The 57671-nt window shown below is 73.4% G+C and carries 44 protein-coding genes and 4 pseudogenes (1 of these 48 only partly in view); 32 read left to right on the top strand and 16 right to left on the bottom strand.

Translation table 11 applies throughout. The annotated features are described in order from the left end of the window. The 4 genes from ACFQ6N_RS04270 to ACFQ6N_RS04255 form a co-directional block, all read right to left on the bottom strand. Nucleotides 1-721: the 5' portion of an FAD-dependent monooxygenase gene (locus ACFQ6N_RS04270; protein WP_380646749.1), read on the bottom strand. Its footprint begins 503 nt before the window's first position; 721 of the gene's 1224 nt are visible here — the first part of the coding sequence; the start codon lies at nt 719-721; its stop codon lies off the left edge, out of view. 85 nt (nt 722-806) lie between these two features. Further along, entirely contained in the window at nt 807-4673 is a 3867-nt protein-coding gene (locus ACFQ6N_RS04265; RefSeq protein ID WP_380646748.1) for an NACHT and WD repeat domain-containing protein, read from the bottom strand. Nucleotides 4674-4733: 60 nt separating this feature from the next. Further along, nucleotides 4734-6950, bottom strand: a complete 2217-nt coding sequence (locus ACFQ6N_RS04260; RefSeq protein WP_380646747.1) for a PQQ-binding-like beta-propeller repeat protein — start codon at nt 6948-6950, stop codon at nt 4734-4736. A 10-nt stretch (nt 6951-6960) separates the two neighbouring features. After that, nucleotides 6961-7554: a toll/interleukin-1 receptor domain-containing protein gene (locus tag ACFQ6N_RS04255; RefSeq protein WP_380646746.1), complete on the bottom strand. Its 594-nt coding sequence runs from the start codon at nt 7552-7554 to the stop codon at nt 6961-6963. A gap of 157 nt (nt 7555-7711) precedes the next feature. Here ACFQ6N_RS04255 and ACFQ6N_RS04250 point away from each other — a divergent pair. From ACFQ6N_RS04250 to ACFQ6N_RS04190, 13 genes and pseudogenes are all read left to right on the top strand, one after another. After that, nucleotides 7712-7891: pseudogene (locus ACFQ6N_RS04250) on the top strand (helix-turn-helix domain-containing protein); the annotation flags it as partial. 791 nt (nt 7892-8682) lie between these two features. Continuing rightward, nucleotides 8683-9141 carry a GNAT family N-acetyltransferase gene (locus tag ACFQ6N_RS04245; protein ID WP_380646745.1) on the top strand — a complete coding sequence of 153 codons (459 nt, stop codon included), beginning with the start codon at nt 8683-8685 and terminating at the stop codon, nt 9139-9141. 113 nt (nt 9142-9254) lie between these two features. After that, on the top strand, nt 9255-10277 hold the full coding sequence (locus ACFQ6N_RS04240; RefSeq protein WP_380646744.1) for a DUF4129 domain-containing protein: 1023 nt from the start codon (nt 9255-9257) through the stop codon (nt 10275-10277). Continuing rightward, the gene (locus ACFQ6N_RS04235) at nt 10274-10843 is read left to right on the top strand and encodes a hypothetical protein (protein WP_380646743.1); all 570 of its coding nucleotides are present in this window, start codon (nt 10274-10276) and stop codon (nt 10841-10843) included. Before ACFQ6N_RS04240 ends, ACFQ6N_RS04235 begins: the two co-directional genes overlap by 4 nt. Nucleotides 10844-10982: 139 nt before the next feature. Further along, entirely contained in the window at nt 10983-12083 is a 1101-nt protein-coding gene (locus ACFQ6N_RS04230; RefSeq protein WP_380646742.1) for an AAA family ATPase, read from the top strand. Then, complete coding sequence (locus ACFQ6N_RS04225; RefSeq protein WP_380646741.1) at nt 12080-13543, top strand: DUF58 domain-containing protein; 1464 nt, start codon at nt 12080-12082, stop codon at nt 13541-13543. Before ACFQ6N_RS04230 ends, ACFQ6N_RS04225 begins: the two co-directional genes overlap by 4 nt. Further along, nucleotides 13540-14280 (top strand): hypothetical protein, encoded by a 741-nt coding sequence (locus tag ACFQ6N_RS04220; RefSeq protein WP_380646740.1) that lies wholly within the window; start codon nt 13540-13542, stop codon nt 14278-14280. The genes ACFQ6N_RS04225 and ACFQ6N_RS04220 overlap by 4 nt, the downstream gene beginning before the upstream one ends. 169 nt (nt 14281-14449) lie before the next feature. After that, entirely contained in the window at nt 14450-15958 is a 1509-nt protein-coding gene (locus ACFQ6N_RS04215; RefSeq protein WP_380646738.1) for a carboxylesterase/lipase family protein, read from the top strand. A gap of 252 nt (nt 15959-16210) precedes the next feature. Continuing rightward, nucleotides 16211-16864 carry an NADPH-dependent F420 reductase gene (locus ACFQ6N_RS04210; protein WP_380646737.1) on the top strand — a complete coding sequence of 218 codons (654 nt, stop codon included), beginning with the start codon at nt 16211-16213 and terminating at the stop codon, nt 16862-16864. Nucleotides 16865-17145: 281 nt separating this feature from the next. Continuing rightward, nucleotides 17146-17565, top strand: a complete 420-nt coding sequence (locus ACFQ6N_RS04205; RefSeq protein ID WP_380646736.1) for a YciI family protein — start codon at nt 17146-17148, stop codon at nt 17563-17565. After that, complete coding sequence (locus ACFQ6N_RS04200) at nt 17565-18869, top strand: RNA polymerase sigma factor (RefSeq protein ID WP_380646734.1); 1305 nt, start codon at nt 17565-17567, stop codon at nt 18867-18869. Before ACFQ6N_RS04205 ends, ACFQ6N_RS04200 begins: the two co-directional genes overlap by 1 nt. Before the next feature lie 841 nt (nt 18870-19710). Then, on the top strand, nt 19711-20211 hold the full coding sequence (locus ACFQ6N_RS04195) for a hypothetical protein (RefSeq protein ID WP_380646733.1): 501 nt from the start codon (nt 19711-19713) through the stop codon (nt 20209-20211). Nucleotides 20212-20423: 212 nt separating this feature from the next. Further along, nucleotides 20424-21248 carry an SAM-dependent methyltransferase gene (locus ACFQ6N_RS04190; RefSeq protein WP_380646732.1) on the top strand — a complete coding sequence of 275 codons (825 nt, stop codon included), beginning with the start codon at nt 20424-20426 and terminating at the stop codon, nt 21246-21248. A 110-nt stretch (nt 21249-21358) separates the two neighbouring features. Here the strand turns inward: ACFQ6N_RS04190 and ACFQ6N_RS04185 are convergent, their stop codons facing one another. The 4 genes from ACFQ6N_RS04185 to ACFQ6N_RS04170 form a co-directional block, all read right to left on the bottom strand. Next, nucleotides 21359-22324, bottom strand: coding sequence for a Scr1 family TA system antitoxin-like transcriptional regulator (locus tag ACFQ6N_RS04185; RefSeq protein WP_380646731.1), 966 nt, complete (start codon nt 22322-22324; stop codon nt 21359-21361). A 115-nt stretch (nt 22325-22439) separates the two neighbouring features. Continuing rightward, nucleotides 22440-22682 (bottom strand): DUF397 domain-containing protein, encoded by a 243-nt coding sequence (locus tag ACFQ6N_RS04180; RefSeq protein WP_380646730.1) that lies wholly within the window; start codon nt 22680-22682, stop codon nt 22440-22442. Between the two features lie 309 nt (nt 22683-22991). Beyond that, complete coding sequence (locus ACFQ6N_RS04175) at nt 22992-23375, bottom strand: VOC family protein (protein ID WP_380646728.1); 384 nt, start codon at nt 23373-23375, stop codon at nt 22992-22994. Nucleotides 23376-23454: 79 nt separating this feature from the next. After that, nucleotides 23455-24714 (bottom strand): MFS transporter, encoded by a 1260-nt coding sequence (locus ACFQ6N_RS04170; protein WP_380646727.1) that lies wholly within the window; start codon nt 24712-24714, stop codon nt 23455-23457. 73 nt (nt 24715-24787) lie between these two features. On the opposite strand from ACFQ6N_RS04170, the gene ACFQ6N_RS04165 reads away from it, so the two are divergent. Together ACFQ6N_RS04165 and dpgD are read left to right on the top strand one after the other, a co-directional pair. Further along, on the top strand, nt 24788-25342 hold the full coding sequence (locus ACFQ6N_RS04165) for a MarR family winged helix-turn-helix transcriptional regulator (RefSeq protein WP_380646726.1): 555 nt from the start codon (nt 24788-24790) through the stop codon (nt 25340-25342). A 93-nt stretch (nt 25343-25435) separates the two neighbouring features. Continuing rightward, nucleotides 25436-26257, top strand: coding sequence for an enoyl-CoA-hydratase DpgD (gene dpgD / locus ACFQ6N_RS04160; protein ID WP_380646724.1), 822 nt, complete (start codon nt 25436-25438; stop codon nt 26255-26257). A gap of 43 nt (nt 26258-26300) precedes the next feature. Here the strand turns inward: dpgD and ACFQ6N_RS04155 are convergent, their stop codons facing one another. From ACFQ6N_RS04155 to ACFQ6N_RS04125, 7 genes are all read right to left on the bottom strand, one after another. Next, nucleotides 26301-31385, bottom strand: coding sequence for an amino acid adenylation domain-containing protein (locus ACFQ6N_RS04155; protein WP_380646723.1), 5085 nt, complete (start codon nt 31383-31385; stop codon nt 26301-26303). Next, nucleotides 31385-33532, bottom strand: coding sequence for an ABC transporter transmembrane domain-containing protein (locus ACFQ6N_RS04150; protein WP_380646722.1), 2148 nt, complete (start codon nt 33530-33532; stop codon nt 31385-31387). Before ACFQ6N_RS04150 ends, ACFQ6N_RS04155 begins: the two co-directional genes overlap by 1 nt. Beyond that, complete coding sequence (locus tag ACFQ6N_RS04145) at nt 33529-33789, bottom strand: MbtH family protein (RefSeq protein ID WP_380646721.1); 261 nt, start codon at nt 33787-33789, stop codon at nt 33529-33531. Before ACFQ6N_RS04145 ends, ACFQ6N_RS04150 begins: the two co-directional genes overlap by 4 nt. Nucleotides 33790-33861: 72 nt before the next feature. Continuing rightward, nucleotides 33862-35229 (bottom strand): (3,5-dihydroxyphenyl)acetyl-CoA 1,2-dioxygenase DpgC, encoded by a 1368-nt coding sequence (gene dpgC, locus ACFQ6N_RS04140; RefSeq protein WP_380646719.1) that lies wholly within the window; start codon nt 35227-35229, stop codon nt 33862-33864. Further along, nucleotides 35226-35909, bottom strand: a complete 684-nt coding sequence (dpgB, locus tag ACFQ6N_RS04135; protein WP_380646718.1) for an enoyl-CoA-hydratase DpgB — start codon at nt 35907-35909, stop codon at nt 35226-35228. Before dpgB ends, dpgC begins: the two co-directional genes overlap by 4 nt. Before the next feature lie 64 nt (nt 35910-35973). After that, a complete protein-coding gene (gene dpgA / locus ACFQ6N_RS04130; RefSeq protein WP_380646717.1) occupies nt 35974-37086 on the bottom strand; it encodes a 3,5-dihydroxyphenylacetyl-CoA synthase DpgA in 1113 nt (370 codons plus the stop codon). Continuing rightward, nucleotides 37083-38528: a PLP-dependent aminotransferase family protein gene (locus ACFQ6N_RS04125; protein WP_380646716.1), complete on the bottom strand. Its 1446-nt coding sequence runs from the start codon at nt 38526-38528 to the stop codon at nt 37083-37085. The genes dpgA and ACFQ6N_RS04125 overlap by 4 nt, the downstream gene beginning before the upstream one ends. Before the next feature lie 838 nt (nt 38529-39366). Here ACFQ6N_RS04125 and ACFQ6N_RS04120 point away from each other — a divergent pair. From ACFQ6N_RS04120 to ACFQ6N_RS04040, 17 genes and pseudogenes are all read left to right on the top strand, one after another. Next, a complete protein-coding gene (locus tag ACFQ6N_RS04120) occupies nt 39367-40554 on the top strand; it encodes a DUF4190 domain-containing protein (RefSeq protein WP_380646715.1) in 1188 nt (395 codons plus the stop codon). Between the two features lie 356 nt (nt 40555-40910). Further along, a pseudogene (locus ACFQ6N_RS04115) lies at nt 40911-42812 on the top strand (M4 family metallopeptidase); the annotation flags it as partial. Between the two features lie 12 nt (nt 42813-42824). Then, nucleotides 42825-42950 (top strand): annotated as a pseudogene (locus ACFQ6N_RS04110) (carbohydrate-binding protein); the annotation flags it as partial. 341 nt (nt 42951-43291) lie between these two features. Continuing rightward, entirely contained in the window at nt 43292-44104 is an 813-nt protein-coding gene (gene thyX / locus ACFQ6N_RS04105) for an FAD-dependent thymidylate synthase (RefSeq protein ID WP_380646714.1), read from the top strand. A 59-nt stretch (nt 44105-44163) separates the two neighbouring features. Further along, complete coding sequence (locus ACFQ6N_RS04100) at nt 44164-45564, top strand: hypothetical protein (protein WP_380646712.1); 1401 nt, start codon at nt 44164-44166, stop codon at nt 45562-45564. A gap of 158 nt (nt 45565-45722) precedes the next feature. Beyond that, on the top strand, nt 45723-46307 hold the full coding sequence (locus ACFQ6N_RS04095; RefSeq protein ID WP_380646710.1) for a TetR/AcrR family transcriptional regulator: 585 nt from the start codon (nt 45723-45725) through the stop codon (nt 46305-46307). Then, nucleotides 46304-46735, top strand: coding sequence for a DUF6463 family protein (locus ACFQ6N_RS04090; protein ID WP_380646709.1), 432 nt, complete (start codon nt 46304-46306; stop codon nt 46733-46735). The genes ACFQ6N_RS04095 and ACFQ6N_RS04090 overlap by 4 nt, the downstream gene beginning before the upstream one ends. Continuing rightward, nucleotides 46725-47141: a DUF3995 domain-containing protein gene (locus tag ACFQ6N_RS04085; protein ID WP_380646707.1), complete on the top strand. Its 417-nt coding sequence runs from the start codon at nt 46725-46727 to the stop codon at nt 47139-47141. Before ACFQ6N_RS04090 ends, ACFQ6N_RS04085 begins: the two co-directional genes overlap by 11 nt. Nucleotides 47142-47254: 113 nt before the next feature. Further along, complete coding sequence (locus ACFQ6N_RS04080; RefSeq protein WP_380646706.1) at nt 47255-51031, top strand: hypothetical protein; 3777 nt, start codon at nt 47255-47257, stop codon at nt 51029-51031. A 164-nt stretch (nt 51032-51195) separates the two neighbouring features. Further along, entirely contained in the window at nt 51196-51468 is a 273-nt protein-coding gene (locus ACFQ6N_RS04075; RefSeq protein ID WP_380646705.1) for a hypothetical protein, read from the top strand. A gap of 1 nt (nt 51469) precedes the next feature. Continuing rightward, complete coding sequence (locus ACFQ6N_RS04070) at nt 51470-51982, top strand: DUF6879 family protein (RefSeq protein ID WP_380646704.1); 513 nt, start codon at nt 51470-51472, stop codon at nt 51980-51982. A 9-nt stretch (nt 51983-51991) separates the two neighbouring features. Beyond that, the gene (locus tag ACFQ6N_RS04065; protein WP_380646703.1) at nt 51992-52840 is read left to right on the top strand and encodes a helix-turn-helix domain-containing protein; all 849 of its coding nucleotides are present in this window, start codon (nt 51992-51994) and stop codon (nt 52838-52840) included. Between the two features lie 98 nt (nt 52841-52938). Then, complete coding sequence (locus ACFQ6N_RS04060; RefSeq protein WP_380646702.1) at nt 52939-53163, top strand: hypothetical protein; 225 nt, start codon at nt 52939-52941, stop codon at nt 53161-53163. 362 nt (nt 53164-53525) lie between these two features. Continuing rightward, complete coding sequence (locus ACFQ6N_RS04055; RefSeq protein WP_380646701.1) at nt 53526-53945, top strand: hypothetical protein; 420 nt, start codon at nt 53526-53528, stop codon at nt 53943-53945. Beyond that, nucleotides 53942-54598, top strand: a complete 657-nt coding sequence (locus ACFQ6N_RS04050; RefSeq protein WP_380646700.1) for a hypothetical protein — start codon at nt 53942-53944, stop codon at nt 54596-54598. Before ACFQ6N_RS04055 ends, ACFQ6N_RS04050 begins: the two co-directional genes overlap by 4 nt. Continuing rightward, nucleotides 54562-55404 carry a hypothetical protein gene (locus tag ACFQ6N_RS04045; protein ID WP_380646698.1) on the top strand — a complete coding sequence of 281 codons (843 nt, stop codon included), beginning with the start codon at nt 54562-54564 and terminating at the stop codon, nt 55402-55404. The genes ACFQ6N_RS04050 and ACFQ6N_RS04045 overlap by 37 nt, the downstream gene beginning before the upstream one ends. Beyond that, nucleotides 55401-56159, top strand: coding sequence for a GNAT family N-acetyltransferase (locus ACFQ6N_RS04040; protein ID WP_380646696.1), 759 nt, complete (start codon nt 55401-55403; stop codon nt 56157-56159). Before ACFQ6N_RS04045 ends, ACFQ6N_RS04040 begins: the two co-directional genes overlap by 4 nt. A 509-nt stretch (nt 56160-56668) precedes the next feature. On the opposite strand, the pseudogene ACFQ6N_RS04035 reads toward ACFQ6N_RS04040, so the two are convergent. Next, nucleotides 56669-57482 (bottom strand): annotated as a pseudogene (locus tag ACFQ6N_RS04035) (IS5 family transposase). Nucleotides 57483-57671: the final 189 nt, after the last annotated feature.

Genomic DNA, 57671 nt, shown 5'->3' with positions numbered 1-57671 from the left:
CGCGGAAGGCCTCGAAGGGCGGGACGTCGCGGGTGAAGATGAGGAAGCCGTGGATGCGGCCGACGGGCTCGTACGCGTAGAGGATCGCGCTGCGCCCGACGTCGTTCCAGATGACGGCCTCGTGGGAGAGGCCGAACTCGTTCGGGAGGGTGAAGCCGGCGAACACCTGCCCGAGGTAGCGGTGGAAGGGCTCCTCGGGGCCGAAGACCAGCCGGCGGGTGTTCGAGTGCAGCCCGTCCGCGCCGAGCACCAGGTCGAAGCTGCGGCGGGCGCCGCTGTCGAACACCACGTGGACGGCGTCCCCGTCGTCGTCCAGCGCGGCGATGGAGTCCTCGAAGAGGAACTCCACCCGGCCGTCCAGTGGTTCCTGGAGGGCGTCGGCCAGATCGCCGCGCCGGACCTCCAGGTCGAGGCCGCTCTGGCCGCCGGTCATCTGCTCGGGGCGCAGCGAGCCGACGGTCCGTCCGGCGGTGTCGACGAAGGTGATCCGCCGGCTGTCGACGTGGGCGGCGCGCAGGCGCGACAGCAGCCCCATCCGCCCCACGACCTCACGGGCGGTGCCGCGGATGTCCACGGCGTAGCCGCCCCCGCGGACGGCTGCGGCTTTCTCGACGACGGTCACCTCGAAGCCGTACCGGTCGAGCCAGTACGCGAGCGCGGGACCCGCGATGCTCGCGCCGGAGACCAGAACGCGACGGGCGGTGCGTGGTGTTGTGTCCATGACTCCTCACTTCCCGGGTGCGCCCCTACCGCACACCTGTGAGCGGGGGCGAAGTGAGGGGCGGGGCCTTCGCGTGTCGCGACGGTCATGCCTGAGGGCATGGTGGCGTGTATCCGACGATCGGAACGTAGGGGCTCCAGTTCTGGCTGTTCAGGGCGCCCGCACTGTTGGCGCAGATGTTGTGGATCGCGGCCTCGACGTTCAGGTCCCAGACGGTGGCCACTCCGTCGTCGGTGGCGGCGGCCAGGGTGTGGCCGTCCGGGCTGAACGCGAGCACGGACACCGGTCCGGTGGCGACGGTCAGCGGTTCGCCGATGGCGTCCGGGCGGTCGGGATCGGTGATGTCCCACAGCTTGATGGTGCCCACGCTGGTGTGACCGGAGGCGGCGAGGGTCTTGCCGTCGGGGCTGAACGCGACCGACCAGAGGCTGCCGCCTGGCATGGTCAGGGGCCGGCCTCTGGGGGTGAGGTGGTTGGGGTCGGTGCTGTTCCACAGGGTGATGATGCCGCTGCTGTTTCCGGTGGCCAGGGTTTTGCCGTCAGGGCTGAACGCCACCCAGGTGCTGGTGCCGGCGGGTTGGGGTAGCGGCTGGCCTATGCGGACCTTCTGGCCGGGCTTCGTGGTCCACAACCCGACCTCCTGGGTGCTGGTGTCGCCGCCCGTCGCCAGCACGCGGCCGTCCGGGCTGAAGGCGATGGACTGGACGGATCTCGTGTGATCGTTATCGATGCCGCCTACGGGCCTGGGCTTCGCGGGGTCGGTGACGTCCCAGAGTGCGATGCCGCCGGACAGGTACTTGTCGCCGGCCGCGGCCAGCGTATGGCCGTCCGGGCTGAACGCCAGGGAGAAGACCTGTCCGTTGGCCCCGGTGAGCGGCTGCCCGAGGGAAGCGGGGTGGTTGGGGTCGGCGGTGTTCCACAGGGTGACGCCGCCGCCGCTGTCGCCGGCGGCCAGCGTGCGGCCGTCGGGGCTGAACGTCACCGCGGTGACCGACTCGGTGGGGCCGGTCAACGGCCGGCCTCTGGACGCGGGGTGGCCGGGGTCGGCGGTGTTCCACAGACTGACGGTCCGGTTGGCGTTCCCGGCGGCCAGGGTGCGGCCGTCCGGGCTGAACGCGACCGAAGTCAAAGGGCCGCCCGCGCCGATCAGCTGGGTCGGCGGCAGGTTCCACAGATCCACGTTCCCGTCGCTGTTCCCGGCGGCCAGGGTGCGGCTGTCCGGGCTGAACGCCACGGCGTTGACGCTGCTGCCGCCGCCGACCAGCGGCCGCAGCGGGGCGATGTCGGTGGGGTCGGTGACGTTCCACAGGTGGACCGCGTGGTCGGCGCCGCCGGCGGCCAGGAGGTGGCCGTCGGGGCTGAACGCCACCGACATCACGGCCTGGGCGGGTCCCGTCAGTGGTTTGCCCAACGGAGCGGGGTGCTCCGGGTCGGTGACGTTCCACACGTGGACGTCGAAGTCCTCGGCCCCGGCGGCAAGGGTGTGGCCGTCGGGGCTGAACGCCACCGACTCGACCTTGGCGCCGACGTTCAGGGGTTGCCCCCGGAGGGTCGGCTGGTTCGGATCGGTGGTGTTCCACAGGCTGATGGTGTTGCTGTCGTCCTGGCAGGCTGTCGCGAGTGTGCGGCCGTCGGGGCTGAACGCCAAGGAGCCGAAGGGGAAGCAGGTTTCGAGAGGCCGGCCGATTGCGGTGGCATCTTCAGGGCGGGTGACGTTCCACAGGCTCACGACTCCGGTGGACCGTCCGCCGGCCAGGGTGCGGCCGTCGGGGGTGAACGCCAGCGATTGGATGGAACTGAATGAGTCCAAAGGGTCCACGCCGGGGCTCGTCGGCCGGCCCAACAGGACCGGGTGGCTCGGGCTGGTCAGGTTCCACAGGTCGACGAATCCGCCGGAGCCGTCGTCACCCCGGTGGTTGGCATGGCCGCCGACAGCCAGGGTGTGGCCGTCCGGACTGAACGCCACGGCCAGGATCGAGTCGACGGAAGAGTCTTCGGGTAGAGGCGCGCCCAGCGCCACCGGATGGCTTGGGTCCGAGACGTTCCACAGCCGGACGGTGTTCTGATAGACGTATCCGATGGCCAGCGTGTGCCCGTCGGGGCTGTAGGCCGCGGTGTAGACCGAGCCCTTCGAGCCGGGCAGCCGGATGTCCAGGGGTGTGTTCTCGGTGGTGATCAGCCGGGAGGCCGCCCGCGGGGTCGGCTCCATGCGGTAGGCGACCAGGGCGAGCTGTGCGGACAGTGAGGGGTTGGTGGGCGCCAGCTGCAAGGACGCCGAGGCGACGGCGGCGGTGATGGCCCGGTCGCGGGCTTCCACGGCTCGGGTGTTCTGCACGAATGCGAAGCCCGCGGCCGTCGAGGCGACGACGGCCAGCGCCGTGATGGCCGCGACGGCGGACCGCCGGAGCCGCTGCCCACGCCGCTGCTGACGCCGGGCGGTGGCCAGGAACGCGGCGGCCGCGCCGCTGAGGTCCGGCCCGTGCCTCTCGGCCCAAGCCGAGGCGATCTCCAGGCGGTTGCCGCGGTACAGCGCGCCCGGCTCCCTGCCGGCCTGCTCCCAGGCGGCGGCCGCCTCTTCCAGGTCCTGCCGGACCAGGTTGCCGTCCCGGTCCTGCTCGATCCACTCCCGCAGCCGCGGCCAGGCGCGGATCAGCACCTCGTGGGTGATCGTCACCGCGTCCTGGTCACGGGTCAGCAGCCGACCACGGGTGAAGTCGTCCACGACCGCCTTGGCCGCCTCCGGATCCGGCGCGTGCCGCAGGAGGTCGTCGTACCGGACGCGGCGGCGGGTGTCATCGGCGTCCCGTCCCAGAATGACGAGCCGCAGGAACACCCACCTCGCCGCGTCACGGCACGGTGGCAGCAGCGCGTCGAACAGCCGGTCCGCCGTGTTGGCGAGGGCGCGCTGGATCCCACCGGTGACCCGGTATCCGTCCACGGTCAACCGATGGCCGCTGCGCTGCTGCCACGTCGCCCGCAGCGCGTGTGCCAGCAGCGGCAGCCGGCCCGCGGTGCCCGTACCCGCCGGCCCTCCGACCGCCCCCAGGTCGGCCAGCAGCACCTCGACCAGGCCGTCCTCGACCTCGAGCTCCACGTCCTCGGCGGGAAGGCGGATCGCCTCCTTGAGTTCGCGCTCGGTCATCGGGTCCAGCAGCACCGCCCCGCCCTGCAACGCCGCGCGTAGCTGCGGATAGGCCGTGCACGCGGCGTAGAAGTCGGCGCGGAGGCTCAGTACCACCGCCGCACCGCCCGCGGGCCTGGCCAGCCGGTCCAGGACCTCGATGAACCACTGTCGCTCGGCCTCGTCGGCGCATGCTGTGAAGACCTCCTCGAACTGGTCGACCACCACCGTCAGGCCGACCGCGTGACGCTCGGCGGCCGGTGCCGTCGCGTCGACGCCGGTCAGCTTGCGCAGATCCGTCACGCACCGCGAGGGATCGGACCGCCAGAGTTCCGCCAGGCGCCGGGGATCCTCGGTGTCGAGCCCTGCGGCGACCGCCAGCGCCAGGGCGGGGGACGCCGTCGGGGTCAGCGTCAACCGCGGCCAGCCGCTCGATCCCGCCACGGGCAGTCGGCCGTCATCCAGGGCAGGCAGCACCCCGGCCGCGATAAGGGAGGACTTCCCCGAGCCCGACGGGCCGATCAGCATCAGCGGTCCGCCCTCGCGTACCCGGGCGTCCAACCGCTCGACGACCGTGTGGACCATCTGGTCCCGGCCGTAGAACCAGTCCTTGTACTCGGCGGCGAACGGCATCAACCCCGGATACGGACACCGCATCCCTCGGGCGTCCGGACCGGGTCGGCTGCGGCGCGGCCCGTCGGGCTTACGGATGATGGTCATGTCCCGGCCGGCCTGGAAGACACTGCCGCCGCCGGTCGCAGTTCCCTCGAACTTCATCGGCTGCCAGGCCGGTTGGCCGCTGGATGGCGTGACGTCGTCCGGCTCGGTCATGGCGCGCCGTCCTTGGTGATGGTCATGTCCGAGCCCGTCTCCATGCCTCCCCCTTGCCGACTACTGTCCGTGGATCGGGATCGCGGTCAACGTCAGGTTGGAGGCGACGAACACACGGTCGCCGGCGACGGTCCACTTGAACCCGACGTCCGGCTGCCCCGGGTCGTCGTACCTCCACCGGGCCTTGCCCGTCGCCGCGTCGATGGCCCAGAGCGTCTTCGCCGTGTCGGTGACGAAGACGGTGTCGGCCGAACAACGCGCCTCCCCGCCGCCGACTCTGAGGGAGGCGTTGAACTGGTTGGCCATGCCCAGCGCGCCGGCTCCGGTGAGCGTGGCCATCCACTTGACGGTCCCGTCGGCAGAGGCGAAGGCTGCCAGATCGCTGCCCGCCGGTAGGTAGACCGTTGCGCCGTCCGGGCTCGCGAAAGGGGCGCCGATCCGGATCTGGTCCCCGTTCTTCGCTTTGAACCGCTGATGCCACTTCTCCGTGCCGGTCGCCGCGTCGACCGCGAGCAGCGTGTCGCCGGCGCCGGCGAAAACGAACAGCCCGGCGGCATGGCACGTCACCGGCCAGCCGGCCTCGAAGTAGGAGGCGGTGTCCGCAACGGGTATCTTCCAGCCGCGGGCACCCTCCTTTCCGGTGTCGATCATCTGGACCTGGCCGGACTTGTCGGACGGGGTGCCCGAAGCCGCCAGCAGGTACGGGCCCGTCGGGGGTACCAGCACGTTGTTGATGTCCGTGCCCTTGACCCTCCACAGTCCCTTGCCGGTCGCGCCGTCGAACGCCCGGATGTAGCCGGTCGTCTGACCCGAATCCAAGGACGAGTGGGAGTGCACGGTCCCGCACACGTACACGGTGTTCCCGCTGACCGCCACAAGAGACGCGAGGTAGTACTCGGCATCGGCACCGCCACCGGAATCGGTCATGGCCATGGAGGTCGCCCACTTCACCTCTCCGGTGGTGGCGTCGACCGCGGCCAGCAGGTTGAATGCGTTCGGTGTCTCGCAGAGGTAGTAGAAGACCCCGGCCGCGTATGCCGTCGGGGACTTCATATCGCTCGACCCGAACGTGTTCGCGGAGTTCAGCGAGGGGAACACGTTCTTGCCCGTCGAGGTGTCCAGAAAGGCCGTGGACTTGTCCGTGACCACCATGACCACCTTGTCGGACGCTTCAAGGCACGTCAGCTTGTTCTGCCCGACGGTCGTCCATGCCTTGGTCGCGTCCGGCCCGGACAGGACGCTCGGGGTCGGTCCGTCCGAGGACGACGGTGACACTGTCGGTGTCGGAGACACGCCCGATGGTGAACCCGGCGGTTCCGGAGGCGGGAATCCACCGGTCCGGCCACTCGGTGCCGGTGACGAGTCCCCGGAGGACAGGATCGCGGCCGCGCCGCCGATCAGGACCGCGCCGCCGGCCAGGCCGAGGATCAGCTTCCGGCGGCTGATCGCGCCGCCGGCCGCGCTCGACGGCATCGAGGTCGTGGCGGCGAGTTCGGCGATATCGGCGGCCAACGCCGAAGGCAGCCAGCTGCCTTCGGGATCCGGCACGCCCTGACGATTCAGGTAGTCGACGAGTTGTCCCGCGCTGGGCCTGGTCGACGGATCCGGGTACAGGCAGCCGCCGATCACCTCGCGCAGTGACGGGGGCAGGACGGCCGTCACCGTCTCCAATTCGGCGACACGCGTCCGCAGATCCTCGGACCCACCTACCCAGGCGGGCCCGCGTCCCGAGGCAGCGAACACCACGGTCGCGCCCAGGTCGGACATGTCGCGCATCGGTGACCCGGCGGCCTCAGCGGTCGCGGCGATCCCGAACGCGGCGATGTGGGGTCCGTCCGCCGCCAGCAGCACCGAGTCCGGTCCCACATCGCCATGGACCAGCCCGGCCGCGTGGATTCGGGCCAGCGCCGTGCCCAGGTCGGCGGCGAGCCGTCGCAAGGCCGGATCCGGCAGCCGGCCGTACCGGTCCACAGCCTGCCGAAGAGGCAGTCCCGGAACGGTCGCGGTCGCCGACCAGGGGGACGGCGCGTCCGGGTCGGCGTCCGTGACAGGCAGGATGAAGTCCCCGGACACCGACCGGCCCGCCGCGACACCGGCTCGGAACCGCTCCCGGAACTCCGGCACCGCGGCCACCTCGGGCCGTACCACCGTCACCGCGACGACCCGCCCATCGGCCGAGCGCCCCACGAAGGTCTCACCGGCACTGATCGTGCCCGCTCGTCCGAGTAGCGTGTACGGTCCGATCTGCCGAGGATCTCCGGCTTCGAGTTTCTTCAACTCCCCACCCCTATGCCGGGTTGATCGTCTGGTCGCGGGCCGCCTGGTAGACGCTGCCGCCGTCGGACGCACGCGCCGTCATGGTCACCGTCGGTTCGGCGGCGGGCGCAGCCGCGGGCGACGCCGACCTGCTCCCGAGATCGGGCAGGAGAGCCGTCATGTCGGCGCACAGGCGCTCGAGCTCGTCCGTCAGGTGGGTCTCCGAAACGCGGAGGAACTGCAGCCCCGCGAGACCTGCGATCTCGGACGGCAGCTCAGACGCCTCGGGCAGCATGGCCGCATCCCCCAGGAGGACGGGGACGACCCGGTTTCCCGCCTTCAGGGCCGTTCTGATCTCCACGCGGACCCAGTCGTGGGCCCGATCGATGCGCCGCGTCCCGTCGTCGTCACGGATGTCGAGCCACGCCGGTCCGATGAGCACAAGCATCAGCTCGCACTCGGCGGCCTGACGCCGCAGGATCTCGGCGAAGTCGGCACCCGCCGGGATCGACCCGCCCGACTTGAAGATCTCGCCGGATCCGAACCGGTCGGCCAGGGATCGGTAGAGGAGATTCCGCATCCACCGTGAGTCTGCTTTGCGGAAACTGAGGAACACGCGCGGCATGGTCGTCGCCCCTTTCCGGGCCACCCTGATGACGGGGTTCGCACGTACCGTAACCGCAGGGCAAGGAGTTTGACGCATATTCAGCGCGAATTGAATAGCGATCGGAAGCCCGCGCCGCCGTTGCCCCGCGAGGGCGTCGACTCCTACCCTGGCTGCTATGGGGGACTTCGGCGTCGAACTGGCCAGGCTCCGAGCGCAGCGGGGATGGACCGTGCGCGAGCTCGCGCGGCGCGCGAGCGTCTCCGAAGGGCAGATCTGCAACCTGGAGAGCGGGCGCCGCAACCCGACGCCGGCTGTCGCCGCGGCATGCGACGCGGCGTGCGACGCCGACGGCGTACTCATCGAACGCGCCGAAACCGCGCGCCGCGGCGTACCGGCGGAGCGCCCCGTCGAGGTCGACTCCCTCGTCGCCGGGTACCGGCGGATCCTGGAGGACCTGAAGGACATCGGCAGATCCACCGGTCCCCGATTCGTGGAGGCCTCGCTGCGGTCCATTGCGCGGATCCTGACCGACACCGCTTCCCAGGCCGGAGCCGGAGCCGACGAACGCCACGAAATCTGGCTGCTGGCATCGGGATTCGCCGAGTACACGGGCTGGATGGCGCAGGAGGCGGGCAACGTCGCCGAGGCATTGCGCTGGACCGATCTCGCGGTCCGCTGGGGTGCGAACGGCGGCGACGAGACAATGGCCGCCTACGCGCTCGTCCGCAAGGCGTCCATGGCCGAGCACCGCGGCGACGCCGCCGCCGCGATCCGCCTGGCCGGACAGGCCGCCGGCCAGGCGGCGGCAACGCCACTGATCCGTGCTCACGCCGCGCGGCGCGAAGCCCAGGGGCATGCGTCCCTCGGCGACTACCAGGCCTGCCGTGAAGCCCTGGAGCGGTCGCGGGGCCACGCCCACGAGGACAACCGGTGCGGAGCCCGTTGGGGTCCACGCATCGAGAACGGGAGCCCGCGCCTCATCGAGGCGTCGTGCCTGGTCAGCCTCCGCCGCTTCGAGCAGGCCGCCGACCTGTTCGCCATCGAACTCGAGCGCGACCCCGCGGTCCCGCCGGACGGCAACTCCCGTACTCGCTTCACGATCCGTCAGGCCACAGCCATGGCCGGCCTCGATCGGCTCGATCAGGCGTGTCACGTCATCGAGGTAATCCTGCCCGCTGTCCGGTCTCTGGACTCCGCCACCATCCGGGCAGAGCTGGGCCGCTTCGTGGACCAGACGAGGACCCGCCGGGCCACGCCGGGCCAGCGGGCCCTCGTCGAAGCCGCGGCCGCCGTCGCGCACGGCCGACCTCGTTCGCGCCGGTGCCGGCCCGCAGCCTGATCTGGGTCGCCGCGCGCAGGGACGGCCGGCTGGTCGGATTCGTCAACGTCGTCGGTGACGGCGGCGCGCATGCCTTCGTCCTGGACACGACGGTGCACCCGGACGAGCGCCGGCGCGGGCTCGGGATCCGGCTGGTGCGGGCGGCGGCCGACGAGGCGAGGGCGCGCGGCGCCGAGTGGTTGCACGTCGACTACGAGCCGCACCTGGAGTCCTTCTACGGGCAGTGCGGATTCCGGCCGACGGCCGCCGGGTTGATGCGGCTCTGAGCGGGCGGCGGCAGGGGCGGGAGGGGCGCCCGGGACGGTAGGTGACACCGCGATGGTCGGTGTGCGACGCTGCAGGCCGCGCGCCGTCGCGCGCGGGGAGCCGGGGGGTTCGTATGAGCGCTGGGCCACCGTCGGGTGGGCGCGGGCGGTGGGGCCGGTCGGCCGGGGTGCTGCTGGTCGTCGTCGGGCTGCTGCTCGCCGCCGCGGCGCTGCGCCCCGACGGCGGGCTCCTGGGCACGGCGGCGACCGGGCCGGTGGGCTCCCTCGGGTTCGTGGTGCTGCTCGGGCTCGGCTGGGCCGCGCTGGTCGGCCGGTTCGCGATGCGCTACCGCGAGGAGGTCCGGCACCTCGACGGGCCGACGCCCCGGGCCGACCGCCTCCGGGAGGCGGCGATGCTCCTGCTGCCGCCGGCCGCCGCCGCGGTGCCGGTCCTGCTGCTGGTCCTGCGCAGCCGGGCCGCGGACCCGGCCCCGCCCCAGCCGCCGATGCGGATTGCCCTCCCCAGCCCCACGGCCGAGCCCTCGCCCCCGCCGCCGGCGGTCCCGGCGGAGGTCGGCGGGGGGCTCGGGGTGGTGTTCGTCGCACTGCTCGTCCTGGCGGTGGTGGCCGCCGTCGTCCTCGGTGTCGTCCTCCTGCTCCGGCTGCGCCGGCTGAGGCGCCGGGAGGAGGAACTGTCCGAGGTGCTGCCCGCCGCGCCCATGGCCGAGAGCCCGGAGACCGTCCTCGCCGAGGCCGTCGACTCCGGCCGCAGGGCCCTCACGGGAGCGGACGCCCGGGCGGCGGTGATCGCCTGCTACGCGGCGATGGAGGGCTCCCTGGCCGCCTCCGGCCTGCCCCGGCACGCGTGGGAGAGCCCGACGGAGCTGCTCGGGCGCGTCCTGTCCGACGAGCGGGTGGACGCCGTCGGGGCCCGGGAGCTCACCGCGCTGTTCCGCGAGGCGCGGTACTCGACCCACCCGATGGACGACGCGCAGGTGCGCCGGGCCCGGGCGGCCCTGGACGCCATCGCGGCCCGGCTCGCGGACGCCGCACCACCGGGAGCGCCGGAGGCGACGGCGGCCACGGCAGCCACCGAGGCGACGGCGGCGACGGCGACGGCGGCCACGGGAGCGCACACCAAGGGAGGGCACCGATGAGCGCCGCCACGCCCCGGGACACCACGCCCCGGGACACCACGCCCCGGGACACCGCGCCCGCCGGCGGGCAGGAGCACGGGCTCGCCCGGCCGGGATCGGTGCGCCACAGCCTGATCGAGCTGGCCGTGCCCGCCGTCCTCGCCGAGGTGCTGTTCGCGCTGGTCGGCGGGTGGCCCGGGGCGGGCGCCGGCGCGGTGCTGCTGGCCGTCGTCGCCCTGCTGGTCGCGCGCCGGGTGGCCGGGGCGGACGTCGGGATCGGCTCCCTGCGCCGCAGGCCTCGGCAGATGGAGGCGTACGAGCCCGGCCTCGGCGACTGGCGCTGGACGGTCCGCCAGGGCCTCGACCCGAAGGGGGACGCGGCGCCGCTGCGCTTCCGCCTCCAACGGCTGTACGCGGTACGGCTGTCGGAGGTCCACGGCCTGGACCTGTCGGCCGACCGCGACCGGGCGGCCGAACTCCTCGGGCCCCGACTGTGGCCGTGGATCGACCCGTTGGCGCCCACCCCGACCGGGCCCGTCCCGGCCGCGGTCCTGCGCGAGCTGGTGGACCGGCTCGACTCCCTGTGACCCGCCGCGTTCCGGGGAGGCCTGGCCCTCCGCCCTTGCCACCCGGCACCGCCATCACCGTCACCGCCACCGTCACCACCGCTACGGCCCTCGACCACTGACCACTGACCACTGACCGAATCGTTTCCGCAGGAGCGTCATGTCCGACCTCTCCACCAGCCCCCGCCGTCCCGCCCACTCCGCCGACCCGGGCGCGCCGGCAGGCACCGCGGACGCCGTCCCGGGAGCCGGCCCGGCGACCCCGGCGGCAACCCCTCCGCTGACCGCGCCGCTGACCCCGCAGCAGGCCGGCGAGCGGGCCCGCGCGGTGATCGCGGAGATCGGACGGGCCGTGGTCGGCAAGCCCGAGGCCCTGCGCCTGGTCATGCTCGGCGCCCTCGCCGGCGGGCACGTCCTGATCGAGGACCTGCCCGGGCTCGGGAAGACCCTGCTGGCCCGCTCCTTCGCGACCACCCTCGGCCTGGACTTCCGCCGGATCCAGTTCACCCCCGACCTGCTGCCCTCGGACGTCACCGGCGCGCCCTTCTACGACCGCAACACCGGCGAGATGGTGTTCCGGCCCGGCCCGCTGTTCACCCAACTGCTGCTCGCCGACGAGATCAACCGCACCCCGCCCAAGACCCAGGCCGCCCTCCTGGAGGCGATGGCCGAGGGCCAGGTCTCCGTCGACGGAGCCACCCGCCGCCTGCCGGACCCCTTCCTGGTCATCGCCACCGCCAACCCGATCGAGTACGAGGGCACCTACTCGCTGCCCGAGGCCCAGCTCGACCGCTTCCTGCTGCGCGTGCGCATGGGCTACCTCCCCACCGCCACGGAGGCGGCGATGCTGCGCGCCAGGATCGACCGGGCGGCCCCCGAACCGGTCCTGGAGACCGTGGCCGGACCGGCGGAACTGCTCGCCCTGCGGGCGGCGGTGGAACGGGTCGAGGTCGACGACGACCTGGTCGACTACGTCATCGCCCTCGTCGACGCCACCCGCAACGACCAGCAGATCCAGGTCGGCGCCTCGCCCCGCGGCGGCCTGGCGCTGATCCAGCTCGCCCGCGCCCACGCCATGCTGGAGGGCCGCGACTACCTGACCCCCGAGGACGTCAAGGCGCTCGCCGGACCGGCCCTGGCCCACCGCATCACGCTCAAGCCGGAACTGTGGGTCCGCCAGATCGAGGCGGACGACGTGCTGGCGCGGCTGGTCGCCTCCGTCCCGGCACCGCGGACGCTGCCCCGCACGGTGACGGCGTGAACCGCGCGCCGGGCGCGGGCCACGCGCCGAGCCCGGACCCGGACCAGAGCCCGGAGCCGGACCAGGGCACGGGCCCGGGCACGGGCCCGGGCACGGCCACCGCACAGCCCCCGGTCGGCGACGGCACCGACCGGTTCGCCCGCCGCGCCCGGGCACTGGCCGTCGCCCGCAGCGTCCGGGCCACCGCCGCCGGCCTGCCCGACAGCCCGCCGCCACCGCACTGGCGGCCCGGCGAGCAGACCCTGCGCCTGCTCACGGTGGCCACCGTCGCGGCCGTCGCCGCCCTGGTCACCGGCCACGCCTGGCTGCTCGCCCCGGCCGCCTTCGCGGCGGTCCTGCTCGCCCTGGCGGCCCCCGGGCGCAGCCGTCCCACCCGGCTGTCCGCCGAGAGCACCGTCCGGCCGCAGCGCTGCTTCGAGGGCGAGCCCGTCGCCGTGCACGTCACCGTGCGGCACGACGGCCGGATCGGCCCGCCCGAGCCGGCCGTGGCGCTCGGCCCCGGCCTCAGCCTGGACGCGCTGACCGTCACCCCCACCGGCGTCGACCTCGTGTTCCGCGCCGAGGCCTGGGGCCGCCGGCACCTGGGGGTCGTCGACCTCGACGTGCCGGACGCCCGCGGCCTGACCCGCCGCACCGTCCGTACCGACCTCGGCACGGTCGACGTCTTCCCCGTCCCGGAGGCCTCCCGCCTCACCCCCGTCCCGGTCCGCCTGCCCGAACGGATCGGCGAGCACACCACCGCCCAGGAGGGCACCGGCATCGAGGTCGTCGGCGTCCGCCCGTACGTGCCCGGCGAGCGGCAGCGGCGGATCCACTGGCCGTCCACGACCCGCCGCGACGCCGTCCAGATCAACCAGTTCGCCGCCGAACGCGCCGCCGACGCGGTCGTCCTGCTGGACACGCTCGCCGACTACATCGACGCCGCCACCGGAAAGCGCAGCCTGGACGAGACCCTGCGCGCCGCCACCGGACTGACCCGCGCCTACCTGCGCCGGCACGACCGGATCGGCCTGGTCGCGGTCGGCGGGCGCCTGCGCCTGCTCACCGCCGCCACCGGCGACCGGCAGCTCTACCGCATCGTCGAGAGCGTGCTGGAGGTCCGTCAGGACCGCCCCCCGCGCGGCCCGCTGCCCGCCCTGCCGCTCGCGGCGATGCCCGGCCACGCCCTCGTCTACGCCTTCACACCGCTCGCCGACCAGCGCATCCTCGACGTCCTCGGCCAGGTCCGCGAACGCGGCAACCCGCTCGTCGTGGTCGAGATCCCGGCGGGGGAGCCGACGGCCCGCCCCGAGGACGAGACCGACGCCCTCGCGCTGCGGCTGTGGCGTGCCGAACGCGAGGCGATGCGCGCCACCCTGCGCGGGCGGGGTGTCCCCGTGGTCCGCCACACGCCCGGCGAGACCCTGGACCTGGCCCTCGCACCGCTGCTGCGCCGCCGGATGACGGGAGCCGCCCGATGACCGCCCCGACGGCAGGTCCGACGGCCGGTCCGATGACCGCCCCGACGGCCGGTCCGACGACTGCCCCGACGCCCGGCCCGACGACACGTCCGGCGAGGCGCCCGGCCCGCACGCTCGCCGGGACGGCCCGCCGACCCCGTACGGCCGCCCACCGCACCGGCTGGGCCCCGCGCCTGGAACGCGCCGCCCTGCGTGGCACCGGCACCGCCCTCGCCCTGGCCGCGGCGGGCACCGGAACCGGTACGCTCACCGACCGGCTGGGGCCGGTCTGCCTCCTGCCGGTCGCCGTCGGCGCGCTGTGGGCCGCCGTCCCCGCCCCGGACGGCCCGGCCCCGGTGACCTGGCGCGCCCGGCTGTCCGCGGCCCGCACCACCCTCCTGGCCGCCGGATCCGTCCTGCTCGCCTCCCTCGGCGAGCCGACCTGGTGGCGGGCGCTCGCGGTGACCGTCCTGCTCGCCGGCCACCTGCTGCTGCTCGACGCGCTCGGCCCCCGGCACCCGAGCATCCGCCCCGGCGCCGCGGCCGCCGCCCTCGCCGCCGCGCTGCTGGTCCTGCCGCCCGCCTTCGCCCCCACCACGGCGGGCGAGTGGTCCCGCCCGCTCGCCGTGCTGGGCCTGGCCACGGCCGCCGTCGGCGTGGGCCTGGCCCTGCGCCAGGACGGCACACCGCCCCCGTCCGAGGACCCGACCCGCCCCCGCGAGCCCGTCACCCGCCGCCGTCCGGGCCGCCGCCACTGACCCGCCGGGCCGGGTTCACGAGCCGGGGTACCGCAGACCGGCCGGCAGCGGGAATTGACATCACCGGTGCGTCAATCGTGATGATCTTGGTGTTGGTCCTCGGGTGCCGCGCGGTGCAAAGCTGAAGCCTCCCCTCCGCGGCTGTCCGGTGCGTACTGAGAGGCTTTCGATGAACACCTTCATGACGAAGAACGGTTCGGTACAAGGATTTCGGGCCTCCGCCGACGTCGTCGCCGTCCTCGGCATCCCCTATGCCGCCCCGCCGTTCGGTGCCAACCGGTTCCGGGAGCCCGCCCCGGCACCGGCATGGAGCGGCGTGCGGGACTGCACGGCCTTCGGCCCGGTCGCTCCGCAGTCGGCGGAGCTGCCCGGCGCGCCCGTGTGGTCGCCCGGTGACGAGGACATCCTCACCGTCAACATATGGACCCCGGCTGTTGAGGGCGGCCGCCTGCCCGTCCTGGTCTGGATTCACGGCGGGGCCTACACCTTCGGGTCCTCGGCCCAACCCGACTTCGACGGAACCGTCCTGGCCGGCGCCGGACTGGTCGTGGTCACCCTCAACTACCGGCTCGGCTTCGAAGGGTTCGGCCACGTCCCCGCCGCCGACGCAGCCGCCCACCCGGACAACCGGGGCCTGCTCGACCAGGTCGCGGCCCTGCGCTGGGTTCGGGAGAACATCGCCGCCTTCGGTGGCGATCCCGACAGTGTCACGGTCGCCGGCCAGTCCTCGGGAGCCGCCTCGATCGCCTGCCTCATGGTGATGGATCGCGCCCGCGGCCTGTTCCACCGTGCCATCGCCCACAGCGCCGCCAGCCCTTGCCACACGCCCGAAACCGCTGCGGCGACCACCCGTGAGATCGCCGAGGCAGCCGGCTGCCCCGCCACACCCGAGGGTCTGGCATCCGCGACTCCGCAGGCCCTGGTCACCGCCTCCGACACGGTGGTCGACGCCTACCGCCGTGACCCCGCCTCCGGACCCCGCCACTACGACCCCGTCCTCTACGCCCCCGTCCTCGACGGCGACGTACTGCCCACCGACCCCCTCACGGGGATGGCGTCCGGTGCGGCCCGGGACGTGGACCTGCTGGTCTGCCACACCACGGAGGAGTACTGGCTACTCGACGCCGTCGGCAGCAGCGCGAAGGTCACCACCGATGAGCAACTGGGCGTCTTCGCCGAGGACTTCCACCTCCCAGACGGCCTGGTGGCCGGCTACCGCGCCGCGATGCCCCACGCCCCGGTGCTCGACGTCTACCTCGCCGTCTTCGGGGACCTCCTGTTCGGCGAGTACAGCAACCGACTCGTCGAGCATCACGCCCGCGCCGGCGGCCGGGCGTTCCTCGCGCGTTTCGACCGTCGCCGCACCGGCCCGAGCGGGGTGGTGCGGGCCTGGCACTGTGCGGACATCCCCTTCGCCTTCGGCAACCTCGACACCGACTGCCTGGCTTTCCTCATCGGCGGCGCACCCACACCCGCGGACCACGGACTGGCACGCCGCATGGTGCGCGCGTGGGCCGACTTCGCCGCCACCGGGGACCCGGGCTGGCCGTCGGTCGGTGACGCCACCGCCCAGGCCGGGATCAGGATATGGAGCACGGAGGACGGCCCCGCCGAGGACACGGCGGCCGCTGTCCGAGCCCTTTGGGCCGAGGCCGACTTTCCCGTTCTGGGCCCGTGAACCGGCGAACCACCCCGGCAGGCCGAAAGCCCCGGAGCGGCTCAGGCGCTGTCCGCCCTGCCTCGTCCCAGGGCTGCCCGACTTCCGACTTCCGGCCGATGCCGATGCCGATGCCGATGCCGACGCCGACGCCGTACGTCCCGTACGGGTCGAACCCTTCGGGCATTCGGGTTGCCGACTGACAGCCCGCGGGGCATCCGAGGAACTCCTGATTCCACGTGCGATCCCGCACCAACGGAAGGAAGACCGGAGATGACCACCGCAATCGTCGGCGTCGGCAACATCGGGAGCGCTGTCGCCCGGCACCTGGTCGCCGGGGGCGAGACCGTCGTCCTGGCCGCCAAGAGCCCGGCAGGCGCCGAGCAGCTGGCGGACCGGCTCGGACCGCTCGCGCACGCGGCCTCCGTCGAGGACGCGATCACCGAGGCCGACACCGTCGTGTTCGCCGTCTGGCTCGACACCATGAGGGAGCTGCTCCCGCAGGTCTCCTCCCGGCTCGCGGGCAAGGTCGTGATCGACCCGTCGAACCCGATCGCCTTCGACGAGCAGGGCCGGATGGTGCGGTCGCTGCCCGCCGCGCAGTCGGCCGGATCGGTCGTCGCCGCCCTGCTGCCCGCAGACGCCCACTACGCCAAGGCCTTCGGCACCCTCGCGGCGGAGGCCCTGGCAGCGAACGCGAACCGGACACCGCAGCGGGCCGCGCTGTTCTACGCCGGCGACGACGAGCGTGCCGCGGACGCCGTCGAGCGGCTGATCCGTACGGCCGGGTTCGACCCGGTCAGGGCCGGCGGCCTGGCCGACGCCGGACGCATCGAGGCCCCCGGCGGCGACCTGCACCAGGCCGGATTCGACGGCGAGGTGGTCACCGCCGACCAGGCCCGGGCCGCCGTCGACGCCCGCCGTTGAGAGGCCGGGCCTGACAGGCGGGCCCTCGGCTGTCAGGCCCATCGGCACCCGGCCCCTCGGCCCTGGGGCACCACCTCCGCCCGCTCCTGGGCAAGGCGGCGGGCCGCTCCCGGTAGCGGCCGGCCCCTGCTGGGGGGCGTGGCGGGGAGCCGCGACGGCAGGCGGGAGCGGGCCGGAAAAAGAAAATCCGATCCGTTCGTCCGTCGTGTCGATCCCGGGCCGCGCCGTTCGACCTTGGGGTGAGAGGGTCGGGAAACGACCCCTGAGCAAGGAGAGCGACGATGGCGAAGTACATGCTGGTCATGCGGGGCACGGACGAGTCCATGGCGGCGATGATGGAGACGCCCTTCGAGGAGATGCTCGAAAGGATGGGCCGTTTCAACGACGAGCTGATCCGCGCTGGTGTGCTGGTCGCCGCCGAGGGCCTGGACGACCCGTCCCAGGGCGTGGTGGTCGACTTCGCCGGGGAGGCCCCGGTGATCACCGACGGGCCGTACGGCGAGACCAAGGAACTGTTCGGCGGCTTCTACCTGCTCGACGTGGCCTCCAAGGAGGAGGCGGTCGAGTGGGCCAAGCGGATCCCGGCCATCCCCGGCTCGAAGTGCGAGATCCGCCGGGTGCCCGGCATCGACGAGTTCCCGCAGGACAACGAGTGGATCGTCAAGGAGCGCGCGTGGCGTGAGCGGACCGGCCAGCTGTGATGCCCGGGGCCGCCGACGGCCCGCCGGTCGCCGAGTCGGCGCGGCGGGCCGTCGAGGCCGTCTGGCGGATCGAGTCCGCGCGGATCGTCGCCGCGCTGGCCCGCTACACGGGGGACTTCGCGCTCGCCGAGGACGTCGCGCAGGAGGCGCTCGCGGAGGCCCTGGTCGCCTGGTCGCGGGACGGGGCGCCGGCCAGTCCGGTGGGCTGGCTGCTGGCGACCGCGCGGCGGCGCGCCGTCGACTCCTTCCGCCGCAGGTCGGCGCTCGACGAGCGGTACGCCGCGCTCGCGGGCCCGCTGGCCGACGGTGAGTTCAGCTCGGGCGCGGCCACCGCGCCCGGGCGGGCGGACGACCTGCCCTGGGACCCGGACCGGGTCGACGACGACGTCCTCGCGCTCATGTTCACCGCCTGCCATCCGGTCCTCCCGCCCGAGGCCCGGGTGGCACTCACGCTGCGCGTGGTGGCCGGCCTGTCCAGCGAGGAGATCGCCCGCGCCTTCCTGGTGCCCACACCGACCGTCCAGGCCCGGATCACCCGGGCGAAGAAGACGATCGCCGCCGCCCGGGTGCCGTTCGAGCTGCCCCCGCCGGAGGAGCGCCGCGAGCGGCTCGGCGCCGTCCTGAGCGTCCTGTACGTGGTCTTCACGGAAGGCTCCACGGCGACGGCCGGGGACGACCTGCTGCGCCCCGATCTCGCCTACGAGGCGGTCCGGCTGGCCCGGACCCTGGCCGCGCTGCTGCCCGCCGAACCGGAGGTCCACGGCCAGCTGGCGCTGTTCGAGCTCACCGCGGCGCGCTTCCCGGCCCGGACCGGGCCCGACGGCGAGCCGGTGCTGCTGGAGGACCAGGACCGGCGCCGGTGGGACCGCTCGGCGGTCCGCCGCGGCCTGGCCGCGCTCGGCCGGGCCGCCACCCTCGGGCGCGGCCTGGGCCCGTACGGCCTCCAGGCCGCGATCGCCGCCTGCCACGCGGCGGCGCCCTCGGTGGCGGAGACCGATTGGGAGCGCGTCGTGCTCCTCTACGAGGCGCTCGGCCGGGTGGCCCCGTCACCCGTGGTCGAGCTCAACCGGGCGGTGGCCGTGGCGATGGCGGGCGGTCCGCGGGAGGCGCTGTCCCTGGTCGACGACCTGGCGGTCTCCGGCCGCCTGTCGGGGTCGCACCTGCTCCCCACCGTGCGGGGTGAACTGCTCACCCGCCTCGGCCGCACCGTCGAGGCCCGGGCCGAACTGGAACTCGCCGCCCGCCTGTGCCGCAACGCCGGTGAGCGCTCGGTCCTGCTGCGCAAGGCCGCCGCTCTGGAGTGACCCCCCGCCGGGCGGCAAACCGCCTGCCGCCGCCGGACCGTTCACCGGACCGCCGCCGGACCGCGCGCCTGACCCGCCGCCGGACCGCTCGCCGGAACGATCGTGAGCGGATCCGGCGCGGATCCGGCACGGGTTCGGTACACGGAGGTACGGAGAGGACCGATGTCCGACCGGTATCCGATCGACTTCCGACCGGTAGTGACCGGGGGATTGCGCGGGCTTCCGTGAGGCATATGCAGGCCCCGGGCGCTGTACGGTTCTGCCCAACGGCCTTTCCCCGGAGCGGGATTGCCCCACCCGGTGGTCGCACACCGAGTGAGGCGGGCGGGCCGATCACGGAAGATGAGGCGCATCCATGTATGACCGACCCTTTCCGGGGCGGGCGAACCCGCCCGGGTGGTCTCCCACGCTAGCAGGGGCGACAGCGGCCTCACGGGATTTCGCGGCCTGAGCAGCGCCGGTGGAGGGGCCGGACTCGGCGTCCTCCCAACCGTGTTGGCGCCCGGCTGGGGGGTGTGTGCCGACGGCGCGGTCGCGGGGGAGCGCGTCGCGCCGGTCCTCGACCTGCTGAGGACGCGCCGGGCTGCCGCCGGTGGGCGGTTCCGGGCCCGCCGTCGCTGAGCGGACGGCCCCCGGCCCGCGCCCCGTTGTGCGCGCCCCGTTGCCCGGGCCGCCGCATGGGGTGCGCGGCTGAATGTGCGCCCCCCGTTTCGGAGTTCAGCCCCCGTCGTGCGCCCTGTGCGCCCCGCGCCTGCTGCGCGCCCTGCGCCGTCCTGCGCGCCCCTTCATCCCCTGCTTGTCGTCCTCCGCACGCTGACGGCCCGACGCCGATGGGAGGCTGATGACCGGCCTGAGCAGTCCCGCGATGGACCTGGTCGGCTACGCCGCGTTCGTCCGACTCCACCACCACGGCTACGAGATGTACGCCCACGCCCGCCTGGGCGACGGCTTCCTGGCCGTCCGGGTCGTCGCGCAGGTGCTGTGCTGGGTCGAGCTGTGCTGGGGCGTGATGCTCCTGGGGGACCCCGCCGCCTTCACCTGGCGGATGCTCCGCGACGCGGTCACGGTGGCCCGGACCGGGGCGCGTGACTCCCGCGCGGACCGTCTGCACCGCGCCCTGCCCGACCGGCCCGCCGACGCCGTGCTCCTGCGCGAGGGCCTCGGTCTGGCGCCACGGGCCGCGGCGGCCCTGATGGGCCTGGACGAACCGGAGTTGTACGTGCAGCTCAAGGCAGCCCACCGGATGCTGGCCGGCCTCGGCGTCGCCCGCGGTGCGCACGGCCTCGGCTGCGGTCCCGGCTCCGGCCGGGGCGGGGGCTGGGGCCGGGGCGGGGGCGCCTGACACCTCGCCCCGCCGGCTCCTCGGTCGCCGCCACCGTGGCGCGCCTGGACGCCCCTTCCGGGCGCCGGTGCGCCACCGCTTCGCCATGCCTCGCCACAGGTTCACCCACTCGGGTTGTTTCAACCGCAAAGGAGGCAACTTAGGATGACTCATCATCAGAATTGCTTGCTGGCAAGGACTTTCGGCGACCTCAGGTGAATACAGGGGACTGCATGAACGACACAAGGGTCGATTCGCAAGATCATATTGACGCGGACACGCCGAGCGTGGCGCGAATGTACGACTATCTTCTTGGTGGGCACTACAACTACCCCTCCGACCGGGAGGCCTGCGACCGACTGCTGACGACCGTGCCCAGCACCCGGGAGCTCGCGGTCAACAACAGGGCCTTCCTGGTGCGAGTGGTGCGGCACATCGCCGAGCAGCACGGCATCAGGCAGTTCATCGACCACGGATCCGGCCTGCCCACCCAGGACAACGTGCACCAGGTCGCCCAGGCCGTCGACCCGGACAGCCGGGTGGTCTACGTCGACAACGACCCGCTGGTCCTCGGCTACGGACGGGCGTTCCTGGAGGAGAACCGGAACGTCCTCATCCTGGAGTCGGACATGCGGGACACCGGGGCGATCGCCACCGCCGCGGAACGGATCATCGACTTCAGCCGGCCGGTGGCCGCCCTGTTCGTCTCCGTCCTGCACTGCATCCCCGACGACGACCTGGGAAATCCCCGGACGATGGTCGAGGACACCGTGCGCCTGCTCGCCCCGGGCAGCGTCGTGGTGCTCTGCCAGCTGGTGAGCGAGGACGCCCGGATCCGCCACGGGGTCACCGAGCTGATGCGGGAGCAGACCGGCGACCGCTGGGGCCGGGTCCGGACGAAGGCCGACGTGGACGAGCTCTTCACCATCCCCCGACTGCGCGTCGAGGAGGAGGTCGGCCTGCTCGACGTCACCGACTGGCGGCCGGACACCGAACTGGTCCGCCGCCAGGCCACCCAGGAGTGGATCGAGTACGGGGGCCTGGCCACGGTGGGGTGAGCCCGCACCGCCGTTGTCCCGCACCGCCGTTGTCCCGCACCGCCGGTGGCCCGCTCCGGAGGCCGGGGCGGGCCCGGCGGGGACGTGTCCGACGCGCCGGCCCCGGGGGTTCAGAGGCGGGCGCGGTGCCAGTCGAGCGCCTCGACGATCAGCTCACGGCTCGGCACCGGCCCGGGGGCCTGCCGGATGACGCTGTCGCTGAGGTCCTGGTAGTCGAGGTAGTCGCCGTCCGCCGCCTCGCCCGCGATCGGGCCCCGGTGGAACTCGGCGCGCCCGCCCGACTCGGTGTAGATGACGTCCGGGGCGGCGAACGAGCCCCTGGCGAAGCTCAGCCGGATCAGCGAGGTCACCTGGATCGCCAGCGGGTCCTCCACCGTGATCACCCTGATGGCGACCGGCGAGGACGCGTCGTCCACGTACCGCAGCAGCACCTCGAGCTGCTCGACCATCATCCCTGGCTCGCCGAAGTCGGCGTAGAGGGCGCTGCGCTGGATGAAGAGCGTGGACCTCGGCTGCCTGGCCGCGAACTGCCGGGCGCGCAGCCCCCGGACCTCGATCACCCGGTGGGCCAGCTTCCGCTGACTGGCCAGCAGCGTCTTGGCCGTGACCACCTCGCGGTACCTCGGGGTCTGGAGGACCCCCGAGACCACGTTGGTGTCGATGACGATCTGCCGCTCGGCCCACTCCTCCAGGCTGGTCAGCCGCAGCATCGAGTCCGAGACGGCCTCGCGGTAGGCGCTGCGGGCACGGGTGCGCACGGCGCCGGCCCACCCCTCCACCGAGGCGTCGTCGGCGAGCCGGAGGAGGTCCTGCCGTCTCGGCCCGGGGCGGACCCCGAGGGCGTCCAGCAGGAGCTCCACGACGGCCGGCTTGTCGATCCGGGTCTCGCCGTTCTCGATCCGGCTGTAGACCGACGCGGACACCTTGATCCTGGTCCTGGCCAGCACCTGCCGTTGCGTCAGGGTGCTGCGCTCGCGCTCGATCTTCATCTCCGCGCCCAGGAGCAACGCGGGAACGCCCCAGGAGCCCGGCGGATCGGCCGCCGGCCTGCCGAACGGAACTACGCGATCTTCCATGGCCGCAGGCCCCCCTTGGGTAAAAACTCATCACCCGAATGGTCGGGTTAAGCATCACACAAAGGGGGCACCGACGTCACGCCAAGCCGCTAGAGTCGGCCGTTTGATGCACGGTTCAAACCGCCATGTGGTCGAATTCCCCGTTCTTGGCGCCGTACAGGAAAGCCTCGATCTCCGCCACGGTGAAGACCAGGGCCGGGCCGTCCGGGAAGCGGCTGTTGCGTACGGCCACCTGGCCGTCGTTCAGCTTGCGCAACTCCGCGCAGGCGCCGGTGCCCTGACTGCCCTGGGCCTTCTGCCAGCCGCCCGTCGCCTCGACCAGGTCCGCCGGCATGCCGTTGAAATAGTGGACCACCATCAGCTGCCTCCGCTGTCCGATTGGCGCCCATTCCTCCGATCGTCACACGTTCGGAGAAAGACCCTGGCGGGGCGCCTGTGAAATCCCGTGCGGGATTTCACAGGCTGGGCGAGATGAATCATTCACCTCGGAAATCGAACAGCACCACTCCCCGATGGGGTGAATGCCGACCGGATTCTGCATATCTACGGTCAGAATCTGATCCTACGGACTGATCATTGGTGCGGGGGTGCGGGGGTGCGGGGGTGCGGGGGTGCGGGGGTGCGGGGGTGCGGGGGTGCGGGGGTGCGGGGCGTACCTGCCCGGGTGTCAGGAATCGGTGGCGGAGCGTTCGGCGGCGCTGCGCAGGACGCAGAACTCGTTGCCCTCGGGGTCGGCGAGGACCGCCCAGCCCGAGCCGTCGGGGTCGCGGAGGTCGGAGACCAGGGTGGCGCCGAGCCCCAGCAGGCGGTCCACCTCCTGGTCGCGCGAGATGTCGGGGCGCAGGCACAGGTGGACCCGGTTCTTGACCGTCTTGGGCTCGGACACCTGGTTGAAGTACAGCACCGGGCCCTCCGCCAGCTGCACCTCCGTCTCCCGGGAGCCCGGCCGGTCCTCCGGGTGCAGCGGACGGCCGGTCACCCCGCTCCAGAACCGGGCCAGCTCATAGGCATCCGCACAGTCGATCGCCACGTTCTGCAATACCGAGACCATGCGCGCGAGTCTCCCCGATCCCCGCACCGGGGGCCACCGGTTTGTGCGCCGCGCCCGGAGGGCCCGGCGCCCGCGTGGTTCAGGCGGCGGTGGTGAGGTCGGTGCGCTGCGGTTCCGGGCGGACGGCGAGGGCGGGGAGCCGGCGTTCGAGGCCGAGCAGGAGGGCGCCGCCGGCCAGGGCGGTGGCGGCCAGGGCCAGCCAGGGCAGCCGGCTGTCGAGGGCCAGCAGGCCGGTGAGCAGCGAGGGGGCCAGGGCCGCGGAGAGCGACCAGGAGAGCTGGTAGGCGGCCAGGTAGCGGCCGCGGACGGCGGCGGGGGCGGTGGCGGTGACCAGCGCCGAGGCGGCGGGGTTGTGGACGATCTCGCCGAGGGTGACGACGACCACCACGGCCATCAGCGCGGCGGTGGTGAAGCGGCCGGTGGCGGGCACCAGCAGGGCCTGGGCGAGGAATCCGGCGGCGAACAGCGCGGCACCGGTGGCGGCGGCCCGGTTGCGGGTGGTGAACCGGCGGACGGCGAGCCCGGCGGGGACGCCGAGGGCGGCGCACAGCACGGTGTTGACGGCGAAGGCGAGGCCGGCCAGCGAGGCGGAGGCGTGCAGGACGCCCGTCACGTACACCGGGAGCAGCACCGCGAGCGAGGCGTAGCCGAGGGAGATCAGCAGGTTGGCGGTGGCCAGGCCGAGGAACGGCCGGTCGGCCAGGACCGCCCGGTAGCCGATCCGCCCGGCGCCGCCGCGGACGGTGCCGTCGACGGCTTCGGGGCGAGGGTCGGGGACGCGGCGGACCAGGGCGGCGGCGGCCACGAAGCTGGCGGCGTTGAGCAGGGCCGCGACGGTGTAGCCGCCGTCCCCGGCCAGGCCGACCAGCAGGGCGGCGAGCAGGCTGCCCGCGCCGAGGCCGGCGTTGGCGAGGCTGCGGCCGAGGGCGTTGATGCGCTCCAGGCCGGTGCCGGAGGCGAGTTCGCCGATCCTGGCCTGCTGGACGGCCGGGTAGCCGCGGGTCGCCACGGCGGTGACCAGGGTGACGGCGACGAAGGCGGGCAGCGTCGAGGCGAAGGGGTAGACGGCGAACCCGGCGGCCCGGACCAGGTGCAGGGCGATCTGCGTCCGGCGGGCGCCGAACCGGTCGACGGCGGTGCCGACCAGGGGCAGCGCGACCATCGCGAGCAGGCCGGTGACGGTGAGGACCAGGCCGATGACGGCCAGCGGCAGGCCGGTGACGTGGCGGAAGAAGACCAGGCTGAACGGCACGTACATGCCGTTGCCGAGGGCGTCGATGGCCAGGGCGGCCATCAGGTTGCGTTCGCCGGGGAAGCCCGGGCTCCTTTTCGAAAGCATGCAAGTAACTTACTACTAAGCAAATGAGAGTCAAGCTACTTTCTGGCAAGTAATCCTGTGCCACACTGAACCCATGACCAGCAGCACCGACGCCCCCGACCCGCTCGGCACGGCCGCCGACCCGCTCGGCACCGGCCCCGACCCGGTGGACGCGATCACCGCCCAGTGGCGCCTGGAGCGGCCCGACCTCGCGCAGAGCCTGCACGCGATGGAGGCCTTCGGGCGGATCTACCGGCTCTCCCGGGCCATGGGCGAGCGGATGGAGCGCGCGTACGCCCCGTTCGGCATCGGACGCGGCGAGTTCGACGTCCTGGCCACCCTGCGCCGCTCCGGCGAGCCGTACTCCCTCGCGCCGCGCGAACTGGCCGCCACCCTGATGCTGACCACCGGCGGCATGACCGGCCGCCTGGACAAGCTGGAGCGGGCCGGCCTGGTCACCCGATCCCCCGACCCGAACGACCGCCGCGGCCTGCGGATCGGCCTCACCCCCGAGGGCCGGTCCACCGTGGACGCGGCGGTGGCCGCCGGGGTCGCCGTCCAGCGCCACGCCGTGGACGCCCTCGGCCCCGAGCGGTCCGCCGAGCTCAACGGCCTGCTGCGCGACCTGCTGGCCGCACTGGACGGCTGACCACACCGGACGGCTGAACCCCCGCCGCAGGACCCCGCGGACCCGCGCGCCGGCCTGCCGGGGACGGCCCGGGCCCGCCGGTAGCCTGGCCGCGTGGACCCCGTGCAGGAGGCAGCCGCGGCGCAGCGGCCCGTGCTCTACGAGCGGGCCGGGCACGTCGCACGCGTGACGCTGAACCGGCCCGAGGTGCTCAACGCGATGGACCTGCGGACGCACGAGGAACTGGGCGCGGTCTGGGACGAGGTCGAGCGCGACGACCAGGTACGGCTGGTCGTGCTGACCGGCGCGGGCGACCGTGCCTTCTCGGTCGGCCAGGACCTCCGGGAGCGGGCCCGGCTCGACCGCGAGGGCACCCCGCCGACGACCTTCGGCTCCAAGGGCCTGCCGGGCTGGCCGCGCCTGACCGAGCGCTTCTCCCTGTCCAAGCCGGTGCTGGCACGCGTCCGGGGCTACGCGCTCGGCGGCGGCTTCGAACTCGTCCTCGCCTGCGACCTGGTGGTCGCCGCGCAGAGCGCCGTCTTCGCCCTGCCCGAAGCGGGCCTCGGCCTCGTCCCGGGTGCGGGCGGCGCCTTCCGGCTGGCCCGGCAGATCCCGCTCAAGGCCGCGATGGGCTACCTGCTGACGGGCCGCCGGATGTCGGCGGCCGAGGCGCTGGCCTTCGGGCTGGTCAACGAGGTCGTGCCGGACGAGCGGCTGGACGAGTGCGTCGAGCGGTGGACGGCGGACCTGCTGCGCTGCGCGCCGCTGTCGCAGCGAGCCCTGAAGGAGGCCGTGCTGCGCTCGCTGGACCTGCCGCTGGAGCGGGCGTTCACCACCCGCTACCGGTGGGAGCGGGTCCGCCGGGTCAGCGAGGACGCGCGGGAGGGGCCGCGCGCCTTCGCGGAGAAGCGCCCGCCGGTGTGGCGCGGGCGCTGAGCCGCCGGGCCCCGGGTCGCCCGCCCTGCCGCCGGGGCCGCTCTCAGTCGTTCTCCGTGCCGCCGAAGGCGGACTCGAACTCGTCGATGTCCTCCTGGCCCAGCGAGATCAGCGAGAAGTCCGACGGGGTGTGGCCGCCGGGGCCCTCGGCGGCGTGCCGGACCAGGCCGTCGAGCACGGCCCGCCAGCGTTCGGCGAGGTCGCCGAGCTCCGCCGCGCCGAGCAGCCCGGCGGGCGACTCCAGGACGAAGCCCAGTTCGGGGCCCTCGGGCAGGTCCCGGGCCGCGCCGTTGATCTCCAGTACGTGCCGCAGCGGCGTCGAGGGGTCGACACCGCCGTCGGGCGCCGGGTGCTCGTCGGCCGGGGTCCACGGGCGCGGGCCGTCGGCGCCCCGGGGCGCGGCGGACCCGGGGGCGCCCGGCTCCCTGGCCGGACCGCCGAAGCGGCCCAGGTAGTTGAACCCGATCTGCGGCGCCGCGAAGGGTTCCAGCACCGTACGGGTGGCCGGGTTCACGTACCTGAGCAGGCCGTAGCCGAGGCCGTCGCCCGGCCCCTGCCGCAGCTGCTCCTTGACCCGCTTGATCAGCCGCGCGGCGTCCGCGCCGCCCGCCCGGACCTCGGCCGTGTCGACCGGGCCGGCCTCCAGCCACACCGGGTGGACGGAGGTGAACCAGCCGACGGTCCGGGTCAGGTCCATGTCCTCGGACAGCGGGACCCGGCCGTGCGCCTCCCGGTCGATCAGGAAGCCGTCGGGGGCCCGCCCGTCGCGCGCCCGCAGCCACTCGTCGAGCGCCGCGGTCAGCCCGGACAGCAGCACGTCGTCGACCCCGGCGTGGTAGGCGGCGGGCAGGGCCGCCAGCAGCGGCCCGGCGATGTGCGGCGGGACGGTCAGCTCGGCCCGGGACAGGCCCTTGCCCACGGTGTCGGTGCGCGGGTCGAGCGGCCGGCCGGCGAGCGGGGGCTCGACCCGGTCGACCACCCGCCGCCAGGCGGGCAGCTCGGCCACGGTCTGCTGCGCCCTGGCCCGCTCCGCCAGGGCGCCCGCCCAGCGGCGGAACGAGGTCGGCTCGGCGGCGACCGCCTCCCGCGCGGCCTCGGGGCCCCCGGCGGCCAGGGCCGCGTGGGCCAGGGCCAGATCGGGCATCAGCACCCGCCAGGAGACGCCGTCGATCACCAGGTGGTGGGCGGTCAGCAGGACGAGCCCGGGCCGCCCGGGGCCTCGGTCGAGGAGTACGGCCCGCACCATCACGCCGTCCTGCGGGGCGAGCGCGGCCTCGGCGGCGGCGGCCTGCGCGTCGATCAGGGCGGTCAGCCGCGCCCCGTCGAGTCCGGCCGCCTCGACCCGGGTGACCAGGTCCGTCGCGGCGACCGCCGGGGACGCCTGCGGCTCGGGGACGACCAGCTGTCCGTCGGCCTCCGCCAGCCGCGCCCGCAGCACGTCGTGCCGGTCGACGACCGCCTGGAGCACCGCGGCCAGCTGTCCGGTGGTCAGGCCGGGCGGGGCGGTCAGCACCATCGACTGGTTGCCCGCGAGCGCCGCCGAGCCCGTCCGGGCCGCGGTCTCGTGCATCACCGGGGTCAGCGGGACCGGGCCCCAGGGGACGTCCTCGGGACGCTCCGCCCCGGTGTCCTCGATCGGCTCGGCCACCCGGGCGAGCTCCGCCGGGGTGCGCAGCTCGAAGACCTGGCGCGGGGTGAGCGCCAGGCCGGCCTTGCGGGCCCGGCCCGCCAGCAGCATCGAGGTGATCGAGTCGCCGCCGAGCACGAAGAAGGAGTCCTCCGCGCCGACCCGTTCCAGGTTCAGCACCTCCGCGAAGAGCCGGCACAGCAGCTCCTCCGTGTCGGTGGCGGGCTCGCGGCCCGACGCCGAGCCGGAGAAGACGGGCCGCGGCAGCCCGGCCCGGTCGACCTTGCCGTTCGCCGTCACCGGCAGCGCGTCGAGCACGGTCACCGAGGCCGGGACCAGGTAGTCGGGCAGCTTCCCGGCGAGGTAGTCCACCAGCGCCTGCGGATCGGGCCCGTGGCCGCCGTCGGACGGGCCTCCGTTCGCCCGCCCGCCGTCGGCGGGAGCGCCGTTGGCCCGCCCGCCGTCGGCCCGCCCGCCGTTGGCCCGCCCGCCGTTGGGCGGCACGCCGTTCGCCCGCCCGCCGTTGGGCGGCACGACGTACCCGGCCAGCCGCTTGTGGCCGGTCCCGTCCTCGAACGCGACCACGAGCGCCTGGGCGACGTCCGGGTGCGCGGCGAGCACGGCCTCGATCTCGGCCGGCTCGACGCGGAACCCGCGGATCTTGAGCTGTTCGTCGACCCGGCCGAGGAACAGCAGCTGTCCGTCCCGGCTCCACTGGGCGAGGTCGCCGGTGCGGTACATCCGCGCGCCCTCGGGCTCGCCCTCGGCGGGGAAGGGGCAGGCGACGAAGCGCTCCGCGGTGAGGGCGGCGCGGCCGAGGTAGCCGCGGGCCAGCCCGGCCCCGGCGAGGTAGAGCTCGCCCGTCATGCCGACCGGCACGGGCCGGAGGAACGCGTCCAGGACGAACACCCGGGTGCTGTCCATCGGCCGGCCGAGCGGCACCGAGTCGGGCACCGCGTCCGGGTCGGTGAAGGCCAGCTGGGTGGCGAAGGCCGTGGACTCGGTCGGGCCGTAGGTGGTGCGCACCACCATGCCGGGGTGGGCGCGCAGCAGCGTCCGGACGGCGTGCGCGGAGACCACGTCGCCGCCGGTGGACACCTCGCGCACACCGCCGAAGATGTGCGCGGCCTGTTCGGCGAGCACCCGGAAGTGCCCGGCCGTGGCGTGCACGCCGGTCACCTTCTGGGCCGCGATCAGCCGGCCGCGCTCGACGGTGTCGATGTCGCCGGGGGGCACCAGCACCAGCCGGCCGCCGTGCAGCAGCGTCGTCCAGATCTCGTGGGTGGAGGCGTCGAAGGCGTGGTTGGCCTGCACCAGCACCCGTTCCAGGACCTCGTCCGACCAGCACGCGTCGAGGCAGAACGCCAGGACGCTGCCGTAGCTCACCGCGACGCCCTTCGGCAGGCCGGTGGAACCCGAGGTGTAGATGACGTACATGAGGTTGTCCGGCTCCACCCGCACCGGGGGGAACGCCCCGGGCCCGTCGGCGTCGGTCCCGTCGGCGGGTTCGAGGCGCAGCACCTCGGCGGGGGCGAACAGGGCCTCGTCGGCCAGGCCGCGCCGCGCGTTCGGCCCGTCGACCAGGACGACGGCCGCGCCCGCCTCCGCCGCCACCGCGGCGAGCCGGGCGGCCGGGTGCCTGCCGTCCATCGGCAGGTACGCCGCGCCGGCCTTCACCACCGCGAGCAGCGCGGTGACCAGCTCGGGCGAGCGTTCGGCCACCAGGCCCACCAGGCGTTCGGGGCCGGCGCCGTGCCGGGCCAGCCGGTGCGCCAGCCGGTCGGCGCGGCGGTCCAGTTCGGCGTAGGTCAGCTCGGTGTCCCCGGCGACCACGGCCACGGCCTCGGGGGTGCGGCGCGCCTGCCGCGCGAGGAGTTCGGCGAGCGTCGCGTCGGGCAGCTCGCGGCGGGTCCGGTCGCCGCCCGATCCGTCCAGGTCGTGCCGTTCCTCGCCGGTCAGTACGTCCAGTCGTCCCAGCGGTACGTCGGGGTCGTCCGCGACCTGGCGCAGTACCAGGAGCATCCGGTCGACGAGGGCGCGGGCGGTGGGCTCGTCGAACACGTCGGGCCGGTAGTCCAGCCGGACCTCGATGTCGTCGGTCGGGGTGATCACGATGGTCAGCGGGTAGTGGGCGGCCTCCTCGCCGCCGCCGGCCGAGACCCGCAGGCCGGCCGGGCCCTGCCCCGGGCCCTGCCCCTGCCCTGGTCCGTCGGAGCCCGGCCCGTCGGGGCCCCGCCCGTCGCCCGGCATCGGGCCGGGCGGCCCCGGCGGTGCCGCCGGCAGCGGGCCGCCGCCCTGCTCCCCGCTGCGCAGCGCCGTGCCGCCCAGTCCCTCGCCCGGCGGCGGGGGCGGCGGCGGGGGAGCGCCGGGCCCGGCCGCCCCGGCCTGCCCGTCGGGCGGTTCCGCGCCGGGGGCCGACGGCGCCGCCATCGGTCCGCGCGGATAGTTCTGGAAGACCATCAGGGTGTCGAAGACCGCACCGGGACCGCAGGCGCGCCGGATCTCGGGAAGGCTCAGCTGCTGGTGGTCGAGCAGGGCGGCCTGCTGGTCCTGGAGCGCCGCCATGGCCTGGCGGAACGGCAGGGCCGCGTCCAGCCGCACGCGCACGGGCACGGTGTTGATGAACAGCCCGACCATCCGGTCCGCCTGCGCCACCTCGGCGGGGCGGCCGGAGACGGTCGCGCCGAAGACGGTGTCCAGCCGGCCGGACAGCTTGCCGACCAGCAGCGCCCAGGCGACCTGGAAGACCCGGTTGAGGGTGACGCCGGAGGTGCGGGCCGTCTCCCGCAGCCGGTCGGCGAGTCCGTCGCCGGCCCGGTCGACCACGTGCCGGAGTATCACCGGCGGGCCGCCGCCGTTCTCCGGGCCCACCAGGGTGGGGCCGTCGGCCCCGGCCAGCATGGCCCGCCAGGCCTCGCGCGCGGCGTCGGTGTCCCGGCGCACCAGCCAGGCCAGGTAGTCGCGGTACTGCGGCACCGCCGGGAGCACCGAGGGGTCGCCGCCGTTGCCGTAGACCTCCCACAGCTCGTGGAACAGGATCGGCAGTGACCAGCCGTCCATCAGGATGTGGTGCATCGTCACCACCATGCGGTGGCGGCCGGGACCGGCGCGCAGCAGCAGGACGCGCAGCAGCGGCGGCATGCCGAGGTCGAAGCGCCGCGCGTCGACCTCGGCCAGGTGCCGGGCCCGCTCCTCGGCCTCCTCGGCGCCCAGCGCGCTGAGGTCGGCCTGCGTCCACGGGATCCGCACGCCCTTGGCGATCACCTGGACGGTGTCGCCGCCCGAGCGGGCGCGGAACGCGGCCCGCAGGCTCGCGTGCCGCTCCAGCAGCGCCTGCCAGGAGGCCTGGAGGACTTCGGGCCGCAGGTCGCCGTCGAGGTTGAGGATCCGCTGGCCCACGTAGACGTCCCGGGGCGCGTCCTGGTCGTACGAGGAGTGGAACAGCAGTCCCTCCTGGAGCGGGGACAGCGGCCACACGTCCTCGACCGTCAGCTGGGTCATCATGCTCTCCGTTCGGGTCGGCCGGGCCGTGCGGGTCGGTCGGGTTCGTCGGATCGGCCGGGTTCGCCGGGCCGTGCGGGTCGGTCTGGGCGGTCGGGTTCGTCGGGCGGTCCGGGCCGGTCGGGCCCGTCGGGGCCCGCGCTCTGGGGCGGCGGCAGCCGGTGCAGGGGCCCGCCGCCGCGCGGCAGCGGGGGCAGTCCGCCGTAGCCGTTCGCCGGGTGCGGCTCCGCTCCCGGGTCCTGCCCGGCTTCCGGGCGGGGTGCGGGCGGGTCGGCGAACTGGGTGCGGTAGAGCTCCGCGTACAGGCCGCCGGCGCCGACGAGGTCGGTGTGCCGGCCGCGTTCGACCACGTGCCCGTCCTTGAGCACGAGGATCTGGTCGGCCTCGCGGATCGTGGACAGCCGGTGCGCGATCACCAGGGCGGTGCGCCCGGCCAGGGCGGTCCACAGCGCCTTCTGGAGGGCCGCCTCGGACTCCGAGTCCAGGTGCGCCGTCGCCTCGTCGAGCACGACCACGGACGGCTTCCTGAGCAGCAGCCGGGCGATCGACAGGCGCTGCTTCTCACCGCCGGAGAAGCGGTAGCCGCGGTCGCCCACGACGGTGTCGAGGCCGTCGGGGAGCGCCTCGACCAGGTCCCGGACCTGCGCGGCCTCGCAGGCCTCGACCAGTTCCTCCTCGGTGGCGTCCGGCTTGGCGTAGAGCAGGTTGGCGCGGATGGTGTCGTGGAACATGTGCGCCTCCTGGGTCACCATGCCGACGGTGTCGTGCAGCGAGTCCAGGCTCAGGTCGCGCACGTCGTGGCCGCCGATCCGCACGGTGCCCTCGGTGGGCTCGTACATCCGGGCCACCAGCTGGCTGATCGTGGTCTTGCCCGCGCCGGACGGCCCGACGAGCGCGGTCAGCCGGCCCGCCGGGGCGCGGAAGCTCACCCCGCGCAGCGCCGGGGTGTCGTCGGAGTGCTCCGGGGCCCGCAGCGACAGCGTCTCCAGCGAGGCGAGGGAGACCTCCTTCGCCGACGGGTAGCGGAACGAGACGTCCTCGAACTCGACCTCCGGGGCCCGGGCCGGGTCGGCGGCGGGCAGCGCGACCGGGTCGGGCCGCTCCACGATCAGCGGCTTGAGGTCCAGGACCTCGAACAGCCGGTCGAAGGAGACGAGCGCGGTCAGGTAGTTCGACTGGAGGTTGGAGAGCTGGTTGATCGGGCCGAACAGCCGGGCCAGCAGGGTGGCCAGGGCCACCAGCGTGCCGATCTGGATGGCCCCGTCGACCGCCAGCACGCCGCCGACGCCGTAGACCACCGCCGTGGCCAGCGACGCCAGCAGCGTCACCGTCACCAGCAGCATCCGCCCGTAGACGGAGGTGACGACGCCGACGTCCCTGACCCGCGCCGCCGTCGCGGCGAACCGCCGGTCCTCGCCCTGCGCCCGGCCGTACAGCTTGACCAGCAGCGCGCCGGCCACGTTGAACCGCTCCTGCATGAACGAGCCCAGCTCGGCGTCCAGTTGCATCGATGTGCGCAGGTTGCGCTGGAGCCGGCGGCCGACCACGCGGCCCGGCAGGACGAACAGCGGCACCGTGACCAGGACGACCAGGCCGACGACCCAGGACAGGTAGAAGATCGTCGCGATCACCAGGCCGAGCACCAGCAGGCTCGACAGCACGTTGGACAGCAGGACGGTCACCGCCTGCTGGGCCTCCATCACGTCGGTGTTGAGCCGGCTCACCAGCGAACCGGTCTGCGTCCGGGTGAAGAACGCCAGCGGCTGGCGCTGCACGTGCCGGAAGACCTGGGTGCGCAGGTCGTAGACGAGCCCCTCGCCGATCCGCGCCGAACTGCGGCTGACCAGGAAGCCCACCAGCGCCTGGAGCAGCGCCAGGCCCGCCACCGCGACGGCGGCGCCCACCACTACGCCCCGGTCCCGGGGCAGGATGCCGTGGTCGATGAGCACCTTGAACAGCAGCGGTGTGGAGACGGTGATGACGGCGTCGACCACCGTCAGGCTCAGCAGCGCGGCGATCTGCCGGCGGTACGGCCGCAGGTAGGGCCGGATCCGACGGGCGGTGCCGGGTGTGACCTGGCCCCGGGCGGGCTGCGCCCCGTCGCCCGCGGTGGCCCGTACGGTGATCAGCGGGCCCGGGCCGCTCATGGCGCGGCGACCTCCGTCCCGTCCGCTGCCGGGATCCCTCTCCCGTCCGCCGCCGGGACCGTGACCGTGCCCGGCGGCCGCTGGTCGGTCCAGACGCGGTCGACGTACGCCAGGCACTCGTCGCGGGCGCCCTGGCCGTAGGCGATCCGCCACCCGGTCGGGACCTGCGCGAACGCGGGCCACAGGGAGTACTGGCCGCGCGGGTTGACCAGCACGAGGTAGCGGGCGTCCGGGTCGTCGAAGGGGTTGGTCGTCATCTCGGTCTCCTCGGGTGGTTCTGCGGATGGTCGGGAGGCTGGTCAGGCTGGTCAGGCCCGTCCGACGGGGCGTCAGCCGGGCGGCCGGGCCGTGAAGCGGCCGGCCTTGCCGAGCACGTCCGCCGCGTGGATGCGCAGCGCCTGCTGGACCGCGAACTCGGCCATGTACGCGCGGAAGCCGTCCGCCGGTTCGAGGGCGAGGTTCACCATGCGGCGGTTGGCGGTGACGGCCGGGTCGTGCAGCAGGTCCAGGGCGTGTTCGACGGCCCGGTCGAGGTCCGCCGGGTCGACGACCTCGTCGACCAGCGTGCGGGCCTCCGGGTCGGTGGCCCGCACCCGCCGGCCGCCGAGGATGATCTGCCGGGCCAGCCGGGGGCCGGTCACCGGGGGGAGGCGGAAGTCCGCCGCGCCGGGGACGATCCCCTCCTGGGCGGCCGGCAGGCTCAGATAGGCGTCGGAGGCCGCGAGCACGTGGTCCACCGCGAGCAGCAGCTGCATGCCGCCGCCGATCGCGAAGCCGTCCACCGCCGCCACCCACGGCATGTCGGTGAACGGGTAGCGCCAGGACGGCCGGTCGGTGCGCAGGCCGAGCAGCAGCTTCCGGAGGTAGCCGAGTTCGCGGCGCAGCAGGAAGCCGACCAGCGTGATCTCGCCCGCGTGCAGGCGCTTGAGGTCGATCCCGGCGCTGAACACCCGGCGGCCCGCGTAGCGCGGGTGCGTCATCTCGCCGCCCCGGATGAGCCCGATCCCGCACTGCGGGTCCAGCAGGGCGAGGTCGACCGCCGTCTCCATGTCGTCGACCTGCTGCTCGTCCTCGGCGTTGAGGCGGTCCCCGGCGCACATGGTGATCCGGGCCGTCCCGTCGTGCCGCTCCAGCCGGGTGGTCGCCATCCGGACCAGCCCGGTGGCCCGGAACTCCCCGAGCAGGCCGAGCGCGCGGTCGGTGGGCCGGAGCATGGAGTCCAGCAGGTGGCCGCCGGCGGACGGGCAGCGCAGCAGGCCGCGCAGGAAGACGCCCAGGTCGATCTCGTAGCCGAGGCGCTCCGGGACCGGCCCGGCCCGTTCCGCCCGCAGCTGTTCGGGCGTGGGCACCAGGCCGGGCACGGCGGACGCGGTGCCCGCCACCAGGGCGTCCAGCCGGGGGCGGCGGGCGCGGCCCGCGGTGAGCCGGTCGTAGAGCTGTTCGGCGTGGCGGTCCAGGAAGGCGGTGCGCTCGGTGCGGGCGGCCTCCAGCGCCTGCTCGGCCCGGGCGCGCTCCTCGGGGGTGCGGGGGCCGGGTTCGGGGAACGGCGGGAGCAGCCGGGCCGCCCGGTCGAGCGCGTCCGCGGTCCGTGCCGGCGGGTGCGCCTGGGCCTGTGCCTGTGCGGTGGGTGCCTGTGCGGTGAGCGCTTGGGCAGTGGGTGCCTGGGCCGTCGGCGCCTGCCCGTTCGGGGTGCTCACGCCGTCACCCCGTCCGCCGGCCGGGCCCGCCGCAGTGCGCGGTCGCAGGCGGCCAGGTGCGGGCCGAGCGCGTCCTCGAAGCTCATCCACTCGGCGTCGAAGGCCAGTTGGCGGCGGATCGCGAGTTCCGGGCCGGACAGGCGGCGCAGCAGCCGGGCGGCGGCGGCCGCGGTCCGCAGGGGGTCCCGGCTCACCTGGTCCACCAGGCGCCGCTCCAGGGCCTCGCGCGCGGTGATCGGCACCCCGAAGAGCACCGTACGGCGCGCCCCGGCCAGTCCGAGCTGCTGGACCAGCCGGAAGGCGGCCATGCCCGGCCAGACGTCCGGCCCGTGGAAGGACGGGAGCAGCCGCAGGTCCGGCGCGGCCACCCGGACGTCGGCCGCCAGCAGCAGGTCCAGCGCGGCACCGCCGCACTCCCCGCGGGCCACCGCCAGCGTGGGCAGCCGGATCCGCTCGAAGCGGCGCACGGCCCGCTCCCACTTCGTGACGACGGCCACGTCGGCGACCTTCGCCACCGCCTCGCGGGTCGGCGCGCCGGAGACGTACAGGGTCGCGAGGTCGGCTCCGGAGGACTCCGCCTCCTCGCACAGGGCCGAGACGGCGTCGGCCAGTTCGGCCGAGATCTCCCGGCGGCCGTCCACGCGCAGCGCGGGGCCTCCGGAGAGGGTGTTGACGGACATGGTGTGCTCCTTGCGTCGGGTCACCCTGGTGTCGGGTCGCTGCCGGACGGTCACCACCGGACGGTCACCACTGGATGAGGGCGGACTCGATGGCGGACCCCGGCCCCATGGCCATGAGCACCCCGTAGTCGCCGCGGCGGACCACGCCCTCCTTCAGCAGCCGGTCGTAGGAGAACAGGAACGAGCCGCTGGAGACGTTGCCGAAGTCGCGCAGCACGGTGATGGTGTGCCGCAGGTCGTGGCGGGTCAGCCCGAGGTTGACGGCGACCGCGTCGATGACCTTCTTGCCGCCGGAGTGCACCAGCCAGTGCGCGATGTCGTCGCGGTGCAGCGGGGTGTCGGCGAGCAGCCGGTCGATGACGCCCTCCACGTGCGCGCCGACCACGTAGGGGATCTGCCGGTCCAGGAAGAAGCTGAAGCGGCCCTGGTCGCGGTCCCAGTCGTAGCGCATGGCGTCGATGGCGTCGATGACGGTGACGCCCGCGGTCTTCAGGATCCGGGGGCCGTCCCGGTCGGGCCCGTCGCCGTCCTGGGACGATCCGTCGCCGTCCGGGTCGGCCATCACCGCGACCGCCGCGGCGCCGTCGCCGAACAGGCTGTTGACCACGGCCGTCCGCATCGTGGCGTCCATCGTGTACGCGGCGGAGCAGGCCTCCGCGCAGACCATCACGGCCAGCCGGCCCGGGTTGGCGGCGGCCCAGTTGCCGACGACGCCGAGCGCGTTGAGCCCGGCGTTGCAGCCCATGCCGACGATGTCGGCCCGCCCGGTGTGCCAGTCCAGGCCGAGTTCGCGGATCAGCAGCGCGCTCAGGCCCGGGGTGAGGAAGCCCGTCGAGGTCACGCAGCACAGGTACGCCACTTCGGACAGGTCGGCGCCGATCCGCTTGAGGCACAGTGCCAGCGCGTCCGAGCCCAGGCTCACCGCCCAGGCCTTGTGCTTGTCCAGGAGGTCGCCCTGGCTCTCCCGGATCCGGGTGCCGTCGGGCGCGGCCGGGGGCAGCACCAGCGAGCGCTGCCGGATGGAGCCCATCAGGAAGACGGACCGCACCCTCCGGTCGGTGATCCCGAACAGGTCGAGCAGTTCCTCCTGCGAATAGTGCTCGGGTGGCACGGCGGTGCCCACGCCCAGGATGCGTGGGGCCGTGGTGGTCGGTGCTCGGTCCAGGGCCGTGGTCATGGTGCGTCACTCTCCGTTCCGGTGACGTGCGTTTTGTCGCTGTGCGTATCGATGTGGGGTGTCCGGTCGTGGTGCTCCCTGTCCTGGTGCTCCCTGCCGTCGTGCTTTCTGTCGTCGTGCTTCCTGTCGTGGTGCTCCGTGCCGTTGGGGCTCCCGCCGCCGCTCGCCTCCACGAACCGGGCGAGCCGTCCGACGCCCTCGGTGACCTCGGCGGGCGTCAGGTAGCTGATGGACAGCCGGATGTCCCGCTCGCCCCCGCCGTGCGGATGGAAGAACTCCATCGGCGTCCAGATCACGCCGAAGTCGCGGGCCGAGCGCTCCAACGCCGCCGTCCCGGTGCGGAATCCGGTACGCAGGGTGAGGAAGAAGCCGCCGTCGGGGCGGTTCCAGTCGACCCCGAGCTCCCGGCGCCGCCGCTCGGGCAGCCGCCGGTCGAGCTGGGCGAGCGTCTCGGCCATGCTGCGGCGGTAGTGCTCGGCGGCCCTGGCGTTGAGGGTGGAGAGCCGGCCGTCCGCGGCGAGCAGCGCGCCCGCCGCGGCCGCCTGGCTGAGCGAGGACGTGTTGACCGTGACCATGCTCTTGACCTTCGCCAGGTCGTCCGCGAGCAGCCGGATCCGGCCCGAGCGGTCGCGCACCTCCTGGTCGGCCACGACGTAGCCGACCCTCGCGCCGGGGAACAGCGTCTTGGAGTAGGTGCCGAGCTGGATCACGCTCCTCGACCGGTCGAGCGCCTTGAGCATGGGGTGGCGCGGCCCGGGCCCGCTGAGCCGGTAGGGACTGTCCTCCAGGACCAACAGCCCCTGGCGTTCGGCCAGTTCGAGCAGCGCGGTGCGGGTCGGCAGGTCCAGCGTCGACCCGGTGGGATTGGCGTGGTCCGGCACCACGTAGACCGCCCTCGGCCGGCGGCCCGCGGCGCGCTGCGCCCGCACGGCCGCGTCGAGGTCCGCCACGACCAGCCGCCCGTCGCGCTCGGGCACCGCGACCACCGGGATGTCGAGCAGCCGCGCGGCCCCGATGATGCCCACGTAGCACGGGGTGACGAGGAGCAGCACGTCCTCGGGCGTGGCGAACAGCGTGCGCAGCGTGAGGAACATCGCCTCCTGCGCACCGACGGTGACCACGATCGACTCGGGGGCGGCCTCGAAGCCCTCCTCCTGGCGCAGCGAGTACGCGATCAGCTCCCGGATCTGCCCCGCCGCCGGCCCGTACTGGTAGAAGCCGCTGCGCACTTCGGCCGGCCCCGCGCCCCGGCTCCCCAGGTACGCCGCGTACCGGCGCAGGTGGGTGTGGACCTCCTCGACCTCGAAGAAGCCGTCATAGGGGCGCCCCGGGGCGAAGGACACCGCGTCCGGGTAGGTGGACGTGATCTCGTTCAGGAAGTTCATCCGGTCGAGGACCGGGTCCTCGACGCTGGAGTGCAGCGTTGCCGAATCGAGCACCATGATGCCCGCCTTTCCGTGGACGAGCCGGAGTTCGGGCACCTCGTCGGACGGCGGACGCCAAGGCTCGCGCGCGGGACGCGCGGCAGGGCGACGAAGCGGGGAACGCGCGCCGGCCGGTCCCCGCGACGCCCTGGCCCGGCGGTTCGCCGGGGTCTCCTTCCGAGGTTCGGCCGTCGGCCGGTCTCGACCGTGACGGCGACTGCGACGGCGACGGCGGTTTCGGTTTCGGTCTGGGTTGCGGTGTCGACTTCATGGCGGTGCCTCGGACCCGGTCTGCGGACCCCGGCGGCGTCAAGTGCGCGTGCACCGCCGGTCGGCGGTGCAGGTGGGTGGCGCTCGCGCGCGGAAGCGGCCGTCGGAGCACCGGGCCGGGCGCGACGCGAGGCGTCGAGCGTCCCGGCCCGCCCGGTCGCCGTCGTAGCGGCGACGGATGCCCAACGGTCAGCTGGAGCACAGGGCCCGGTCTGCTGTTTGTCCTCGTTCCAGTACGCGCCTCCGGGCGGGAGCGTGTCAAGCGCAGAGGGTCCCCGGGCCGCTACCGTCCGCAGTGCGCCCCGGCCGGGTCCGGCCCCGGCGCCCGCCGGTCAGTCGCCGACGAACCACGGTTGCGGGCCCTGGCGCCGGGGCGGGGACCGCGGTGTCGGGGCTGTCACCGGGCACCTGTATCTTGATCACTCGCCGACCCCGTCGGCGTCCCGGCCCCGGGCCCCGACGCGCAGGTCCGGCCCGGACCGATGACCGTTTCGCGCGGGTCCGTCCGCCGGTGCCGGAAACCGGAGAGACCTCGGCCCGGGGGTGAACGGCCGCTTACCGTCCCGACGTTCCCGAAGGATCCCGTATGACCGTTCCCGTCCCGCCCGACAGACCGGAGTCCGCCGGGGTGCCGGCCGACGCCGACCCGTGGACGCCGCCGGACCGGGCGCCGGATGCGGCTCCGGACGCGGCTCCGGTGCTGGACAAGGCCCCGGCTCCGGAGCCGGCTCCTGCGGCGGCTCCGGCTTCGGCTTCGGCCCCGGCCGCGGCCTCGGTCGCGGTCTCGGCTCCGGCCCCGGGTGAGCCCGTGGCGCAGGACGCGGCCCCCGCCCCGGTGCCCGCCGCCCCCGCGTTCGCCCCGATCGGTGCTCCCGCGCCCCTGCCCGGCGCTCCGGTGCCTCCGCCGCCCGGCGTGCCGTACTGGCCGCCGTACCCGGTGCCGGCGCAGGCGCCGAGCAACGGCCTGGGCATCGCGGCCATGGTGCTCGGCATCGTCGGCACGGTGCTCGCTCTGGTCGTCATCCTGTTCTGGTTGTCCTGGCTGCCGTCCCTGCTGGCGCTGATCTTCGGCCTCATCGGCCTGCGTTACGTGCGCAAGGGTGTGGCGACGAACCGGGGGATGGCGCTCGCCGGTGTGATCCTGGGCGTCACCGGCCTGCTGGTCTCGGCCGGCGCCGGGGTGTTCGTCGCCGTCGAGGTGCAGTCGGCCAACGCGGAGCGGCGGGCGGCGGCGGACGAGGCGCGGGCCCGTGCCGACGAGGCCTCCAGGGTCGCCGAGGAGCGGGCGGCGAAGGAGCGGGAGCGGGTCGCGGCCGAGCTGCTGCGGATCGAGGCCGAGAAGCAGAAGACGGCCGCGGACGAGCAGGCCCGGCACCTGTCGTTCGGCCAGTCCTACACGTACAGCAACGGGTTGAAGGTGACGGCTGCCGCGCCGGAGCCGTTCGTCCCGCGCGGGTCGGTCGTCGAGGCTCCCAAGGACGCCAGGATCATCCAGATCAGGATCACCGTCGTGAACACCGGGTCCGAGGAGATCTCGCTCTACGGGTCGGGGATGCCCATCGTCCGGGACGCCAAGGGCGCCCTCGTCTTCTCCCTGGTCGACGGCACCAGCCGGCTGAAGCTGCTCACCGGTTCGGTGGCCCCGGGTCAGGAGGCCAGTGGGGTGTACGGGTACGCCCTGCCGAACGACGCGTCCGACCGGTTCACCGTTGACTTCGCCCACACCTCCGGGTCGCAGCGCAAGAGCGTCGTCTGGTCCGGCCCGGCCGGCTGAGCGGTCCCGCCGCTCTCGGGGCGGCACCGGCGTCGGCTCGAAGCCGTCCCGGTGCCGCCCTTTCCGGTGCCTGAGATGGTCTCAACCACCCGCCTGATGTGGTCTCGACCATGCGCCTGAGGTGGTCTCAACCACTGGAGGAAAACCCCAGGTCGGCGCAAACCCGGACGCGCAACTTGACGGAACTTGCCAACCCGGGCCGCCGCTCGCGACAGCCATTGACCAGAGCATGACGACATGTGAGTGTTCGGGCACCCGAGCGCGGACGGCCCGCAGGGCCGTCCCCCAACACGGCCCCGGTGCGTCACCAGTCATACCCGTCCGCGGTCGAGGACCCCCACTCCCGAGGAGCCTCGATGCAACGCAGCATTTCCACAGGCCGGTTGCTCACCACGGTGACCACCCTGGCCGTACTGTCCGGCCTGGTAGCCGCCACCGCGGGCCCGGCCGGCGCCGCGCCCACCCCCGCCCCGGCGCCGCCGAGCGCCCTGGCCGCCGCCGTCAACGCCGCCGACGCCGCGGCCGCGGCCGGCCTGGACAGCCTGGCCAAGGGGTCCGACGAGACCTACGAGCGCCGATCCGTCACCCCCTGGCTCGGCGGCCTCTACTCCGTCGCCTACGAGCGCAGCTACCACGGCCTGCCCGTCGTCGGCGGCGACGCGGTGGTCCTCGCCGACGGACAGGGCAAGGTCCGCGGCCTCCAGTCCGCCGCCCCCGGCCCGGTCGGCGGCCCGACCACCGCCAAGGTCAGCGCGGCGCACGCCGAGAAGACCGCCCGCACCCAGCTGCCCGCCGTCGACTCCGTCGACTCCCGCCGCCTGGTCGTCCGGGTCAAGGACGGCAGCAGCGGCCGGCTCGCCTGGGAGACCGTGCTCACCGGCCACCGGGGCGCCGCCCCGAGCCGCCTGCACGTCTTCGTCGACGCCACCACGGGCGAGATCATCGACAGCTACGACGACTCCCGCGCCGGCACCGTCAACAGCAAGTGGAACGGGCCCGGCCCGCTCACCATCAGCACCACCAACTCCGGCGGCTCGTACTCGCTGCGCGACCCCAACCGCCCCGGCCTGAGCTGCTCCGACTACAGCACCGGCCAGGTCTTCTCCAAGTCCAGCGACTCCTGGGGCAACGGCAGCCCCTCCACCAAGGAGACCGGCTGCGGCGACGCCATGTGGGCGGCCCAGAAGGAATGGGACATGCTCCGCGACTGGCTCGGCCGCAACGGCCACGACGGCAACGGCGGCAGCTGGCCGATCAAGGTCGGCCTGAACGACGTCAACGCCTACTGGGACGGCAGCTCGGTCTCCATCGGCCACAGCCAGTCCAACGAGTGGATCGCCGCGCAGGACGTGGTCGGCCACGAGTTCGGCCACGGCATCGACCAGTACACCCCCGGCGGCGCCAACAACGAGAACGGCCTCGGCGAGGGCACCGGCGACATCTTCGGCTCGCTCACCAAGGAGTACAACAACGAGCCCGCGCCCTACGACTACCCGGACTACCAGGTCGGCCGCATGATCAACCTGGTCGGCCAGGGCCCCATCCGCAACCTCTACCAGCCGTCCCTGGTCAACAACGACCCCGACTGCTACTCCTCGTCCATCCCGAGCACCGAGGTGCACGCGGCCGCCGGCCCGCTGAACCACTGGTTCTACCTGCTCTCCCAGGGCTCCAACGGGGCCGGCAAGCCCACCAGCCCGACCTGCAACGGCTCCACCGTCACCGGCATCGGCGTCAAGCAGGCCGGCCAGGTCTTCTACGGCGGCATGCTGCTCAAGACCAGCGGCATGACCTACAAGCGCTACCGCACCACCACCCTGACCGCCGCCAAGAACCTCGACCCGACCTGCAACTTCTTCAACCGGACCAAGGCCGCCTGGGACGCGGTCAGCGTGCCCGCGCAGAGCGGCGACCCGACCTGCTCCACCAACGGCAGCAACGACTTCTCGCTGTCGCTCACCCCGTCCTCCGGCTCGGCCCAGCCCGGCGCCTCGACCACGGCGACCGTGAACACCGCCGTCACCTCGGGCACCGCGCAGACCGTCGCCCTGACCGCCTCCGGTCTCCCGTCCGGCGTCACCGCGGCCTTCAACCCCTCCTCGGTGCAGGCCGGTTCGTCCGCCACGCTGACCCTCTCCGCCTCCTCCGGCGCCGCGACCGGGACCTACCAGATCACCGTCACCGGCACCGCCGGCGCCACCACCCACACCGCCCAGTACAGCCTGACGGTCGGCAGCGGCAACCCCAACCCCGGCGGCACCTGGACCCCCGGCACCACCTACCAGGCGGGCGACGTCGTGACCTACAACGGCGTCAGCTACCGCTGCATCCAGGGCCACACCGCCCTCGTCGGCTGGGAGCCGCCGAACGTCCCGGCGCTCTGGCAGGCCGTGTGAGCACCACGCGCTGACAGCGGGTGACAGCCGCCGGAATCGGCTGCCACCCGGTGTCATCCGCCGGCACCCGCCGGCAACCGTTGAAACCGCTGCAACCGCTGCGCCGCGGTCCGTCGAGGGGACGGACCGCGGCGCAGCCGCGCGCGGACGCCCGCACCCGCGTGCCGACGCCCACACCCGCCGGGCGCCGGACGGGGCGCCTGCCGGGACAGGGATGCAAGGCAACCGGCGAGGAGCGTTCCAGCGCAAGGCAAGGTGTCGGCAGGGGGTTGCCCGCATGCTCGTGGACGTCCACAGGCGGGCCCGGCCCCCACGGCGGCACGAGGTAAAGGCGGTACGGCATGACGGGCGTCCAGGTCGTCTCCTCCGGCGGTGGGACCGGGGGCCGGGAGGAAGTGCGGGAGCCGGGCAGGGAACCGGCCGGCGAACCGGCCGGCGAAGCGGCCCGGCCGGAACTGCGCAGCGACATCACCGTGCGGGTCGTCGACCACTCCGCGAGCGACACGGCCGTCCTGAAGGCGGCCAGAGTGTCGACCGTCGGCGAGGCCGCCAACCGCGAGGAGCGGAGCGAGGAGTACACCCGCGGACTCATCCGGTACCTCATGCGCAGCCGGCACGGCAGCCCCTTCGAGCACACGTCCATGACGTTCCTGATCGACGCGCCGATCTTCACCGTACGCCACCTCATGCGCCACCGGACCTGGTCCTTCAACGAGGAGAGCGCCCGGTACCGGGAGGTCAGGCCCGTCTTCTACGTGCCGGACGAGAACCGCCTGCTGCGCCAGGAGGGCAAACCCGGCCACTACCGGTACGTCCCCGGCACCGCCGCCGACCGCGAGCAGCTGCTGCTGTCCACCGCCCGCGCCTACGGCGCCGCCTACACCGAGTACACCCGGCTCCTGGAACTGGGCATCGCCAGGGAGATCGCCCGCCTGGTCCTGCCCGTGTCCACCTACTCCGCGGTGTACGCCACGTGCAACGCCCGTGCCCTCATGCACTTCCTCAGCCTGCGCACCCACCGCCCCGACGCCGTCTACGTCTCCCACCCCCAGCGGGAGATCGAGGTCGTCGCGGAACAGATGGAGGAGGCGTGGTCGAAGCTGATGCCGGTCACCCACGAGGCGTTCACCGCCTTCGGCCGCGTGAGCCCGTGACCGCCGGACACCTCCCTGCCCTCCCCACGTCCTTCACCGTCCTGATTGGGGTCTGACGCATGGAAACCCATCGCTCGCACCGCGCGTCGGCGCCGGCACCGGAGCCGGCACCGGAGCCGGTCCTTGAGGTCAACGGCGGAAAGCGGCTCTCCGGATCCGTCCGCACCTCCGGGTTCAAGCACTCGCTCGTCACGACCGCGGCCGCCGCCGCCGCGGCCAGGGCCACCGTGACGATCGACAACTGCCCCGACATCGTCGAGACCGAGGTGCTCAGCCGGCTGTTCAGGACGCTCGGCGGCAGCGCCGACCTGGCCGACGGCACCCTCACCCTCGACGCGTCCTCGCTCGGCGGCAGCGAACTCCCGGCCGAACTGGTCGGCATGATCCACGGTTCCATGTACCTGCTGCCCGGACTGGTCGCCAGGGCGGGCTCGGTGCGGATGCCGGCCAGCGGCGGCTGCCCGATCGGCGAAGGCCCCCACGGCAGGCCGGTGGGGCACATCCTCAGCGTCATGGAGCGCTTCGGGGCCGTCGGCCGGGTCGCACCCGACGGCGCGATCGAGGTCACCGCCACCGCACTGACCGGCTGCACCATCGACCTGCTCGACTACACCCGCAACCGGGCCATGATGAGCGGCCCCCTGTACGGCGGCGCCACCAAGACCGCGCTGCTCACCGGCGCGGTCGCGCAGGGCACCACCACCCTGCACCACCTCTACCCGAAGCCCGACGTCACCGACCTGATCGCGGCGCTGCGCGACCTCGGCGCCGAACTGGAGCACACCGGGCCGGAGACGCTGGTGATCCACGGGCGCGGAGCCGGGGCGCTGCGGCAGGACGTGCGGCGCACCCTCATCCCCGACCTCATCGAGGTGGTCACCTGGATCTGCGCGGCGGTGACCCTCGGCGACAGCCCCGTGCACATCGCCGGCCCGGAGATGCTGCGCGCCGTCGAGGCCCTGCGCCCGGAGTTCGACCTCTTCGACCGCATGGGCGTACGGGTGGACATCGGCGAGGACGGACTGACCGCCCACCCCGCCGAAGGCCCCCTGCGGCCGGTGGAGTTCACCGCCGCCTCGCGCGGCGTCTTCAGCGACAGCCAGCCCTTCCTGGCACTCATGGCCGCGTACGCGCAGGGGCCGACCACCATCACCGAAGGAGTGTGGGAGCACCGCTTCGGCTACGTCCCCGGACTCGCCGCCCTCGGCATGCGCACCACCCAGGACGGGCACGTCCTGCGCGTCGACGGCCCCTGCCCGCCCGCCACCGCCGGCCTCGACCTCCACGCCACCGACCTGCGCGCCGCCGCCGCCCTCCTGCTCGCCGCCCTGGCGGTCCCGGGCACTACGGTGCTGCGCAACCACCAGCACCTCGACCGCGGCTACCGCGACATCACCGGCGACCTCCGCACCCTGGGCGCCGACATCCGCCGAACCACCCTGGCCCCCCGCCCGCACTGACAGCCCCGCCCCACTGACACCCCCGCCGCCCGGCGGGCGTGCCGCGCCACACCACCGAGAACCCGGCCTTCGCCTTCGCGTCCGCCCGCGGCCCGACCTTGAAACTCGGCGCCACCCCCGGCCTGCCGCCATACCAAAAGGTTTGGTACGGTCGGGGGGTGACCGAGACCGCGAACTCTGCTGCCGGGCGCGCCGCCTGGCTCGCCGAAGGGCTGCACCTACTGACCGAACACGGCGCGCCCGAGGTGACGCTGGACCGGCTGTGCACACGGATGGGCAAGTCGAAGGGGTCCTTCTACCACCACTTCGGCTCGATGGGCGGCTACCGGAAGGCGCTGTTCGCCCACTTCGAGGACCAGGGCACCGGCTCGATCATCGAGCAGGTCGAGGCGGGCGGGCCGCTCACCGCGAAGGACAGGCTGCGACGGCTGCTGGCGCAGGTCCTCGCCGGCGGTCCCGAGACGGAGATCGCCATGCGGGCCTGGGCCAAGCAGGACCCCGGGGCCGAGGCCGCCCAGCGGCGCGTCGACGCCGCGCGGACGGCGTACCTGCGCGAGTTGTGCACCGAAGGCGGGCATCCGGACCCGAAGCGGATGAGTGACCTGATCTATCTGATCCTGATCGGCGCGGAGCATCTGACGCCGCCACTGGCGGCCGAGGACCTGCGCGACACCTATGAAGCGCTGTTCACGCTCGCCTGGCCCGGGTTCGGGCCGCTCTTCGAAGGAGTCGGGAAGGCATGACCCATCAGACGTACCGGCTGACGAGAGCCCAGCTATGGGTTCCGCGACTGCTGCTGGCGACCGCGGCCCTGCACGTCGCCGTCGCCGCGGCCGTGCCCAACGCCTGGGGCGCCATCGCCCGCGCCGGGTTCTTCGACGTGCTCGGCGGGCACGACGACCGACAACTGGCGCTGTACTTCGGCATCCTCGCGCTCCCGTTGGCGATGGCCGGGACGACGGCCCGGTGGATGCTGCGCACGACGGGGCGGATCCCGGCACAGCTCGGGTGGTGGCTCATCGCGATGGGGGCGCCGATCGCGGTGCTGGATCCGGTGTCCGGGGCCTGGCTGCTGCTGGGGATCGGATGGCTCGCCGTGGCCGCCGGCCGCAGGCCGGCCCGGGTGGACGTCGGCACGGCGCGACCGCAGGTGGCAGCCGATGTGGCGTGACATCGCAGGAGCCACCGCGGCGGTGCTGCTCGCAGGGATCGGCGTCCTGCACCTCGTCTGGACTGTGAGCCCGTGGCCCGCCCGTTCGCAGGAGGAACTGGCCCGCCACGTCTACGGCCGGGGGACGGTGATGCCGTCGGCCACCGCGTGCGCCGTGGTCGGGGTGGGCCTGCTCGCCGCCGCGTACGGCGTCCTGGGCCGCGCCGGCCTCGCGCCCGACCTGGGTCTGCCGGTCCTCTTCCGGCTGGGCACGTGGCTGCTGGCCGGTGTCCTGCTGCTGCGCGGCGCCGCCGGGCCTCTGCTCGACCGGAGCGCGGATCCCGCGTTCGCCCGGCTCGACCGGATCGCGTACTCACCCCTGTGCGTGGCCCTCGGGCTGTGCACGCTGGCGGTGGCCACGGGTTAGCAGACGGCCACAGAGGAGGCCGGTCCGGGCTCACGTTCGAAGGATCAGTGCCAAGCCTCAGTGAGCACCCTCGGCGGTGGAGCAAGCCACCGGTCTTCGGCAGAATGGGGCCGGTGGCGAATTTCATCGAGGGCGGGGAGTTCCACGGTCTGGTGGTGCAGGCCCAGACGGTGGGCGAGTTGCACGTTCATGCCAGTGGCGCACACGTTGCCCGCCGACCGGTTGACGAGGCCGAACCACCCTACGCGGAGGGTGAGTCGGCCCGGCGCATCGACCTCGATCGCAAGGCGCTGGCCACGGCGCGCGGCATCCGCCGCAGTGCCGGCGTCGACGGCCTGGAGACCCCGTGGCTGCACACTCCGCTCAGTGACGTCCTCGCGGAGTCGACCTCCCCCGGGACGGTCGCGGCCCGCGTCCGGTCGGCGGCCGAAGCGCTGCGGCGCTGGGTCGACTGGGAACCGCCCGCCGGAGGATTCCGGCAGCCGACCGCCGGACGGGTCGAATCGGCCCTGGCCGTGTGGCGAAGCCAGGAGGGCGACCGCGCGGAGTGCCTTCTGAGGATCGAGGAACTGGCCACCGTGCTCGAAGGCGTGTCGCCCGAGTCCGCGCGGGACGGCGGCAGCGCCGTCACGCCGGTCCTGGAACGGGCGGCCTCGGTGGCAGAGGCCATGGGGCTCGTGACCCGGGACGTGTGTGCGGCCCTCAAGGCATCAGGCCCGCGCGACGACCTGCCCGTCGGGCGCGTCTCCGCCGAACGGAGGCTGCTCTCCGCGTTGCAGGAACTGGACGAGTGCCGGCGCCGGCTGGCCGGCCTCGGGGTCGATCCTTCCCTACGGGCCAGAGCGACCGGTGCTCTGCTGATCGCCGGAGGGTGGGGCACCGGCAAGTCCTACGGCCTCGGGGCATGGGCGGAAGCCCGGGTCGCGGCCGGGGCCCCGGTGGCGTTCGTCAGCGGCCGGGAACTCGGCGGCGAGCAGTGGGAGGAGGCAATCGCCGGCGCGGCCGTACCGGGTGGCCGGCGCGGCCCCGTCCGGAAGCTGCTGGCGGCGCTTCAGGAACACGCCCGAGCCAGTGGGAAGCACGCCACGCTGGTGATCGACGCCCTCAACGACGTCGCCGCTCTGCGCGGTCATGAGACGGACGGATTCGCGTCCCTGGCGGTACTGCTGGACGAGTTCCCCGAGGTCCTGCTCGTGGCATCCACCCGGCTGGACCGGCGCAGGGCACAGGACGAAACCACGGTCGGGCGCCGCTACGGGCTCCACTGGGCGACCGGAGTGGCGGACCCGGAGAAGGCCTGGGAAGTCCTGCGGGACGTCTACCGGGTGCCCGCGCTGGTCCTCCCACCCGACGTCGCCGAGCTGCGCCGCCCGCTGATGCTCACCGTCCTGGCCTGGTGCCTCTACCGCGAGCGTGACGCCGTGGACGTCGACGTACCCGTACCGGTGCCCAGCATCGGCGACCTCTTCGAGCGGTGGCTGAAGATCCTCGACGAGGACTACTTCGGGTACCTCCACGGTCGGCCGTCCGCCGCCGGCCATCCCCTGGTGAGTCGGGCCTGCGCACTGCTCGGCGAACACCTGGGTCTGCAGGACTCCCTCGACCACGGCTCGGCGTGTGCGGCTCTGCGCGGCGCGCCCGAACTGGGAGAGCCCGTGCAACTCCTGGAGTGGCTCTTCCAAGCGGGAGTACTGGCGTCGGACCCGCAGAACCAGCGGATCGGATTCGCCGTGCAGAGGTTCGCCGAGCACGTCCGGGCCCGCAACCTGATGGCCGGCCCCGAGCGCCGGCGCCACCTGGCCTCCCTGGTGAAAGACCTGTCCGGCCCCGACGAGGCCGCCGGCCGTGCCTACCGGCTCCTGTCGGCCCTGGCCGGCGTGGCGCCCTACACCGACCCGGGGAAGGAACTTCCGCACTTCCTGCCGAAGCGACTGCCGTCGGCGGCCGCGATGGCTGTCCTGGAATCGCTCGAAGGCAGGCGTCGTGACCTGGTCACCGGTCGCTCCCTCGACTTCCTGAGGCGGTGTACAACCGACCCCGAGCCGGCACCGTGGGTCTGGTACACCGTGCTGGTGAACTCCGCCTGCCGGGACCACGAGGCAGGAGCCGGCTTCCTCCACCGGGAGCTCCTCGGGTTGACGAAGCGCCGGTTGGCGAGCCGCTTCGTCGTTCCGATGCTGCACCTCCTGGAGGACCGCGACGGAATGACCATGGTCCAGCGGTTCATCCGGTGGGCGGCCGGCGGGTCCGACGAGGTTCGGAAGAATGCCGCGGACGTCACCGGAGTGCTGCTGTGGCTCGCTGCGGTTCCCAGCCCGCCGCTTCGCGCGCAGTGCGTACGCACGGTGGCGCAGATCTGGCGGGACGCCCCGGAGGCCGCGATCGAGCAGGTGGAGATCTTCGGGAATCACCACGACTCGTATGTGGCCGAGGCGAGTTGGCTGGCCGCCTACGGAGCGCTGCTGCTGGGAGGTGAGGCGGCCCCGGTCGAGCGGTGGAACGCCGTCATCACGCGTGACCGGTTCAGGGCACACCGAGGCATCCAGCAGACGATCTCCAGCGCGCGGGCGCTGCTCCGGCCGTCGTCCGCCACGTCCTACGACACGTCGTCCGCCTCGTCGTCCGGGGAGCCCAGGATCGGACTGCCACGGGCTTCTCCGCTCCCGGTCTCCCGGCGGAAGCTGGAACTGTGCGAGACCTACTTCGGCTCGCTGGTCAAGAAGACCGACAGCCACCCGGGGCGCTACCGGTGGCTCGTCCGACGCTCCCGGGTCCTCAAACCGAGGCGGCTCGACGTGAAGATGCGCCGCCGGCCGGGCTACGGCCTCGGGGAGTGGCCCGCCCACGCCCAGCAGCAGAAAGTGCTGGAGACGGCCCTGGAGGAATGGCACGGCACCACGAAGTCCGGCCTGGGCGGGCTGCGCGCCTGGACCGGACTCTCCGCGCTGGACCGGCGGCACGGGATCGACCCGACCGTCCCACCGGGCTGGCCGACGTCCTCGGCCCACCTGAGCCGACGGCCCGACTCCTGGTGGTGCGCCCCGGTGGACGAGGGGGACACCGCCACCGTGCTGCGAGGAATGTCGCCGTCCCGGTTCGCCACCGTGCGGGACCCCGACGGGGCGTCCTGGCACGTGCTGCGCGCCGAGTACAACCTCGACCGGCCAGACGACGCCGACGGAGAGAGCCGGCTCCCGGTCCTCGTCACCGACCCGTACACCGTCCTGCGACTGGCCGGGGACGGCTTGTTCGCGCCCGCCGGGTCGGGCGACGAACGGAGGTACGTCCACGTGGAGGTGGAGACGGTCCTTCTGCGCAGCGGCACAGCGGAGGACGCCGCCGCGACCGCGCCGAGCACGGGGGAGTCGCCACAGCTGAGCGAGCGCTGGCCACCGCAGACGTACCTGGCGGAGTACTACCGGTGCCCACGGCCGGCCACAGGCCCCCCGCCCGGAGGCGAAGCCACAGCCCCCAGCACGGCGGAGTACGAGGACACCTTCCTCACCCGGCTGTCCGACGGTGCGAAAGGCAAGCCCGAGAACCGCGCGGTTCCGTCACGCACACTGGCCGACCTTCTGGACCTCCACTGGAGCGGGCGCCACCTCGACTTCCACCCTCCCGGCGAACACCGGCCGCTCCTCCACGACCCGGGGCTCGACCACCACGGCCCGCCGGCCCTGCTCCTCGCGCCGACCGCGACGGACACCCTCGCCGCCAAAGGCTGGAACCTGGCCTGGAGGGTCACGGTGACAGAAACCCACCGCTTCGGCCGGACAGTGTGGACCGGTACCTGCGGATCCGCAGGCGACGACCCCGGCCGTCACGACGGCTCCGGCGAACGGAACGGCGCCTGGCAGGTCGAGTACCGCAACCACTGGCGCCAGTACTGACGGCCCTGGCTTGTCCACACGGCTGCGTGCGAGTTCTCCAGGCTTCCGGTCACTGGACTGGTAGTTCGTCAGAACCGGAAACGCCTGACAGGCCGGTCGTGTACGCGCAAGGATGAGCCCACCGGTTGTGCGACTGCACGGAATCAGAGTCACAGGGAGCAATCGTGGAGCCTCTACAGTTCATCGGGATCATCTCCAACACGCCAGAGGTCGACTCGCCGACGATTTGGCGCGACCCGGGGAACGGCGACCTGATCATCCAGTCCTACAAGGCCAGCGATGGGGACTTGAGCCGCTGCAGGGAGGTCGGTTCGATCCCCGGGCACTCGACTGACGTGCCTGACCACGAGACTGTGATCCGCCTCCCGGAAGAAATGATCAAGTTCATCGTGGACCTCGCTGCAAGGCTGGCCACTCAAGAGGATGAGAAGGAGTAGCGTGGCCAACCCGATCGCCCTGGCCATGGCAGAGGCCAAGTTCTCTGCTGTGCATCTGGAGATGCGCGACAACTACACGCCGAACGACCCGCAGTTCCAGCGCTATCGGGAGGGTCTTCGCTACAGCCCGGACGACCGGCCGGAGTGGTTCCAGAACTGGACCAACTTCGCCGGAGAGGTGATCAACCGTGGCGTGGTCATGCGCCGGGCTCGGATCGTCTCCGAGCCAGTCACGGAGTACATCCGCTACGAGCACCACGTGACATTCCTGAACGTGGCTATCGGCGAGCAGGTTCGCTGGCTTCCACGCCGGTTGGCGGCAGACATTGCTCTGCCCGGTACTGACCTGTGGATGTTCGACGACTCCAAGATCATGTTCACCTTCTTCTCGGGTGACGGGGATGTGGTGGACCGGGAGTGGACGACCGAACCTGACGTCGTTCAGCTCGTGAAGAGCGCCTTCGAAACCGTGTGGCATAGGGCGACTCCGCACGAGGAGTACGTGCTCAAGTAACCGAACGAGATGCGTACCTCTCGCTCATCGAGCGTTCAGCAGGCCCGGAAAGCTCTGGCCGAACGGCTGAAGGAGATTCGTAAGGACTCCGGGCTCACCGGGCCTGCCCTCGCCCTCGCGTGCGGTTGGAGCAAGTCGAAGTGCTCCCGCATCGAGAACGCGATCACCGCGCCGTCCGAGCGGGACATCAGGGATTGGTGCCGGGCCTGCGGAGCAGACGACCAGGCTGGGGACCTGGCGGCTTCCCTCCGCTCGGTAGAGACCATGTTCACCGAATGGCGACGCATGGAGCGGAGCGGGCTCAAGCGCGCTCAAGAGATGGTCCTCCCGTTGTACGAGCGAACCACACGGTTCCGGGCGTACACACCTGGCATCCTGCACGGTCTCCTCCAGACCCGGGACTACACCCGCTCGGTACTCCAAGCCACCCAACGCCGTCGTGTTGCCGTGGACGACGTGGAAGCGGCCGTGCAGGTGCGCATGGAGCGACAGGAGATCCTGCGAGACCACGGGAAGACCTTCGCCTTCATCATCGAGGAGGCATGCCTGTATCACGGCCTTGGTGGTACGGAGGTAGCCGCTGGCCAACTCGCACACCTGATCGCTGTCGCGTCCCTGGCGAACGTGAGCCTGGGAATCGTTCCCAGGGGATACCTGCGTCGCTCGATGCACGTCGAAGCGTTCTCGCTTTACGACTCGTCACAGGCCAACGTCGAACTCGTCTCCGGATACCTCCAGATCACACAGCCTTCCGAAGTGGCCATGTACATCAGCCGGTTCGGGGAACTGTCCGCAGATGCCGTGCGCGGCACCGCCGCTCGCACCTTGATCACAGAGGCGATTGACTCTCTCGGGTGACTGCTGTGCAACTGCGTGCAACTTGCTGGAGAGCGTCTGGCTGAAACTCCTACGGTCTACGACACACCCCCACCGCCACGGCGAAGGAGGAGAGACCGATGGTGAGACGCACCCCCAAGACCAGGCGCGAGTACCGGGATGTGCTGCCAGGACCGTCGAGGTCCGAGCAGTACCAGATCCCGGCCGGCTGGAACCCCCTGGACGACTACCGGGCCGCCAACCCGTCCTGGCGGCCCCCGTCCATCGGGACGGAGTTCCACATCGCCGCCGTGCGGTACTCCTGCTCTTGCGCCCGCTGCGGGGCCAGTAGGGCGCCGGCGTGACCAGCGTGGTGGCGGGCGACCCGGTCCGACACCGCACGGACGGCTGGACGGGCACCGTCACGGAGACCCCGAGCAGGCTCGCCAACCACGCTCGGGTGAAGCGGGACAGCTCCGCCGACCCGTACCCGGACATGGTCCTCCTGACCGACTTGGAGCCCGTCGCGGACCGGCCGGACGGCGCTGGTGGCGCTGGCAACGGTACTGGTCGCGTCCGGCCGCTTCCGGACGGCACCCGCGCCTTCGGGCGCCCCAAGATTCCCGGCCCGGCGGCAGCGCGAGGGCTCCACCGGGCCGGGGCACCACCGCACGACTGCCCGCCCGAGGTACGAGCGAGCAGAAGTGAACACGGATTGGAGAAGTACATGGGTACCACCACCGTCACGCCCGGCGTCGAGCTGGACGAGCTGGGCAGGTTCTTCACGATCGCCGCGCACCGGATCGAGGCGGGCCAGGCCGCGCCGGAGATGTTCTCCGCCGCTGTCGACGCGGCGTGGCACCGTCTCGTCAGCGACCCGGCCGCGTACGACGCGTTCGCCCTCCGGCACGCCGGCCGCAGGCTGGCCCACGCCGAGGACGCGGGCACCGGTCTCGTCTCCTGGGTGGGCGCGTACGAGGAGGCGTACGGCCCGCTCCCGGAGGTCTGGTTCACTGACGCCCACGGCACGGTCGACACCGAGGCCCTGGCCCACTACCGCGAGACCGGCGAGGTCCGGGCCTCGTGGAACTGCTCGCCCGAGCCCGGCGACGGCGACGACGCGGCCCCGGCGACGTCGTACCTGTGATCACCCCACCGTCCGACGGAGCGTCCCGGCCGACCGCCGGGGCGCTGCGCCTCACCGAAGCCCGGACGGAGAACCCCGCCGGCGTGGACGTGGACGGCTACCTCGCGGGGCTGTACGAGCACTGCCCGTTCCTGCGGCCATCCACGTCGCGGGGCATGACCGGGTGGACCGTCTACGAGATCGCCCCGGGCAGCCACCGGTACGCCGTGGAAGCCGAGTTGTTCCATGCCGGGGCCCAGGCCGCGGAGTGGGTCCGCCCGCTGACGGGGCGGCCGTACGGACTCCTCGCGTGCGAGAACGTGGTGCTGACCGGGCACTGCGAAGGCGCCAGCCACCGCGAGCTGATGGCATGGCCGCACTGGGCGCTGAAGAACCTGTACGCCCCGGTCGGGGTCATGGTCGGCACGTTTCCCCAGGGCGCCGTCGAGCGCGGCCGGCGCGGTCAGGACATCCCGCCGCCGCCCTTCTCGTTCCTCCCGGTACGGGCAGGCGTGCGGCCCCTGGACCCGACGTTCCTCCTGGAGACGCCCGATCTCGCCGCAGCGCTCGCCGTCGCGGCCGACGACGGCCGGGACGTCTTCGAGCACATCCCCTGTGAGTGGAAGGCAGTACGAGAATGGGCGAGTTCACTCCCGATGCCGCAGAAGCGCTGAAGGCCGCGGAGGCCGTCTGCGGTCCCCTGGAACTGGAGGAGATCAGCAACCGGCGGGGCTCGGCGGTGTGGAAGGCCACCGGCCCGCGCGGGGTGGCGGGCATCAAGCTCGGCACCGGCGAGGCCGCCGAGGTCACCACCCGCGAAGCCTCCGTCCTCGATCAGCTGCCCGGTTACACCGTGGTCGCCGGCCGCTTCGCCGACGGCGTCTGGTACGTTACCCCGTGGCTGGCGGGGCCCTCCACCTGGCAGGTGTTCCGGCCCCTGCGCAAGGGCGCGGGCGGAAAGGCCGAAGCCCTCGCCGCCGCCACCGGACTGTGCCGCGCGGTGGCCGACCTTCACGCCGACGGCTGGGTACACGGCGACCTCCAGCCCGCGCACGGCATCCACGGCGAGGACAAGGTGCGCCTCCTCGACTTCGCCTGGACCCGGCGGATCGGCGACACCCCGTGGACCAGGTTCGACGGCACGATGATCCACCTCACCGCCCCCGAGCTGGCCGCCCGGATCATCAACGGTCCCCAGCCCGTCACCACGACACAGACCGCCGACGTCTACGCCCTCGCCGCCACCCTGTGGACCTGCGTCACCGGGACGTGGCCGCTCGACTACGCGACCGCCGGACTCGAACCCGGCGCACCGGTGGAGACGATCCGCAAGGCCATCGCCCACCGAGCCGTCCCGATGTCCACCGCCATGCCCTGGCCCGCCCTCCAGGCCCGGCTGCGCTACGTCCTGCTGGCCGCCGCCGACGACCGGCCCACCGCCGCCGAGCTGGCCAGGCTCGTCGAAGCGGTACAGGTGTGATCGAGCTGCGGGAGCTGGCTCCCGCCGATGTCGATGCCCTGTTGGGCATCTACGGTGCGGAGGCGACGAAGTACCTGGGCAGGGCCGCGATGGACGTGGCCGAGGCTCGGTACTACATCCGCGACGCTGCCGCTTCGGCGGAGCTGTCCCCGCGCACGCTCTACGTGCTCGGCCTCACCGTGGACGGTGACCTCCTCGGTGTCGTCAAGCTCCACTGTGACCGCCCCGTCGCCGCCGTCAGCTACATCCTGCGCCCGGATTCCTGGGGCCGGGGATACGCCACCGAAGGGGTCCGCAAGATCCTCGCCCTGGCCTTCGGACACCTCGGGCTGCCCGAGATCCGCGCCAGGCACCACCCGGGAAACCCGGCCTCCGGCCGCGTCCTGCTCAAGGCAGGATTCGTCCCGACCGGCGAGCAGACTGGATTCATGACCTATGCCATCCGGTCGCCACAGGACGGGGCCGCGACGGATCGGACGACAGCTCACGGCGGTGCCGGGGGCACCGTGCGGAGCCAGTGGCGGGCCTGGGGGGCGGTGTGGAGGTGGATGACGTGGGCGTGGGGTGGGCGGATGCGGCGGATGCCGAGCCTGCGGGAAGAGGGCCGCCGCCAGGGGCGTCTTGCCGGCTCCGGAGATGCCGGCGATCACGATCCTGCGCATGCCACCCGCCGTTCCAGGCCGGGGGAGAGCGGGCGCGGGACACGGCCGACGCCGATCTGGCCCTGCGACTGCTGGAGGCTGTGGCGAACGTGACTGCCGGGCGCCGGGAGGTGGCAGAACGGTTGCTTCAGCAGGCCGCCGGAAGGGCCCGGGATGCTCGGGCACATGCGACTGTGTCGGCAGCTCATGTCGTGGTCGCGGCAGAGGCGGGAGCTGCGGACGAGGCGGTCGACCATGCCCGGTCGGCGGATCTGGACGCCTTGGACACGGCTTGGCGGGCGCGGGTACTGGTGACCGCCGCATCCGCTCATGCCCGGCTCGGCCAGGACACCACGGCTGCGGCCTCGTTGGTCCTGGCCGAGAGCCTCGCTCCCCTGCGGGTCCGTCTCTCCCCGTTCGTCCGTGAGTTGCTGTCCGTCCTGCCTGCCCGCATCGGCGACCACGAAGCAGCGGAGACGGATCGTCGGCCGGGCCGGGGGTGGCCGATACACGACCCCCAGGCGCCCGGTCCGAATTCGCCGGGGGCCGAGACGCATCCCGAAAACGTCAGCGCTGCCGCCCGCTTCCGTTCACAGGCGACAGCGCTGGACTTACTGATCGTTTCAGAATGCCCTTCGGAGGCGTCGGAGGCAGATGATGCTGCAGGCGAGTTCGAGCAGGCCCTGGTGGAGGTCGGCGCGTCGTTCGTAGCGGGTCCGGAGTCGCTTGAACTGGTGCAGCCAGGCGAACGCGCGCTCCACCACCCACCGGACCTTGCCCAGCCCGGAACCGTGGGCGACGCCGCGCCGGGCGATCAGTGGTTTGATGCCGCGCCTCCACAGCAGACGGCGGTACCTGTCGAAGTCGTAGCCGCGGTCGGCGTACAGGCGCCGGGGTTTGCGGCGGGGGCGTCCGCGCAGGCCCCGGATCGGCGGGAGGCGGGACGGCATCCAGCAACGGGAGAAGCTGGGTGACGTCGTGCCGGTTGCCGCCGGTGAGCGTGATGGCGAGCGGGGTGCCGTGGCGGTCGACGATCAGATGGTGCTTGGAGCCGGGGCGGGCACGGTCGACTGGCGAGGGGCCGACGTGCTCTCCCCCTCTGAGGGCCCGGACGTGCGAGCCGTCCACGGCACAGTCGTCCAGGTTCAGTGAGCCCGCGCGGCGCAGTTCGGTCAGCAGGGCGGTGTGCAGGCGCGGCCAGATGCCGGCTTCGGTCCAGTCCCGCAGCCGGCGCCAGGCCGTGACTCCGGAGCAGCCCACGGTTTCGGCGGGGACGTCGCGCCAGGCAACGCCGGTGCGCAACACGAACATGATGCCGGCGAGAGCCGCCCTGTCGGGTGCGCGAAGTCGCCCGGGATGGCGGCGTCGGGTGGGAGCGGGTGCCAGCAGCGGGGCCACCTGCTCCCACAGGTCGTCCGGAACAAGATCGGCGCGCACGGGGACACCCTGCCGACCAAGATCGGCGAGTGCAGGGTCCAAGACTCGGAACGGAAGACCTGGAGGAGGACGTGCGAGCCCTGGCTCTTCCCCTGAATCTCCCGGTATGCCCCCGTGATGGGTGGTGGCGTTCGGGCGGGGCGGGGCCCGGGGGGGGCCCCGGCCCGGCCCCGGCCTCCCGGAACGAAG

Source organism: Kitasatospora sp. NPDC056446, from assembly GCF_042796115.1.
In the GTDB taxonomy this organism is placed as follows: Bacteria; Actinomycetota; Actinomycetes; order Streptomycetales; family Streptomycetaceae; genus Kitasatospora.
Note: the sequence above shows the minus strand (reverse complement) of the source record. Positions and strands in the feature narration are given on the sequence as shown.

Bases quoted from the DNA above. Each gene is read 5' to 3' on its own strand.
- ACFQ6N_RS04265 (WP_380646748.1), bottom strand. From the start codon at position 4,673: ATGACCGAGCCGGACGACGTCACGCCATCCAGCGGCCAACCGGCCTGG.
- ACFQ6N_RS04255 (WP_380646746.1), bottom strand. From the start codon at position 7,554: ATGCCGCGCGTGTTCCTCAGTTTCCGCAAAGCAGACTCACGGTGGATG.
- ACFQ6N_RS04240 (WP_380646744.1), top strand. From the start codon at position 9,255: ATGAGCGCTGGGCCACCGTCGGGTGGGCGCGGGCGGTGGGGCCGGTCG.
- ACFQ6N_RS04235 (WP_380646743.1), top strand. From the start codon at position 10,274: ATGAGCGCCGCCACGCCCCGGGACACCACGCCCCGGGACACCACGCCC.
- ACFQ6N_RS04230 (WP_380646742.1), top strand. From the start codon at position 10,983: ATGTCCGACCTCTCCACCAGCCCCCGCCGTCCCGCCCACTCCGCCGAC.
- ACFQ6N_RS04220 (WP_380646740.1), top strand. From the start codon at position 13,540: ATGACCGCCCCGACGGCAGGTCCGACGGCCGGTCCGATGACCGCCCCG.
- ACFQ6N_RS04215 (WP_380646738.1), top strand. From the start codon at position 14,450: ATGAACACCTTCATGACGAAGAACGGTTCGGTACAAGGATTTCGGGCC.
- ACFQ6N_RS04210 (WP_380646737.1), top strand. From the start codon at position 16,211: ATGACCACCGCAATCGTCGGCGTCGGCAACATCGGGAGCGCTGTCGCC.
- ACFQ6N_RS04205 (WP_380646736.1), top strand. From the start codon at position 17,146: ATGGCGAAGTACATGCTGGTCATGCGGGGCACGGACGAGTCCATGGCG.
- ACFQ6N_RS04200 (WP_380646734.1), top strand. From the start codon at position 17,565: ATGCCCGGGGCCGCCGACGGCCCGCCGGTCGCCGAGTCGGCGCGGCGG.
- ACFQ6N_RS04195 (WP_380646733.1), top strand. From the start codon at position 19,711: ATGACCGGCCTGAGCAGTCCCGCGATGGACCTGGTCGGCTACGCCGCG.
- ACFQ6N_RS04190 (WP_380646732.1), top strand. From the start codon at position 20,424: ATGAACGACACAAGGGTCGATTCGCAAGATCATATTGACGCGGACACG.
- ACFQ6N_RS04185 (WP_380646731.1), bottom strand. From the start codon at position 22,324: ATGGAAGATCGCGTAGTTCCGTTCGGCAGGCCGGCGGCCGATCCGCCG.
- ACFQ6N_RS04180 (WP_380646730.1), bottom strand. From the start codon at position 22,682: ATGGTGGTCCACTATTTCAACGGCATGCCGGCGGACCTGGTCGAGGCG.
- ACFQ6N_RS04175 (WP_380646728.1), bottom strand. From the start codon at position 23,375: ATGGTCTCGGTATTGCAGAACGTGGCGATCGACTGTGCGGATGCCTAT.
- ACFQ6N_RS04170 (WP_380646727.1), bottom strand. From the start codon at position 24,714: ATGCTTTCGAAAAGGAGCCCGGGCTTCCCCGGCGAACGCAACCTGATG.
- ACFQ6N_RS04165 (WP_380646726.1), top strand. From the start codon at position 24,788: ATGACCAGCAGCACCGACGCCCCCGACCCGCTCGGCACGGCCGCCGAC.
- ACFQ6N_RS04155 (WP_380646723.1), bottom strand. From the start codon at position 31,385: ATGACCCAGCTGACGGTCGAGGACGTGTGGCCGCTGTCCCCGCTCCAG.
- ACFQ6N_RS04150 (WP_380646722.1), bottom strand. From the start codon at position 33,532: ATGAGCGGCCCGGGCCCGCTGATCACCGTACGGGCCACCGCGGGCGAC.
- ACFQ6N_RS04145 (WP_380646721.1), bottom strand. From the start codon at position 33,789: ATGACGACCAACCCCTTCGACGACCCGGACGCCCGCTACCTCGTGCTG.
- dpgB (WP_380646718.1), bottom strand. From the start codon at position 35,909: ATGTCCGTCAACACCCTCTCCGGAGGCCCCGCGCTGCGCGTGGACGGC.
- dpgA (WP_380646717.1), bottom strand. From the start codon at position 37,086: ATGACCACGGCCCTGGACCGAGCACCGACCACCACGGCCCCACGCATC.
- ACFQ6N_RS04125 (WP_380646716.1), bottom strand. From the start codon at position 38,528: ATGGTGCTCGATTCGGCAACGCTGCACTCCAGCGTCGAGGACCCGGTC.
- ACFQ6N_RS04120 (WP_380646715.1), top strand. From the start codon at position 39,367: ATGACCGTTCCCGTCCCGCCCGACAGACCGGAGTCCGCCGGGGTGCCG.
- thyX (WP_380646714.1), top strand. From the start codon at position 43,292: ATGACGGGCGTCCAGGTCGTCTCCTCCGGCGGTGGGACCGGGGGCCGG.
- ACFQ6N_RS04100 (WP_380646712.1), top strand. From the start codon at position 44,164: ATGGAAACCCATCGCTCGCACCGCGCGTCGGCGCCGGCACCGGAGCCG.
- ACFQ6N_RS04090 (WP_380646709.1), top strand. From the start codon at position 46,304: ATGACCCATCAGACGTACCGGCTGACGAGAGCCCAGCTATGGGTTCCG.
- ACFQ6N_RS04085 (WP_380646707.1), top strand. From the start codon at position 46,725: ATGTGGCGTGACATCGCAGGAGCCACCGCGGCGGTGCTGCTCGCAGGG.
- ACFQ6N_RS04065 (WP_380646703.1), top strand. From the start codon at position 51,992: ATGCGTACCTCTCGCTCATCGAGCGTTCAGCAGGCCCGGAAAGCTCTG.
- ACFQ6N_RS04060 (WP_380646702.1), top strand. From the start codon at position 52,939: ATGGTGAGACGCACCCCCAAGACCAGGCGCGAGTACCGGGATGTGCTG.
- ACFQ6N_RS04055 (WP_380646701.1), top strand. From the start codon at position 53,526: ATGGGTACCACCACCGTCACGCCCGGCGTCGAGCTGGACGAGCTGGGC.
- ACFQ6N_RS04045 (WP_380646698.1), top strand. From the start codon at position 54,562: ATGGGCGAGTTCACTCCCGATGCCGCAGAAGCGCTGAAGGCCGCGGAG.